The sequence below is a fragment of the Staphylococcus sp. HMSC061G12 genome (genome assembly GCF_001838465.1).
GTDB classification, from domain to species: domain Bacteria; phylum Bacillota; class Bacilli; order Staphylococcales; family Staphylococcaceae; genus Staphylococcus; species Staphylococcus simulans.
Map to the genome: position 1 here is coordinate 31,116 of NZ_KV837168.1, position 57,671 is coordinate 88,786.

Here is a 57,671-nt window from a genome sequence, read left to right on the forward strand (position 1 = left end):
ATTGCGCGATTAATCGATCAACCTGAAAGTATGAACAATTATTTAGAGAGACACAATGTTCCTTATGTCGTGTTAGACCAAAGTGAAGATAATGGGTATACCGATATCATCCGAACAGATGAACAAACAGGCGGTGCTTTAGCGGCAGCACATCTTATTGATTTAAATCATCAACATATTGCCATTGTACAACCGTATGAAATGATGTCGAATATGCAGGCACGTGTGAAAGGTTTTGAAGATTACTGCGAATCCCATGATGTTCAAAAACCGTTGAAGATAGAAACAGAACTATCACCTTCAGGCGGTAAACAAATCGTTGATCAAATCATTGATAGTCAAGTGACTGCGGTTTTTGCGATTAACGATGAAATGGCAATCGGAATCATACGAGGTCTAAAAGAACGTGGTAAAGCTGTACCTGAAGAGATTTCAGTCGTAGGTTATGACAACATCAGTTTCTCACAATATATGACACCGGCATTAACGACAGTAGCCCAACCCATTGCGTTAATTGGTGAAACAGCATTGAGATTAATCGTGAAGAAAATTACGGAGACTGACCAAGGGGTAGAACGTATTGAATTGCCGAATGAACTCGTGGTCAGAGAAACAACACAACAATTAAATCAATAATCATTCATCAAAGACGGGGCGCTTATTCCTTGATAAGTGTACTCGTTTTTTATTGTGTCGAAAATCTTAAATCTATATGAAAACGTATACAAAATAAATGAAAAGTGCTAGTATGTGAGTAAAGTAAAACGTTTTACTAAATCCACTTAGAAAAAAATAGAGGTGTTATTCATGAATCTAGTCGCTTTACTTATTGGTTTAGGTCCATTGCTTGGTTGGGGTTTATTCCCGACGATTGCGTCAAAGTTCGGAGGTAAACCAGTCCATCAAATTATCGGAACGACGGTAGGGACATTAATCTTTGCGTTAGTCTTTGCGGGATTGACAGCCCAACACTTCCCGACAGGTATGAACTTAATGTTTGCGTTGCTTTCTGGGGCAGGTTGGTGTTTCGGTCAAATTTTAACCTTCAAAGCCTTTGAACTTATCGGTTCTTCAAGAGCAATGCCAGTCACAACAGCTTTCCAATTGCTTGGTGCTTCATTATGGGGTGTCTTTGCGTTAGGTAACTGGCCAGGACTAAGCAATAAAATTATCGGTTTTGTGGCGTTAATTGTGATTTTAATCGGTGCACGTATGACAGTATGGAGTGAACATCCTGAGGAACAAAACAGCGGTAACTTAAAGAAAGCAGTGGTTATCTTGCTGATTGGTGAAATTGGATATTGGCTATATTCAGCTGCACCACAAGCGACAGATATCGGAGGAAAAGCAGCCTTCTTACCTCAAGCTATGGGTATGGTTCTCGTCGCAGTGATCTATAGTTTAACAATGATGAAGAAAGACAATCCATTTAAGAATAAGATTACGTGGCTTCAAATCATTTCAGGTTTCTTCTTCGCATTTGCGGCGTTAACTTACTTAATTTCAGCACAACCAGATATGAACGGTCTTGCGACAGGCTTTATTTTATCTCAAACATCAGTGGTTCTTGCGACATTAACAGGTATTTATTTCTTAAATCAACGTAAGACGAAGAAAGAAATGTTGATTACGATGGTTGGTTTAGTGTTAATTTTAGCTGCCGCAACAGTCACAGTCTTTATTAAATAATTTTGGAGGGAATAGAAATGAAGAAAACCCCTGTATTAAATAGTCATGTTTCACAAGCCATTGCGACAATCGGCCACTTTGATTTATTAACCATTAATGATGCGGGTATGCCGATTCCAAATGATGCACGTAGAATTGATTTAGCGGTCACAAAAGAGTTGCCGCGCTTTATCGACGTGCTAGAAACAGTCTTAACAGAAATGAAAATTCAAAAAATCTATTTAGCTGAAGAAATTAAAACACATAACCCAGTGCAGCTAAAACAAATTAAAGCACTATTAGAGGATGATGTAGAGATTGAATTTATTCCACATACAGAAATGAAAGCCTACTTAAATCATCCATTAAATAAAGGCAATATACGTACAGGTGAAATCACACCATTTTCAAATATTATTTTAGAATCTAATGTGACATTTTAAGCGAGGAGAGATACAGTATGACGAATAAAGTAGTAATTTTAGGTTCAACGAATGTGGATCAGTTCTTAACTGTTGAGCGTTATGCGAAACCTGGTGAAACCTTGCATGTCAAAGAAGGACAAAAGAAATACGGCGGGGGGAAAGGTGCGAACCAAGCGATTGCGACAGCACGTATGAACGCAGATACCACGTTTATTTCAAAAGTCGGTAAAGATGGTTTAGCTGACTTTATGTTTGAAGGTTTCAAAGAAGCAGGAATGAATACCGAGTATATTACAGAATCAGAAACAGCAGATACGGGCCAAGCATTTATTACAGTAGATAAAGATGGCAGTAATACCATTTACGTCTATGGCGGTGCGAATATGGATATTACACCTGAAGATGTGGCACAAGCAGAAGCAGTGATTAAAGAAGCGGATTATGTAGTGGCACAATTAGAAGTCCCTATACCGGTGATTATCCGTACGTTTGAAATTGCGCGTAAGCATGGTATTACAACGATTTTAAATCCAGCACCAGCAAGTGAATTGCCTGAAGAATTATTAGGACTGATAGATGTGATTATTCCGAATGAGTTTGAAGCGGAAATCTTATCTGGTATTCCAGTGACGGATGAAAAATCAATGGCTCAAAACGCAGACTATTTCTTAAGCTTAGGAATTAAAGTGGTATTAATTACTATCGGTGCACAAGGTACGTATTACGCAGTCAAAGGCAACTCTGGCTTAGTCAAAGCATATAAAGTTGATGTTGTGGATACAACAGCAGCCGGAGATACTTTTATCGGCGCATTTGTCAGTGCGTTTGACGTGAAACAAATGAATTTAGAAACTGCGATTGATTTTGCGAATAAAGCAGCATCCTATACAGTTCAAAAAGCAGGGGCACAAATCTCTATCCCATTCGCAAAAGACATTGAATATTAAACTAACTTCAAAAGCCTATCCTCGCATATATGGATAGGCTTTTTTCATTGTCTGAGATTAATCTTATGCATGATGAGGGAGATCCAACTGATTAAAAGCACAGGCAGTAACGTTAAATTCAAAGCTTCGATATTCAAGATATGAAACAGCGTATGGATATCGACTTCTAATTTAATTCTAGATAATGATTGTGTCATCACTTGATAGAGTGTGAGATAGACTAATAACCATTGGATGAAATATTCAACGACAGTTAAGGTCCATACATCATTGAACCAACGTTTGATGAAATAACGAAGTAAGAAAAATTCAATAATTCCACTTGTTAAAATCATTAAAAGTCCCGTTATAAATAAATCATTACCCAAGTCAATGACAGCACTTATTAGTAAAATAATAGATACGCCTAGCAGTAAAGCAATAAAAGCGGTCAAGATTAAGAGTGTACTTAAGAGTGCTGTTTGTAGAAATGCGTTTTTCTTTTTACCGAGATTAGCCAAATAATCAATAGCTAAAAACATGATAAGTACTAAGATGATGTTAAATAGCGTCATAGATGTCACGTCCTTTGATTAATGAAGTTAAAAAATAATATTTGCGGTAGATATCCGATTGTGAGAAAATTAAATAGATAAACTATACTAATTATATAATGGAGAACAACTTATGGAAAATCAATTTACACAACATTATAAGGGAAGTTGGCTTAAGTTTTCACTCTTATCCATCTTGATGATGCTAGGTGGCGGGTTGTTTGCGGGGCCTTTTTATTTAATGGTCAGAAATCATCCCCTTCAAGAAGTCATTCTACTTCCTGTCCCATTTATATTTTCAATATTAATTCTCTTTTGGTATGTACATAACAGAGAGCACCTTCCGTTAAGTTCAGTCGGTATTTACCGTACATATGCTTTTAGAAAGCTAGGTATCGGAGGCTTATTCGGCTTTATCGTCTTCTCTGTAGTGATTTTAATTTTAGTGTTATTCGGCAATATCTCAATTGTCGGTAATACGCTGAATCAAACGGTGTTATTAGGTATCGGTTTAGCTTTTATTGGATTTTGTATTCAAGCAAGCGCAGAAGAACTTCTGATGCGTGGATATCTCCAAACACGTTTAACACAGCGATATGGTGATCGTTTTGCGATTGTGTGTTCAGCAGTGGTCTTTACCTTACTCCATGGGATGAACCCTAATATTTCAATTGTCGGGGTGACGAATATTTTCTTAGTCGGCATTGTCTTGTCTTTAATCTACAGAATCGACGGTACGATTTGGACAGTTGCTGGGTTCCATATTATATGGAACTTCGTACAAGGTTGTATTTATGGGATTAATGTCAGTGGAAATGAACTGAATTTCAGTTTGTTTAAAACGAAATATCATACGGATAACATACTGACTGGCGGTACGATGGGTATCGAAGGCAGTATTATTTTGACAGTGTTGTTTATCGTGCTGATTATTAATTTGGCGAAGCGGCTCAAAGTAAACTTTTAACTTAATACAAATGAAATTAGTCTTTTTCATCCTCTTTCATGTGAGTATCTCATTAATGAAAGAGGATTTTTTTATAAAATATGTCCAAATGTTTCTAAAAAATGAATATATGAATTCACATTGACAATTCCGACGGTCTCACTATAATTAAAATTATTCAACAACAGGAGGCAGACATCATGAAAACGATAGGTATTTCCGCAAATATATTAACGGATCAAGCAGGAATGTTTCCAGGCTATAAGCGTTGTTATGTCAATCAGGATTATATCCGCTCGATTGTGAAACAAGGCGCTGTGCCGATGGTTATTCCTATAACAGATAACGATGACATTATAGAAGCACAAATCAGACAAGTAGATGCTTTACTCTTAAGCGGGGGACAAGATGTCAGTCCACAACTATACAATGAAGACCCGCAAGACAAATTAGGTGAAACATTACTTGCGAGAGATGTGTTTGATTTTAAATTGATAGAGAAAGCGAAAGAACGCTTTATACCGATTCTAGGGATTTGTCGTGGTGCACAAGTCTTAAATGTTTTCCACGGTGGTTCTTTATTCCAAGATACGTCGTATCGTCAAATACAATCACTTAGACATTGGCAACCAACGAATCCGACTGAGAAGACACATGAAATCAGAGTCTTTCCGAACACACGTCTAAGTGCGTTATTTCCTGAAGGTCGATTCTATGTGAACTCTTTCCATCACCAAGTCGTTAATCAACTCGCAGAAGGCTTCAGAGTCATGGCACAATCTAATGATGGGGTGATTGAAGCCTTTGAATCAGAATCATATCCATATATGGTCGGTATTCAGTGGCACCCTGAAATGTTGTGGCATGAAAACAGTATGGATGCATTATTTAAAGATTTTGTGGATCAAATTGAAAGAAGATGACAGCATGAAAAAACTAGGATTTTGGTCTATTGTCCTTTTAGCGATTAACTCTATTATCGGTTCAGGTATTTTCTTATCACCTGGAGCGGTTATTCAAAAAGCAGGTAAGTATACTTTAGTAGTTTATGCCGCCGCTGCAATCTTTGCGGCAGTATTAGCGATTACTTTCGCAGCCGCAGCGAAATATGTGAATAAAAGCGGGGCATCTTATGCTTATGCCACAGCAGCATTTGGTGAAAATGTAGGTTTCTATGTAGGAATTACACGCTTTGTTGCGGCAAGTATTGCTTGGGGGGTCATTGCGACTGCAGTAGTGAAAACCACACTCGCAATTTTCGGTGGTAACGCCCAAGATTTTGTATCAGTGACTATCGGGTTATTGATTTTAATGGTGGTGTTATTACTGGTGAATGTGACAGGTAATAAAGTATTTGCCTTTTTCAATAACTTAGCTACAATTGGTAAACTCGCTGCCTTAATCACAACGATTATTGTTGGTTTTATCGTCGTAATGATGACTGGTCATTCTCACTTTAATGACATCAATCAATTAGTCGATGTTTCTAAATTAAATACATCAACTTTTGTGATGGCAGTCATTGCGGCATTTTATGCCTTTGTGGGCTTTGAGAGTGTCGCAAGTGGTGCGGAGGATATGAAAGCACCAGAAAAGAATTTGCCACGTGCGATTCCATTGGCCATTTTAATTATCGCAGTGATTTATATTAGTATTATTGCGGTCATTATGATGATTAATCCGACCGCAGTATTAACCAGCAAACATGTCGTATCTTTAGTTACTGTGTTTGAATCACCTATTATTTCGAATATTATTTTGTATGGTGCTTTAATCTCTATGGTAGGTATTAGTATCGCAGGATCATTCTCAACACCGAGAATTTTAGAAGCGATTGCGAATGAAAACCAAGTACCCGCATGGTTTAAACAAAGAACGAAATATGATTTTCCGTTCAATGCGTTCATTACGACGTTCTTAGTCGCATTAATTATTCCGATGGCCTTTCAATATAATATGGTGAGTATCATTGTATTAAGTTCAATTTCACGCTTTATTCAATTCATTGTAGTCCCTATCGGTGTGATGATGTTTTATTATAATCGTTCACGAGGGGAAGTATTGCCGAATGTCTATAAAAATAAATTTACAGACGTGATTTTACCAATTATCGCATTAATTTTAACCGTAGTGTTACTTGTTAAGTTTGATTGGAAAGGTCAATTCTCTATTGTGACACCACATCATATTGAGCCGAATTACTTCGCGATTACTGCGATGGTAATTGGTTATGTTGTCTTACCATTACTATTATTTATAGCGAATCAAAAACGCAGACATGTATAAAATAAAACTGATTGTGCCAGAGGAGGTCAGAAATGAGGACATATGCGAGTAAAGATGAGCTTAAGTCAGAAATACTAAAAACGTATAATAAATATATTGATGAATTCAAAGAAATTCCCGAGGATTTAAAAAATTTAAGAATTGAAGAGGTTGATAGGACACCGGCCGAGAATTTAGCATATCAAGTTGGATGGACCACACTCTTATTAAAGTGGGAATCAGAGGAACTGAGTGGAAAAGAAGTTAAAACACCTACTGAAACATTTAAGTGGAATCAACTAGGCGCACTTTATCAACACTTTACTGATACTTATGCTGATCTAACAATTAAAGAATTTACAGTGATGCTTAGTGATAATGTGAATGCGATATGTAACATGATTGACTCAATGGGTGACGAAGTATTATTTAAACCTCACATGCGCAAATGGGCTGACGGAGCAACTAAGAAAGCCGTCTGGGAAGTCTACAAGTTTATTCATATTAATACTGTAGCGCCATTCGGAACATTCAGAACTAAAATTCGTAAGTGGAAGAAAATCGTTTTAAAGTGACATGGTGGAAGACAAAGTATGCGTGTGAAGCTTATTTCTATTAACAAATATATCTTCATATAAAACGTTAAAATGCCTTTGAGGACATTCATTTTGTCTTCAAAGGCATTTTAATATAGTAAGTCATTATTTAATCGCTTGATAAATGACGTCATCTACAATGATTTCCACATTATCGTGGTTGTGAAGGATAGACGCAGGTAAATCTTCTGTAGTTTCACCGTTAACAAGTCGTTGTATCGCATCGATTTTCTTATCTCCGAATGCGAGTAAGATAATACGTTTTGCGCGCATGATAGAAGAAAGGCCCATAGACAGTGCTTGTTTCGGTACATCTTCTGAGTGTTTGAAATGAACACTGTTCGCATGCATCGTAGAAGGTGTAAGGTCTACGACTCTTGTTTGGCTATCGAAAGGCGTACCGGGTTCGTTGAAACCGATATGACCATTTTCACCGATACCTAAAATTTGGATGTCAGGTTGACCGACAGCTTTAAGCGCATCTTCGTAATGTTTTGCTTCTTGATCTAAGTCTTCAGCTACACCGCTAGGAATATAAATATTGTCTTCATTCCATTGTTCATTTTGGTTAAAGAAACGTTGATGCATGTACGCATAATAGCTATGCAGATCTTTTGGACCTGCACCAACGTATTCATCTAAGTTGAACGTTCTGACACCACTGACATCGACGTGATTCGCATTTAATAAATCTGAGAGTTGAGTATATAAATCTGTCATCGTCGAGCCTGTAGCTAGTCCTAAGACTGCGTCAGGGCGTGCTTTAATTTGTTTCAAGAATTCGATTGCGACATATTGACTGGCAAGTTGTTTATTTCTTAAGTTGTAGAGTTGCATTTCTAATCCTCCAAGTAGTATGACTATTCTTTTACGGCGTTAATAAAACGTTCTGTAATTTGTTTCGGACGTGTAATCGCACCGCCGACAACCGTACAGTGTACACCTAAATCACTGACTGCTTTATACATTTCTGGTGTAATCACATTTCCTTCAGCGATGACTTTCGCATTTACTTGATCTAAGACTTCTCTTAAGAATGCGAAGTTGTTTTCATATAGGATATGACCTTGAGTATAGTCTGTATATCCGCGTAATGTTGTACCTACGTAATCAAAGCCAAGCTCATCTGCATGTCTTGCTTCTTCAATTGTGGAGATATCAGCCATGATTTCAACGTTTGGTGCTTTTTCACGAATATATGCAACAAGTTCTTCTAACGTTTCTTTCGGACGTTCTTGTTTTGTCGCATCTAGCGCGATGACCTCACATTTACTTTCAATCAGTTCATCGACTTCTTTTGAAGTCGCAGTAATATATACTTTTGAACCTGGATAATCTCTTTTAACGATACCGATAACAGGTAACGGTACTTCTTCTTTAATTGCGATGATATCTTCTTTACTGTTTGCGCGAACACCGACTGCACCGGCTTGGTACGCAGCTAGTGCCATTTTCGACATAATAAATGATGAATGTAACGGTTCATCAGGCAAAGCCTGACAAGAAACGATTAAACCTTGTGGTAACATAAGCACACACTCCAAAATATTGTTAATTTGTAAATATAGTAGTTCAAAGGTTGTCGGTTAAGTTACTCATATCATAACACGATGAAATTTATATTCAATTCTTTACTATCATTTGAAAAAGATTTTCATATATAATAGAGTAAATGTAATACCTTAAGGGGAGTGAAGAGATATGAAGTTTGAAAATCGTGTTCAACGTAGCCGCCATTTACTGACTAAAATGGATAAGAAGATTATTGAGTTTATCCGTACCAATGAATTAGATGATCGTTTCTCAACGATTAATTCTTTAGCACATGCGATAGGCACCTCTCCGGCTACTATTACTAGATTTAGTAATAAGCTGGAATATCATAATTTCCAAGATATGAAATTCAATTTACAACATGAAAAATCAGAGAAAATTGTGGAGAATGCACCTTTAGTTCAATTGATACACCGTTATCATCAAAATATTATTCAACAAACGGGAGAGTTTATCTCAGAAGAGAAGATTAAACGGTTTGCGCATTACTTAAAGACCAGCAGACAAGTCAGTTATGCAGGACTCGGCAGTTCTGGTTTAACTGCGAGTGAGTTTTATTACCGTACGATGCGTATGGGTATTCGAGGTAATGTCTCAACGGATGCGCATCAAATGAAAATTTCAGCTTCATTGTTATCTTCACAAGATATGTTTGTCGGTATTTCTAATAGCGGTGAAACTCAAGAATTGGCAGATGCGGCTAAGATTGCACATGAACAAGGTGCCTTTGTGGCTGTGGTCACAAATTATAAAGGCAGTCTAATTACGAAACATGCGGACTTAGTTTTGATTACTTCTGCGAAGTCGAACGTCAATGATGCACGCTTTATTAATACACAAACTGCGACTACATTCTTGATGGACATTATCTGTTACTTATTATTGAACAATGATTATATGAATCAACTTTATCAACGTACACGTCGCACAGTATTAGAGAAAGGTGAAGACAAGTAAGGCTAACGGTTGTCTGCTGTAAGACATACGGAATACTAAATAAACCGCGTACTATCAAGGGTTTTAAGACCTTCTGAGATAGTGCGCGGTTTTTCTTTAACCTTCGGTAATTGCGCCGAATAATGCAGCGTGATTTTCAGTTTTTGTTGTTTGGATAGGTGCGTGTCCATAGTTTGGTGGCAAGAATTGATTGATTTTAGGTTCAATGTATTGGATAAGATTTTCACCTTGTGAAGAGATACCGCCGCCGATTAAAATCAAGCCTGGATCATAAATGATTTGAATTTGAGCGATGCCTTCAGCGACATAAGTTGCCCATTCTTCTAAGATAGCTTGTGCCTGTTTATCATTTGTTTGTGCGAGTTCAAATAACTTCGGCACATCAGTACCATATTGAAAATCTCGTTCTTGCATCAAAGCTTTGAGGGCTGACGTTGAAGCACGTTGTTCAAACGTTTTTTGATCAGTGTCTCGATATAATAAATAGCCGATTTCATTCGCACGATAACGTGCACCACCATAAACACCTAATTGTTGATTATAAAATGCACCGCCGATGCCTGTGCCTAAAGTTAAACAAAAAATATTATCCTCTTCATAATCATTGAGTGATAATTCTCCAAGTAGGGCTGCATCCACATCATTGTGTACGGTCATTGATGAATATAAGTCTTTTAAAGAACGACGAAAATTCGTACCATCAAAGTTTTTAATAGTTGGACCAGTATAAACAATTTCTCCTAACTCTGAATCGACAACACCTGCGCTGGAAATACCGATATGGGGTTTATCTAGCTTATGTTTGGTGATAAGTTCATGTGCTAATTGATACACTTCATCGATAATTAGTGTTTGTACATTATCGGGTGTTGAGATTTTCTTATAATCTTTAATTTCTTGATTTTCATTGATGAGGGCTGCCTTGATGTTTGTGCCTCCGATATCTATTGCGATCTGGTTCATAAGATGATTCCTCCTCTGCTTCCACTTCATTATATATAGAGCATACTTCAACTAGGAAGTGTAAATCCAATTTTGAAAATTATTTTCATTATTTTATCCATATTTTGTTACAATCTTTCAAAACCAGTTGTGTAGGGTTATGATAGCGTTTACTATTGAAAGTGTAAATATAGTATAAACAAGGGACATTGTTGGATGTTTAGGATAGCCATTGTGCTATTAATACTTAACTTGGAGGATTTAGATATGGAAGAAAAATTAAAAGGCTTATATGCTGCGTTACTTGTTCCATTTGATGAACAAGGACAAGTGAAAGAAGAAGGCCTCAAACAAATAGCGAGAAACGCGATTGAACATGAAAAATTAGACGGTTTATATGTCAATGGCAGCTCTGGTGAAAACTTCTTAATCAACACAGAACAGAAAAAACAAATCTTCAGACTTGCGAAAGAAGCAGTCGGCGATGATGTGAAATTAATCGCACAAGTAGGCTCATTAGATTTAAATGAAGCGATTGAATTAGGTAAATACGCGACTGAACTTGGTTATGATGCCATTTCAGCAGTAACACCTTTCTATTATCCTTTCTCATTCGAAGAGATTAAACAATATTACTTTGATTTAATCGAAGCAACTCAAAATAATATGATTATTTATGCGATTCCTGATTTAACAGGTGTCAACATCAGTATCGAACAATTCGGTGAGTTGTTCAATCACGAGAAAATTGTTGGTGTAAAATACACTGCGCCAAACTTCTTCTTATTAGAACGTATCAGAAAAGCATATCCAGACAAACTGATCTTATCAGGCTTTGATGAAATGTTAGTTCAAGCTGCGATTTCAGGCGTGGATGGTGCCATCGGTTCTACTTATAACGTGAACGGTGTGCGTGCACGTCAAATCTTCGATTTAGCTAAAGAAGGCAAAATTGATGAAGCTTACCAAATTCAACATGATACAAATGACATTATTGAAGGTGTTTTAAGCATGGGCTTATACCCAACACTTAAAGAGATTTTAAAATCACGTGGTATCGACGGCGGTGTGCCGAAACGTCCATTTGCGCCTTTCAATGAATCAAACAGAGAAGCGTTAAATAATCTTATTGATAAATACAACTTGTAATACCGACATAAAACGTTAAGGGGTGTTGTTTATGCAACAAGTGGGTTTTGGCACATGGAACTGGGTAGCGGTCATTACCTATCTAGTAGTCATGTTAATAATTGGAGCGTACTTTACTAAGCGCGCAGGTCAAAGCACAGATAGTTTCTTTACAGCCAGTGGACGCCTTCCTTCGTGGGCCATCGGTTTCTCAATCTATGCAACGACGTTAAGTGCGATTACATTTATGTCTACACCAGAAAAAGCATTTTTAACTGACTGGTCGTATATCGCAGGGAATATCGCGATTGTCGCAATTATCCCGGCTTTAATCGCATTCTACGTACCGTTCTTCAAGAAGCTTCGCGTAACGTCAGCTTACGAATATCTTGAAGCACGTTTCGGACCAAGTGTCCGTGTTCTCGGTTCATTACTCTTCGTAGTGTTCCACTTAGGTCGTATCGCAATCGTTATTTACTTACCGACACTTGCGATTACAGCCGTTACTGACATTAATCCTTATTTAGTCGCAAGTTTAGTAGGGATTTTATGTATTCTTTATACTTTCCTCGGCGGTTTCGAAGGGGTGGTATGGAGTGACTTTATCCAAGGTGTTATCCTTTTAGGCGGTGCCCTCATGATTATCGTAATTGGTGCGATGGAAATCAAAGGCGGTTTCGGCACAATTCTTCATGATGCATTAGCTGAGAAAAAGTTATTGAGTGTAGATAACTGGAAGTTGAATACAACAGCGGCAGCCTTGCCAATCATCTTCCTAGGAAACATCTTCAACAACTTACATCAATATACAGCCAGTCAAGATGTAGTACAACGTTATCAAGCATCAGACTCTATTGATGAAACGAAAAAATCATTATGGATTAACGGTTTATTAGCGTTAATCTCAGCGCCGATCTTCTATGGTATGGGTACAATGATGTATTCATTCTATGAACACGAAGCAGCGTTACCACAAGATTTCAACACGTCTTCAGTGGTACCATTCTTTATCTTGACTCAAATGCCGCCATTTGTAGGTGGATTATTAATCGCAGCTATCTTTGCGGCAGCACAATCTACGATTTCTTCAAGTTTGAACTCGATTTCTGCGTGTATTTCTGAAGATATTAAAGATCGTTTCTTCAGTAAAGGTACAGATAAAGGCAACGTTCGCTTTGCACGTTGGACAATCATCATCGCAGGTTTATTAAGCTATGGTATTGCGATTTACTTAATCGCTGCGGATTCTAACAACTTATGGGATTTATTCTTATTAGTTACTGGATTATTCGGTGTACCTTTAGCAGGTATCTTTGCGGTTGGTATCTTCACAAAACGTGCGAATACATTCGGTGTCTTAGTCGGATTATTCACAGGTGTTATTGTCGCTTACCTATTAAAAGGTATCGGTGGCGCGAACTCACCATTCTATGTATCAATTATTTCATTCTTCATCGCATTCTTATTCGGATACATTGTGAGTCTGTTCGTACCTGCTAAATATACGAAAGATATTACAGGTTTAACAATTTACGACAAAGATAAACCATCTACGTATATTTCCAAAACAAGACAATAAGCTGAAACAATCAAATAAATAAACAAAACAACCTTATATAAACATAAAAAAGTGATGCGTACACAAAGTATGCATCACTTTCTTTCGTTATAACTTAAACTTGAAAGATATTATTAAAGGCTTCAGCCATTGTAGGGTGTGTATAAATATTATTGGCTAATACTTCTGCTGGGATGTTTTGATCAATCGCTAGTTTAACAAGGTTGATAATTTCCTCAGAGTTACGACAATACAGTGTCGCACCAAGTACTAAACCTGATTGTGCATCTATGACTGCTTTCAACATACCGCGTGCATCATTATTTACTTTATGACGTGGGATATTCTTAACCGCAAGATTTGTTTCGTGTACTTCATAACCTGCAGCTTGTGCTTCATCTTTAGTCATACCGACACGAGAGAAAGGTGGGTTAATGAACATAGAATATGGTACCGCGCCGCGATTTTCTGTCGTACGTTTACCTTCACCAAAGATATTGTCTTTAATAATTCTGAAGTCATCGAGTGAGATATATGTGAATTGTAAGCCACCAGTAACGTCACCTGCTGCATAAATGTTTGGTACAGCTGTTTGTAGGTGTTCGTTAACTTCTATTTCACCGCGTTTGCCGACTTCGATATCTGTATGGTCTAAACCAAGGTCTGAAGTATTTGGATGACGACCTGTCGCAAGTAAAACAGCATCTGCTTCAAATTCGCCTTGTGAAGTATGCACAATTGTACTGCGTTCTTGATCTTCAAAGCGTTGTGTTTCTACATTATAGACAATGTTTACACCGTCTTGAATCAAATCTTCTTCAATAAGTTCAACAATTTCACGGTCTTCTTTTGGCAACAATGTATCGTGATGTACAAACATTGTCACTTTAACGCCGAAGCGTGCGAAGAGTGACGCAAATTCTAACGCGATATAACCTGCACCGACAATCACTAAATGTTCAGGTTTAAATGGTAAGTCCATAATTCCTGCAGAATCATAAAGGTGTTTTGAGTCTCCAATACCTTCTATGTTTGGGATAACCGGTGTAGAACCTGTATTGATTAAAATATCTTCAGCAGTTAAGACATCTAATTCTTGTCCTGCTTCATCTAATAATACGATTTCTTTATTAGATTTAAATTGCGCTGTAGCATTAATCACATCAATCCCTGGTGTATCTGCCAACATGTGATAGTTTTTGTTATTTAATGCGTCTACAACTTCACGTTTACGATCAAACGCACTCGCAAAAGAACTGCCTTCTAAACTATCATGTATTAACGTTTTTGACGGAATACATCCGACGTTGATACATGTACCGCCATACATTTTCTGATCTTTCTCTATCATTGCGACGGTTTTACCTTCATTCGCCGCAAACTTAGCTAACGTTTTACCTGCTTTACCAAATCCAATAATCACTAAATCATAATGTGTCATGAAATTTTCCTCCAAATTCTTAAATTGCTGTTAATGTTTCACGTAAAACTTCTTCAATTGTGAAACCACGATAATACTGCATCAGCAGTTCGTGTTCCTTCGCATGATGTTTAGCCATAGTATTCCCGATTTTTCGAGAAATCTCACAATGACTGGCAGAATTTCCTGTAAAAAGACGACCTTGTGTTCGTTCAGCAGTAAATAATTGAAACAAATCTGCTAAATCAGCTTTGGCTGTTTTAACATTAGCTTGATAGCCACCATATTTACCGCGAACTGTATCAATATAGCCTTGTTCCACTAACTTTCCTGTCACACGCCGTAATTGTACGGGATTAATACAAACTAACTCAGACAAAGCTTTACTTGAGAAACGTTCATCTGCATGTTTCGTTAAGAAAGCCAGCACATGTACCGCAATATTAAATTCTAAGTTCACCGTGTTCACCTTCTTAATGTAACTATTATAATTACATTTAACAATATTTTGAGAGAAAAATAAACAGTTTTGCTCATAATGGTTTATCAATGGGGTAAGACAGGTAATTATTCATAATAATAAAGTGAGTTATTTGATAAATAACATAGAAGATTGTGTAATGGACAAAGATTGTCCACTTATAACTGTATATTGAACTGTAGGAGATGGTAAACATGGATAAATCAACAAGAGTCTTGAATATCTTCACACGTTTGTTGAATGGGGAAACAGTTAGAAAATCAGATCTCTCTGATTTTGGGAATGTTAGTACGAAGTCGATTCAAAGGGATATTAGAACGATTAATGATTTTTTCTATGAAAGTGAATATTGGAATAATAGAAATACTGAGGTAGTACATAAAAAGGGCGGTTATGAATTAATCACGCATTCTAACAGTTTAAGTGGTTTAGCACTGTTAGGGCTTATGGTGAAAATTAAAAGCTTAACGCCTATCTTGCATGTAGATGTGTATAACTTATTCAGAAGAGAAATACAGGGCATGCGTATTGAAGATAGAAAAGTTTTAAGTGAGATGTTGGATCATTTCAATAACCGGGATGAAACATTTCCAGGAGAAACTCTAATGTTAATCGAAAAAGCGATTAGTCAAAAATACTTAGTATGGATGAAATTCAAAGGACGTAATATTGAAGTGAAACCATTATCAACGATGTACATGCATTATGACTATTGGTTTACTTATGAATATGAAAAAACAGTTTATACCGAGCGCGTCCGTCTGATTGAAAATTTTATGGTTTCCAATCATAAGTTTGATGAAGTCAAAAGCAAAGAACTCGTCACGGTTGAAATTGATGAATCGAAAATGGCGTTGTTCCGCCAACAATATAAGATTGTTGAGGTACTAGACCGTACACAGGATGGAAAAATCATAGTGAAAGTCGCTTGTACGGAATTAGATGCATACTATATTGCTTATCAAATGGCACCTTTAGCACGTATTTTAGAACCTCAAAAGTACATTGATAGCTTTATTGAGCGTATTAATCAAATCAAAAGTTGCTATGAGTAAACAAAAACAATGGTAAGTAAACGGTAAGCAAGAAAGTTTAATAAAATGAAGATTTAAAAGTTATTATTTTGGAAAAACAAAAAAGATTGCATTACTGGACAATAATTGACCACCTAGATGTGTATAGTAAGATTTATTAAGTTTTTATTAGGATTGATTGAAGTATACAGAAAGGTGGAACATTGATGAATTTACAAGAAAAAAGTTTTATTGAATCACAAATCGCAAGCAAAGCAAAACAACCTGCGATTGCTTATGTATTATGGTTTTTCTTTGGAAGCTTAGGAGGTCACCGTTTCTATTTCGGTAAAACGGGATCAGCTATTGGGATGATTGCATTAACATTATTAACAGCTTGGTTTACATTTGGTATTCCAACGTTGATTTGGGTGATTGTGGATGCGTTCTTAATTCCAGGTTGGGTTGAAGCAGATAAAACAAGAGTAAGAAGAGAAGCAGAGAACGAAATACAATTGATGCAAGGTAACCATTCATAAGTTATCTTTTATGGACAAGACAGCTACATAAAAGAAAAAAATAGAGTCAGTAGACGAATACCCCCTTACACACGATAGAGTGAGGGGGTATTTTTATATAAGTATGCTTGAAGAAAGATTCCATACTTGAATAACTAAATTGTTTTCTTAGTGCGATGTAATTTTTCTTCAATGACATCAATACGCATTTCGATAATATCTTTTTCTGCTTTAAGTACTTTAAGGTGTGCTTCTAAAACATCTGAAATCTGTGCTTTATTCTCGTTAAGTTGTTCAACGTAATACTTAATTTTCTTGAGTGGCATATTGAGTAAACTTAAGCATTGAATTAAGCTGATAATTTCTATGTCTGTTTCAGAATATACACGTTGATTATTTGCATTTCTTTCAATATTCATCAATAAACCATGCTTTTCATAATAACGCAATTTACTCTTAGAGATATGTTTCATCTCAGAAACTTCTTGAATGGAATACTTTTTCAAACAAATCACTTCCCTTAAACCATAGTTTAACCTGTAGTCTATTGTATAGAAAATATATATGAGGTGAAAGTATGGAAAACTTTACTGATATTCTAAATAGTAGAAAGTCTGTAAAAGGGTTCGATCCGGAGTTTAAAATTTCAAAAGAAGAAATGAATGAGATATTGGAAAAAGCTGCGACAGCGCCTTCTTCAGTGAATATGCAGCCATGGAGAGTTGCTGTGGTTGAAAGTGATGAAGCTAAAGCGAAATTAAGACCACTCGTTCAATTCAATACGAACCAGAACGACACATCCTCTGCGATGCTCGTTATCTTTGGCGACTTGCAATGCTATGAGAATGCAGAATATATCTATGATAGTGCAGTTGAAAAAGGTATGATGCCACAAGAAGTCAGAGACCAAATCCTGCCACTCGCAAAGAACGGTTATAAAAGTTTAACGCGAGAACAAATGAGTGACATTGTAAAAATCGATAGTAGTTTAATGGCTATGCAATTGATGTTAATTGCGAAACAACATGGTTATGATACGAATCCGATTGGTGGATTTGAAGCAGATCAAATTGGTGAAGTCCTAGGCTATCCATTAGAACGTTATGTACCTGTTATGATTATCGCAATCGGTAAACAAGCTAAAGCACCACGTGATTCATTTAGAATGCCAAATGAAAAATTTGTTGAGTTCCAATAAGAAGTATAAGCTGTCAGTGTAAAAACTGGCAGTTTTTTTTATTATGTATAATCTATATAAAAGGAAGCGGATCAACCATTGGTCGATCCATTGCTTCCCATCATGCTATGTTCGTAAGACATGATGAACAGTTGCAACGAAGACATCTTTTGAATAAAAGTGCCTTTTATTGCCTCTGGGAGAGAAAGGCTTGATAACACCATCCTCTATCCACTCTTCGAGCAGACCTTGAGGATAGCCAGCCTCCACCAATTCGTCTTCGTCAGTAATAAGTTGATCCCAAGCGAAATTAATATCCTCAAGATCTACTGCACTATCAGAAGCTTCAAATACCCTTTCTGCATCGATATAAGTATGGATTATAGGGCTTAGCGGAAGAGGCCTGTTTGCACAAATCTCTCCAATATACGGATACCCATTTTTATTATTATTAATTTGAAAATAACCTTTTCATTTAAAATTCTACTTATAATTATATTGTTTTAGTTTTGAAATAAGGTTTGACTAGTGTGGCTATTTCTTCAACTTTAGTTGTATAATTCTCATCATTTTTAGTAACTGATTCAATAACAATACCTAGAACTGCACTCGTTAAGAAAACTAAGATAGTTTGAACTGAGATGTTGTGCATTTGTAAGTAAGCATGATTAAGTTTAGGCTCTACTAGTTCAGTAATGACAGAACCTAGTCGTGTAAGAAATAGATTAGAGACTGGACTTTTATAAAGTTTTATAAAAACAACCTTATTTTTATGAATAAAGTTAAAGCCATTCAGTATGCCTTGTTTGAAGTTTTCAGGCGTACTTTCTGAAGCGGCTTGGCGCATTGCTTGGGTATAGTCATTCATAATTTCATCTATCACTTCAAATTTGTCTGAAAAATGATTGTAGAATGTACGTCTACTAATACTTGTTTGTTCACAAATCATAGTTACAGTGATGGTTTCAAAGGAGTGTGTATCTAAGAGGTCTAATAAAGTAGATTTAATTTGTTCCATTGTATACTTTGTTCTTTTATCCATGTTTATCCTCTTTCTGCACAAATTGTATATAAGTGTGCAGAACTTTTGAGTAAAGTTCTGCTTTAGAATTCATTCCCTCATATAACCAGTCTATAGTTGAGATTACAAGTTTTCATTATAACGTAATTTCAAAAGAAAAAGAGAGGAATTCATAATGAAAGCAGCCGTTTGGTATGGCGAAAAAGATATTAGAGTTGAAGAGAGACAATTAAAAGAACTGAGCAGTGATGATGTCAAAGTGAAAGTGGCTTGGGCAGGTATTTGCGGTTCAGACTTGCACGCATATTTGCATCCAGACTCAGTACCGATGGAGAGAGGAACTGTGCTTGGACATGAATTTTCAGGTGTAGTAGAAGAAGTAGGTTCAGATGTTACAGAGCTTAAAAAAGGCGATCGTGTTTGTATTTATCCAATGATGTTCGAAAATCAAGAGAATGCATTATATGAACGCTTTGTTACTTTAGATGCGGTTGGTGCACAGATTGATGGAGGATTTGCTGAATATACAATCATTCCGCAGAATTCTGTATTCAAAGTACCAGAAGAGTTATCATTAGAACGAGCAGCATTGGTAGAGCCGGCATCTGTTGCGTATCAAGCTGTTAAAGATGCTGGAATTGAAGAAGGGGATATTGTGACTGTCTATGGTGCTGGGCCAATCGGTCTGTTCTCTATTGCGGCCGCAAAAGCACAAGGCGCAAAGCAAGTAATCGCAATTGATATTGCTGAAGAACGTTTGAAAATAGCTGAAGCAATGGGTGCAGATACAACGATTGATTCTACAAAAACAAATCCAGTAGAGACCATTAGAAAAATGTATCCAGAAGGTGCAGATGTAAGTATAGAAGCAGCCGGTGTGGCAGATACATTTACACAATCTATTCAATCTACACGTGTAAGAGGCACAGTCATGATTGTAAGTTTCCACACGCAAAGTTTAGAATTCAATGTACCGCAAAACTTATTGTTTACGGGTGTAAATATTATGGGTTCTGTTGGATATGGTAATGACACATACAATCAAGTTATGAATGAATTATCTTCCGGTGCATTAGCGTCAGAACCTATCATTACTAGTAAAATCACTTTAGACCATATTAAAGAAGATGGTTTTGAAAAATTGATTCAAGATAAGTCGCAAGAAAAAATCTTAATCCAACTCAATACGATAGACTAAGTTCCTATTTATATAGTAGTAAGTTCAAAGGAGGATGAGCATGTAATGCTTGTGCTCCTTTTTAATTAGTCTAAAATAATACATAAACGTTCAATAAAGAGGAAGGATCAAACAAATGAAAATAGGAGTCATTTCAGATTTACATATCGATCGCCCTTCTGATTATACTGAAGCAGAATATACAGAACATTTATCGCAGCTTGTTAAACAAGAACAATTAGATTTGTTAGTGATTGCTGGAGATATTTCGAATGATCATCAACAATCGTATATCTTCATCCAACAAATGGAAGTATTAACAGGTATAGATGTACGTTTTATTCCGGGCAATCATGATTATTGGTCAACAGATGGTACGTCTACACAAGTGATTCATGATTTCTTTATGAGTAAGCCGGAACAATTGATGGGCAATCCTTACATTATTAATGATGAATGGGCAATTGTCGGAAATAGTGGTTGGTATGACTATAGTTACGCAAATCCTAAATATAGCCTTGATTATTTAGAACGCAGACGCTTTAAAGGTGCAACGTGGCAAGATAAAGTCCATGTTGATTGGGGAATGCCAGATAGAGAAGTGTCTCGTAAAGCTGCTGAACTGGCAGAAGCGGATATGAAAAAAGTTCAAGGTAGAAATATTATTTTGATTACACATGTGGTGACGGACCCTAGTTTTAAAGTACCAATGCCGCATCGTATTTTTGATTACTTCAACGCATTTATCGGAACTTCTGACTTTATGAAGTTATATCAAGACTATCCCATACGCTATAGTTTGATGGGACATGTTCATTTCAGAGGAAGTATCACAAAGGATAATATCCATTATAGTTGTGTTTCATTAGGCTACTTCAGAGAGTGGCGGACAAAAGATATTGATAAAGAAATACGTCATGCATTACAGGTGATAGAAATATAAAGGAGATTATCATCATGAATGAACTGTTCGGTTTCATATGGAACATTTTAAAAATCATAGTTTTTGGTGTTTATTTTATAGTAGCAGTTGGAGCGATGCTGAAGTTGTATCTGAAATTGATAGATTTTTATAAGACGCATTTAAGTCGAGTGTTTCTTGGAAGAGAAAATAGTGATAGTACAAGATGGTTGGTTTTAATTATTTCTATTACTTTAGCGTTTCTTTCCTTTATCTTAATGACATATATTATTGCGAAAGTTATAGGTAATGGCGTACTTTTCCTATTCTTTTTAGCTGGTTTGTATTTTATATTTCGATATTATCAACAAAGTAAAGAAAACAATAAGAGTATGTAGTTAGTGTGATGGAGGATGGAAGAGAAGCGGTTTTGAAATTGAAAATGTAAGGCAAACCCAGGGGTTATAAGGCTTTTGCGCACAAGAATCATTATTAAAATATCCGGAAATCAAGGGTTTCAAACATTTCAATTTAGTAATAAAGAGATAACAAAGGAAAAGAAGAACGACGTTTTAACCCCGTCTTCACAGTACTTACAAGGTAGTAATATTTCAGTAACTATATTACATGCAAAATACATTTGTTTACAAAACAATTATACGCCTTTATTTAGTGTACTTCCCGTGTTACCTTTAGTCTTGTAATTTTGATTGAGAGAAAAACGAAAAACGTATTAACGAATCAATAAAATTTTTAAGGACGGGAGTTTACATGATGAATAAATTAGTAACAGCTACTATTGTAGGTTTGGGAGTTTCTTCAGTAGGATTTATCAGTCACCACGCAGACGCAGCTGAAAATAACCAAGTTGCACCGCAACAAACACAACAAGCACAACAGACAGCAGATCAGACTAAAGGTTATTCATATGGATCATACTTCACGAAAGATACACAAGGTAATTACCACCACACATTAGATGGCAATTGGGACCAATCAATGTTTGATAATAAAGAATATCAATTCACTATCGTAGATGAAGCAGGGGCAACACACTATTTCTATTTCCCACAAAGTTTATTAAACCCTAGCTACCAATACGATGACAATAACTATTCAGCAAATGCATCAAATTCAGATGTTCAAGCAAATGGTTATGACGTAAATGAAGCACCATCAGCAGAAGATATCGCAAACAATCCAAACAAAGCTTCAGAAAATAACGCAACTTATAACAACAATACATCAAACGCACAATACGAAAACACATATAACCAATCACAAGATAATACAACATATGCACCTGCACAAAACGCTACATCTGATGCAGGTACAGCACAAAATGTTGAAGCTACACAAGCACCAGCACCACAAACAACACAAGCTAATGCTGCAGCTCAAGGACAACAAGGCGGCGGCTCAACACAAGGTTCTGACCAAGCAGCACAAACATCTGGTGACAGTGCACCTTCTAACCAAGCAGACGGTGCAACAGCACAAGATGCAGGTTGGTTAACTAAACATCCTAAGATCCAACCATATGGTCAATATCACGGTGGCGGCGCTCACTATGGTGTAGACTATGGTATGCCTGAAAACACACCTGTTTACTCATTAACAGACGGCACAGTAACACAAGCTGGTTGGAGTAACTATGGTGGCGGTAACCAAGTTACAATCCAAGAGAAAAACAGCAATAACTATCAATGGTATATGCACATGAACAGCTTAAATGTACAACAAGGACAAGATGTTAGCGCTGGTGACCAAATCGGTCTATCAGGTAGCACTGGTAACTCAACTGCACCACACTTACACTTCCAACGCATGCAAGGTGGCGTAGGTAACCAATACAGTGTGAACCCAGACAGCTACATCAACAGCAGAGCATAATTATTAACTTATAGTTCGATATCATTAATCATATTTTATAACCTTTTCACGTTATCTCTGAAGCTTATTCGGAGATAACGTTTTTTATTTGTTTTAAATAAAAATACCCGACTTTAATGATTAGAATATTCAAAATACTATATGTTGTGGTAAACTATATATAATTGTAAGCGTTTGCTGACAGTTAAATTACAAACAAAAGGGGACACATCATGAATTTAGCATTATTAGGTTTTGTAATGATCATTGTCTTTATGGCTCTGATTATGAGTAGAAAAATGTCAGCGCTGGTAGCACTTATCGTGGTACCAGTAGTATTCGGATTAATCGGGGGATTTTACTCTAGTTTAGGAAAGGATATCATTGCGGGAATTACGACTGTTGCACCAACTGGAATTATGTTGGTTTTCGCGATTCTCTATTTTGGGGTTATGATTGATGCTGGATTATTCAATCCAATTATCAGTGTGATTATGAAAGGGGTTAAGGGAGACCCTGTAAAGATTACAATTGGAACAGTCGCCTTAGCATCTATTGTTGCGTTAGATGGAGACGGTACTACTACATTTATTATTACTGTTACAGCGATGTTGCCGTTGTATAAGAAAATGGGTATGAATCCATATATTTTATCAACGCTTGCGCTATTAGTTATCGGTGTGATGAATATGACGCCGTGGGGTGGACCGACAGCACGTGCTATTTCAGCACTTCAGTTAACAACGGAGGAAGTATTCACACCTGTTATTCCAGTGATGGTTGCAGGGATTCTCTTTGCGTTTGTGGCTGCTTATATCTTGGGGAAAAGAGAGCGCAAACGTATCGGTATTAAGAACCATTTATCACTCACTTTAGAAGAAATGCATATTTCAAATGATAAAGGCGAAGATGAACTTGCGTTATTAAGACCGAAATTAACGATTATTAACGCTGCTTTGACTATTACCTTATTAGTGGCATTGATTACAGATTTCTTACCGATTCCTGTACTCTTTATGCTTGGCTTTGCGTTAGCGTTAATTATTAACTATCCGCAACTTAAAGTACAATCCAATCTGATTAAACGCCACGCAGGAAACGTACTTGCGGTAGTGAGTTTAGTTTTTGCGTCAGGTGTATTTACGGGAGTTATGAGTGGGACGAAAATGGTAGACCATATGGCAAGTGCTTTAGTACATATTGTGCCAGATGCGATGGGGAATCATTTTGCATTGATCACTGCCGTGCTCAGTATGCCGTTCACTTACTTTATGGCGAATGATCCATTCTATTATGGTATCTTGCCTATTCTTGCAGAATCTGCACAACAATTCGGTGTTTCTAAAGCAATGATGGCGAGAGCGTCTATCTTAGGACAACCAGTTCATGTCTTAAGTCCTTTGTATGCGGCAGGTTACTTGCTTGTAGGTATGCTTGGTATAGATTATGGAACGAACCAAAAGGTTGTTTTAAAATGGGCAATCGGTTCTTCGGTATGCATGATTATTGTGGCAGGTATTATTGGGGTTATCGCATTCTAATGAAAAAGTGTATGCATGATTAATTGTTAAATTAATAATAGCTTCAGTCGTGACTAGTTTAAGTTCCGATTGAAGCTTTTTTTATTTGATAAATGCATAACTACAGGGAGTATAAGGAGATGTTAAGTATAAAAAATGTACTAAGGGGGTAGAGAGAAATAGAAAGAGGGGATGTTAGTTATGAAAACAAGAGCAGCGGTATTATATGAAATGGGAAGTGAGCAGCCTTATAGTCAATCGCAACCACTGAAAGTTGAAGAACTTGAACTAGACGAACCTCGTGCACACGAAGTACTTATAAAAATTCATGCTGCGGGTCTATGTCATTCGGATTTATCAGTGATTAATGGCAGTCGCCCTAGACCTATGCCAATGGCGTTGGGACATGAAGCTGCTGGAGAAGTTATACAAACTGGCAGTGATGTGCTTGGCTTCGAAAAAGGAGACCATGTCGTTTGCGTCTTCATACCAAGTTGCGGACATTGTATCCCGTGTCGTGAAGGAAGACCAGCATTGTGTGAGAACGGTGCAGAATCGAATGAAAAAGGTGAAATGTTAGAGGGTGGTATTCGTTTATCTAACAACCAAGGTGAAGTTCACCATCACTTAGGGGTTTCAGGCTTCGCAGAATACGCAGTTGTCTCTGAAAACTCAATCGTCAAAATAGACAAAGAGATTCCGTTTGAACGTGCGGCAGTCTTTGGTTGTGCAGTAATTACAGGAATAGGTGCTGTTATGAACACAGCGCAAATCAGACCAGGCAGTAACGTCGCGATTGTTGGACTCGGTGGTATTGGTTTAAATGCTATTATTGGAGCTAGACTTGCAGGCGCTAATGAGATTATTGCTTTGGATATTAATGAAAACAAATTTGATATTGCTAAAGAATTAGGCGCGACAGCAGTATTTAATTCTAAAGATGAAGATATAGTAGATAAAATAAAATCATATGTGGATGGCGGTGTAGAATATGCATTTGAAACAGCAGGAGTCACACCAGCAATGGAAACTGCATACGCTATTACTAAACGTGGAGGCACAACTGTTACGACAGGATTGCCAGATCCAAGTCAACAATTCGCCTTTCCACAAGTAACGCTAGCTGCTGAAGAAAGAACAATTAAAGGATCTTATGTTGGCAGTTGTGTTCCAGATAGAGATATACCACGTTTTACTAATCTTTATCAAAAAGGACGTTTAAATATCGATCCATTAATAAGTAAAACATTAACTTTAGATGAGATTAATGAAGGATTTGACGAACTCGCAAATGGTGATGCGGGACGTATCATTATTAAAATGAACTAGTCATCGTATTATGTTTTACGTGAAACTTTGAAGTACTTCAGGGTAACTGAGGTACTTTTTTAGTTTTCTTTAACAACTTTACAGTTTCTTAAAACGTTTTATGTAGAAAATTATCAAAGTTTTAAATATAATTGAATTGTGAAAAAGATTTATCGGAGGAAGGAATATGGGGAAATACTGTACAACATGTAAAAATGCGTTACAGTCTAGTGAAGCTTTTTGTACTCAATGTGGTACACCAAGTCAATTTTCTCGTTCGGAGGTCATACATCAACAAAAAGATCATGACAGAATTAAAACTTTCGTTTGGTGTAGTGTACTCGTATTAGTATTCTTAGCTCTGGTCGCTGGACTATTCTATGGTGTGTTGGCATTTTGGTCGAATCAAGTTGGTAAAGCACAACCTAGAGCGTCACATTTACCACCTACGCATAAAGTAGAGATTGATGTGAACTCACCAATGTTCAGTCAAGGTTATATGCATGCGCCTAATACAGAGGGGTATGAAGGTTTTGAAATAGGGGAAACCAAAAGTGCGATAGAGAGAGAATATGGTCGTGCAGAAGGTGCTAAAACAATTGATGGCAAGAAAGCTGAATTATATGGCAATATCGGTGTCAGTTATAATTCAAACAATCAAGTCAGTCATGTGTTTGTAGTACCTGGAAAAATGACAAAAGATGACTTCACAGATTTTCATAATGGGCCTGATGAAATTTCAAATGGCAATTGGTATTACGATACAGATAAAGCCAACGGCTTTTCAATCAAAGTCTATACTTCAAAACATGATATAGAAGCCATTGAAAACATCATGCAGAGATAGATTCAAAACAGTAGAAGTACGAAATAGTACATAAGATAAAGCGCCTGAACAAAAAGTTCGTGGCGCTTTTTTAGCATTAAAGGTCAGACTGACGTTTGTCTGAAGTAAGAGATACGGACGTCTTATAAACCTCGATTTATCTCGATTTGTAAGTATGTATCTTTAAAAGGGCAGTACTAATTTTTTGAATGATGGTTTGAATGATAAAAGCAATAATAAGATACAAAAAGTTCCACTTACCTTATCGCAAGTGGAACTTTTTGTATCTATATGAAACCCATTTGGGTGTTATGCAAATTGTGATATTAATCGATTCATTAGTATTGTGCTTATTTTTTACGTTTGATACCGATTTGACGACCAAGTTCTTTAGGTTGGTCTAATCCTTCTTTATCTACTAGTTCAGCATCTTGTTCAATATTTTGTGCGATATCTTCAGGGAAGGGTGCTGGACGACCTGAGTCTGTATCAATACCCATCAACATGACTTCGTATGTGGCGCACACATCTTGTGCTTGGTCATACAGTGTCATGAATGCATGAAGACGTTTCGCATCATGATCGACAAGTTGTACAGTCACCGTCAAATCTTCATCTTTGTTAACTTCTTTTTGATACGTTTCATGATTTTCTAAAGTGAAGACTGTGTAATGACGGCGCTCGATTTCAGCTTCGCTTAAACCTAAGTAAGCGAGATATTCATCTGTCGCATTACTGAAAACACGGTTGTATTCTGCATCGTTCATATGGTTATTATGATCGAGCCATTTGTCTTTTACTGTCACTTGATACGTAAAGAGTTGTGTCATGAATTTATACCCCCTGTGATTGAGGTTGACGTTTCTTCATACCTGGTGTTTCAGTTGGCCAATATTCTTGCGCAAGTTTTTTCACTTTCACTAAGAATTCATTACGTTTTTGGTCAAGTTCTGACATTGTGTAACCTTGTGAACTTGTTTCGCATCCTTCTACAACTGCGTTGTATAAATCAGTTGTTAATTCTGGCGCAACTAATTTAGTCCAAGGTTTCTTAAGTGCTGGACCGAATTGTTTCAACATGTGACGCATACCTCCATTACCACCAGCTAAGTGGAATGTCATGAATGGACCATATTGTGCGTAACGTAAGCCTGCTGCGTGAGTGAAGGCTTTATCTACTTCTTCAGTAGTTGCGATACCTTCATTAACGATGTGTAATGATTCACGCCATAAAGCTTCCATAAGACGGTCCGCAATGTGTCCTTCTATTTCGTTACGGACATGTAAGACGTCCATACCGATACCTTCATAAAGTTCTTCAGCTTTTACAACTGTGTCTTCTGCAGTTTCTTTACCTGGTACAATTTCAACTAACGGTAAGATATAAACAGGATGGAAAGGATGTGCTACAACTAAACGCTCTGGATGTTTTAATCCTTCTTGCAGTTCAGTTGGCATAATACCTGAAGTACTTGAACCGATAATTGCATCAGGGCGTGCGTAAGTGTCGATTTCTTTTAAGACACTTGCTTTGATTTCTTCAACTTCTGGTACATTTTCTTGAATCAAGTCTGCATCTTTCACTGCTTCATCTAAGTGTGGTGTGAAAGTCAGATTATCTAAAGATGCACCTTCTGCTAATCCCATTTCTTCAGCGTATGGCCAATTTTGTTTGATTTGTGCCATCATTGCTTCTTGTGCGCCTTCACCTGGGTCAGTTGCGATCACTTCGTGACCATGCGCAAGCATGCGAGTGATCCAGCCACTGCCGATAACGCCTGTTCCTACTACTGCAAATTTCATTTTAATTGTCTCCTTTTGGCTGAGTTAAATTGTATTTTTCACGCGCTTCTTGCGGTGTCATAGGTTCCATATCTAAACCTTTTAAGATTTCTACTGCTTTTTCTACTAGTTCTTCGTTTGTCGCTTTAACACCTTTTGATAAATAGATGTTATCTTCTAAGCCGACACGTACGTTGCCGCCGCGTTTCGCAGCTTCTTCTACTGTTGGCAACTGCATTTTACCGATACCGAACGCTGACCAATGAGCATTTTCTGGTAAACGTGTTTTGAAGTATTCAATCGTTTCTGCATCATTGTCTGCACCCCATGGAATACCTAGGCAGAATTGATACATTGGTTCGCCTTCGATTAAACCTTCAGAAACTAATTGGTTCGCAAAACGGATATGACCGCTATCGAAACATTCTAATTCAGGTTTTACACCTGCATCTTTGATTAATTGTGCTTGACGGCGTAACCAATCTGTCGGGCTGATATAAACCATATCTCCGAAGTTGACACTACCGCAGTCTAGTGTACAAATTTCTGGTAATAATTCTCCAACTGGCTCATGACGTTCATCTGGTGTTTGGATATCTGAACCTTCTCCGGCTTGGTAAGGGTTCTGCATATCTGGGATGAAGTCGCCACCGCCGCCTGCAGTAATATTAATCACAATATCTTCATCTGCTTCACGGATTAAACGTACTGCTTCTCTATATAATTCAACATCATGGCTTACGCCACCTGTTTCTGGATCTCTTGCATGAATATGTGCCACTGTTGCGCCTGCACGTGCACATTTAATTGCGGCATCCGCAATCTCTTCAGGTGTTACGGGTACATGTTTATTTTTTTCTGTTGTGTCGCCAGCGCCTGTAATTGCTGCTGTTAACATTACTTTTTTCATGGACTATTTATCCCTCCGAGTTTCAGTTATTTTTTTTCAACGGTTGTTAGTGTACCAACTGGACGGTTTTATTTCAACCCCTTTGTTTAAGAAAAATAAAAAAAGAGAGTCTCTTTTTTGTAAGAGCCTCTCATGACAAGGGTTGTACCTCTATTTATTTACTGCTTAATTCTTTTAAGCGATCTAAGACAGCTTCTCGCATGTCTTCGTCGATAGATGTTAAACCGAAAATTTCAGATAGCCATAAGCCATCTACAGCTAAACGATAAATCGTCGCATCCACTGCGTCTAAACCATCCGATTCAATATGGTTTTGCCAATCTTGGTAGGTTTCTTGTAGGGGACCGAGTAAATTACGATCATTACCTTGTGCTGCTAGAATGGCAGAAGTCACAGCTTTGTTTTCTTTACGATGTTCACGTGTTGCCTCAATAAAGGCATGGAGCCATTTACTTTCTTTTTCGTTATCAATATAATGATTAACATTTTCTTTATAAAGTTCATTCGCATGGTCCACTAGACCTTGAATTAAGGCTTGTTTGGTATTGAAATGATAGAGGAGTCCGCCTTTACTCACTTCTGCACGTTGTGCTACGGCATCAAGTGTTAAGGCACTGACACCTTGTTCATTCACAATATCGGCTGCTGCTCGTAATAACATCTCTCGCTTTTGATTCTTAGCCATTATTTCACCACTTTCTATATAGTTAGGTAGTTTTAACGCTTCACTATTAATTTTAGCGTAAAACTTCACAGAAACAAGTTTAACCCTGAGTTATTGCTTTAAATAGGGGGTTACACCTATATGGACGCTTATTTTATACCCTGATACCTATATGTATAAATAAAAAACCAAGCTCTATATCAGAACTTGGCATCTATTTAAAAGATTAATTGAATGACTGCGATGATTATTAATATACTGATAATCCATTTTTGAACGACACTTGGTAATTTCTTACCAATCATTAAACCAATTGGTGCGAAGATAATACTACCAATGACTAAAGGAATCGCATCTGCGATAGGAATAAAGCCTTGGAAGAGTTTAATCACAAAGGAACCGATAGATGAGATAAATGCGATTACGATGCTGTTTGCGACGACGGTATTCATCGGTAATTTAAAGAATACGAGCAAGACTGGAATAATCATGAACGAGCCACCTGCACCAACAATACCAGAAATGGCCCCGATACCAATGCCGAATAAGATGAGTAACATACGGTTTAAGTGTGGTGTGCCTTCTTGCGGTTTCACTTTAATGAATAATAACACCAACGCAAGAATTGCGACCACGATATAAACAATATTTACTGCAGTCGTACTGAACCATTGTGTAAAGAAAGCACCGACTGTACTCCCAATTAGTGTGCTGGCACCCATGTACAGTACGAGTTTTAATGAGAATTCTGGATTGCTTTTCGCTTTAATCGAACCGCTGAGTGTACTGAAGAATACTTGGCTGGATGCGAGTCCTGAAGCGAGATAAGGTGTGTAAGTGTGAAGACCTAAAAGGCTCGGAATGATAAGAATAGCGGGATAGATAATAATTGCGCCACCTATACCGACCATTCCAGAAATTAAACCGCCAAATACCCCGATAAGGAGCATCGTAATTAAAGTCACGATATCCATTATTTACTTTTCACAAGCAAGTTGATTGCTTCTTCAATTAAGGCTTGTGAATCTTCGTTATTATCTTCTGCTGCTTTAACGCATTCTACTAAATTTTCGCTGACAATCACTGCCATTAAGCGTTGTAATGCGCTTTTAGAAGAACTTAATTGTGTAATAACATCCTTACAATCTTTATCTTCTTCCATCATTTTCACGACGCCATTCAATTGTCCTTGTAAACGTTTAATACGATTAATCATTTTTTGATTATAATTCATTCATAATACCCCCATACTAAGACTGAGTAGTTTTATTGTAGTTGGAAAAAGAATTTTTGTCAAATACCCCATAGGGCATTTGACATTTATCCTGAAAGGCTTTAAGATACCCCTATAGGTATTTTTGAAAGGGAGGCAACACGGGAGTATATGAAAACACAACACATTAATGAATTCAGTAATCAAGATTTTGAACGTTTAGCAAAAGATGGACAATTAATCGATGTCAGAACACCTGAAGAATACGCAGACGGGCACATTAAAGGTGCGGAATTATATCCAGTCGATCAAATAGAACAGTTCGATAAGAAGAAAGATAAAACGTACTATATTTATTGTAGAAGCGGTAAACGCAGTCTAAAAGCTGCAGAGTATCTAGACAAACAAGGTTATGACGTTGTAAATCTAGATGGCGGTTATGTGGCTTATAGTGAAGGTGACGATAATACAGAAGTTAAAGAAAGTACAGAAACGAAAGTAAAAGATAACCGCAAACAATTAAACTACAGTGGCTTACAATGTCCTGGTCCTATCATGAACTTAAGCCAAGAAATGAAACAACTTAAACCAGGTGATCAAGTTGAAGCAACAGTTACTGACCCAGGTTTCTACAGTGACATTCAAAGCTGGGTGAAACAAACAGGCAATACCCTAGTACGTATTAACCAAGATGACGAAAAAGTCACAGCAATTATTCAAAAAGAAGAACCAAAAGCAATGGAAGTTTCACATTCCGCAAACGGTACAACAATCGTGTTATTCAGCGGAGAACTTGATAAAGCATTAGCTGCGTTGATTATCGCAAATGGTGCGAAAGCAGCAGGTCGTGACGTTTCAATCTTCTTCACATTCTGGGGATTAAATGCGTTGAAGAAAGAAAATCCAGCGAACGTGAAGAAAAAAGGTATCGCAAAAATGTTCGATATGATGTTGCCGAAAACACCAGTGAAAATGCCGTTATCTAAAATGAATATGTTCGGCTTAGGCAACTTAATGATGCGTTATGTCATGAAAAAGAAAAATGTGGATTCTCTTCCAGCATTGTTAGATAAAGCAATCGAACAAGATATTAAATTGATTGCGTGCACAATGAGCATGGATGTCATGGGCATTGAAAAAGAAGAATTACGTGACGAAGTGTCATACGGCGGTGTAGGCAGCTATATCGGTAACACACAAAATGCAAGCCATAACTTATTTATCTAAAGAGAGACAAAACACAAATAAGTAAAGGAGTTTTAGAATGTTTTTCAAACAATTTTATGATAATAAATTATCACAAGCCTCTTATTTAATAGGATGTCAACGTACAGGTGAAGCAATGATTATCGATCCAGTACGTGACTTATCTAAATATATTGAAGTCGCAGATGATGAAGGCTTCACAATTACTAAAGCAGCTGAAACACACATTCACGCTGACTTCGCATCTGGTATACGTGATGCAGCTGAACGCTTAAACGCACAAGTGTATGTCTCAGCTGAAGGCGGAGAACAATTCGGCTACAAAAATATGCCTGAAAACACAACATTTGTGAAAGGCCATGATCATATTGATGTAGGTAACATTGATATTGAAGTGTTATTTACACCAGGTCATACACCAGAAAGTATCAGTTTCTTACTCACTGATAAAGGCGGCGGCTCTTCAGTACCGATGGGTCTCTTTACTGGTGACTTCATCTTCGTAGGCGATATCGGTCGTCCAGACCTATTAGAAAAAGCAGCACAAGTTGAAGGCACAACTGAAAAAGGTGCGAAACAAATGTATGATTCTATTCAATCAGTGAGTGAATTACCAGACTATATCCAAATCTGGCCCGGTCATGGTGCAGGCAGTCCTTGTGGTAAATCACTAGGTGCTGTTCCAACATCTACACTCGGTTATGAACGTGTAAATAACTGGGCATTCAATGTGAATGATAAAGAAGCATTCGTGAAACAGCTCACTTCAGAACAACCTGATCCACCGCATCATTTCGGTCATATGAAATATATCAACCAAATGGGAACAGACTTATATACACCATATGATGTATATCCAAGTCTAGATTCAGACCGTCTCGCATTCGATGTACGTTCACGCTCAGCGTATCATGGTGGTCATGAATACGGCACAATCAATATTCCATTCGATAAAGGTTTCATTAACCAAATCGGTTGGTATCTTGACTACGATAAAGACATCGATTTAATCGGTGACCGCGACTTAGTACAACAAGCGGCTTACCAACTTCAATTAATCGGTTATGACCGTGTCGCAGGTTACCGTTTACCGAAATATGATGTTATGACACCTTCTGTACACAGTGCAGACATGACAGGTAAAGAAGAAAATGTATTAGACGTACGTACAAATGATGAATGGGATGCAGGTCACCTTGACCAAGCGAAACACATCAAACACGGTAAATTACTAGATGCTGATGTTCCATTTGATAAAGACGCACCGATCTATGTACACTGCCAATCAGGTGTACGTAGTTCAATCGCAGTCGGTATCTTAGAAAATAAAGGATTCACAAATGTGATCAACGTAAGAGAAGGTTACCAAGCAATTCCAGATTCTCTTAAAAAATAAGTAATCATTAAATAGGTAAAATCTAGTCTAACCGAGCACTCGTTTAAGGGTGTTCGGTTTTTTCGTTGTTTTGACAGAGATAAAAGAGACTTGTAAGATAGATTAAAGTAAATAATGAAGAAAGAGTGAAGATTATGTCTCAAAAACGCAACGATTTATTAGCAGTCGCAGAACAATTGTTTTATGAATATGGATTCAACGGTGTCGGATTGAAACAGATTATTCAAGAAGCGAACGTTGCGACAATGACATTGTATAATCACTTTGATTCAAAAGAGAAGTTAGTAGAAGCGGTTTTAAAACAACGTGAAGCGCGCTATTGGGAATATTTAGATGAGTATACAAAAACTAAACAAGTACAACCTCTAACCTGTATTGTGAAAGCTCATTGTAAGTGGCTGAAAGATTATTCTTATAAAGGTGATATGTTCTTAAGAGCGATTGAAGATTACGCTGAAAGTAATCAAGACATTGTTTCTATTGCTAGAGGACATAAACAACGTTTATTAGATTATTTAGAGCACCTCACTGCAGAACAAGGATTAGAAGATCAAGAAGCATTAGCTATTCAATATGCATTACTATTAGAAGGCACAACTTCTATGACCGCATTAGTCGGTGTGGATAAAGCAACAGATCACGCATTACGTATTGCGGAGATGTATTTAAGGGAAGCAGCATACAAATAGAATTTAAAAAGATAAGACTTCAGCATTTAAAAAATGCTGATTTTCTTTTACACTAAAATAGAATGAACGTTATATCTAAAAGGAGAGAAGTTTATGAGGTTTTCTAAGCTGGTTATACCTGGTATTTTAATGATAGCTGTGACATATGGACTGGGTCGGTTCAGCTTTGGTTTGTTTTTACCAGATATTTCACAAGATTTAAGTCTGACACCGACACAGGCTGGTTTAATTTCATCATTGTTCTATTTATCTTATTGTTTCTCCATTATCTTTGCGACATTTAAAACTGATAAAGTCGGGCCGAAAAATATGATTATGGCCGCAGGTTTATCAGTATTAATCGGACTTATTTTAATTGGTATCTCACCTAATTTAATGATTCTTGCCTTAGGTGTGTTATTTGCGGGTGCTAGTACAGGATTCGTCTCACCACCTTATGGTTATGTGATTTCATTATGGATTAAATTAGAGGAACAAAGTAAAGCGAACACTTGGATTAACTCAGGTACAAGTATTGGTTTGATGCTTGCTGGAGTCACTGCAATGATCGCATTTTTAGATTGGAGAACGATGTATCTCTCTTATGCAGTACTCGCGCTTATTATGTTGGTGTGGAACTTTATAATTATTCCAAGTTTAAATCAACCTCTTGAAATTTACACAGGTTCATTTAATTTATTAGATGTTAAAAATGGCAGTCGTATTGCTTTAGCTTCTACCTTGCTAGGTATTGCGACTGCACCATTTTGGACATTCTCTAAATCTTTCGTTCAAGCCACAGATCTTTATACAAACTTTCAACTCTCTATTTTCTGGATTTTAATTGGGGTCTTCGGCATTATTGGAGGTGTTTCAGGCAACATCATTGAGCAAAAAGGCATACGCTTTGCTTATAATTTAGGTGTGATTGCGATTTCTGCCGCATCCATTTTACTCGCACTTGCGCAGTTGTTATGGATTACACCTTTTATTGCCTCTTCTTTATTTGGCATTAGCTATATTTTCTTAACAGGTGTACTAATGGTTTGGGGCATTCGTGTCTATGTTAGAAATGCGTCAATCGGTATCGGCATTCCTTTCTTACTCCTGGCAGTCGGACAAGTAATCGGTTCTATCCTAGCAGGACCACTAATTGTTTTCCTAAACTACAAAGCAACCTTTGTTGTATTTGGTTTAATCAGTTTAAGCGCGCTATGGATTTATCCTAAATTTAAACTCAAAGATAACCCAGTGCCAGAAGCAGAATACAGTAAATTGCAAGAAGATAATAAACATGTGTTGAAGGATTTTGAGGAAGAATAAAAAAAGAGAGTCGTGCTTATATGTTAGGTGTATGCATATATACTATGATAATTATTTGCTTTTCAATTAAAGTTTGGTGTAAATATGAGTAATCTAAAAACCTGAAAGCAGTGATATAAGCTAAATCGTATATTTTAAAGGGGCTGTTATAAAATTAAAAAACAAGTGTTTTGTAGTGTTATTATAAGCTGAAAATTTTAAAAATGAGAATTGATGATTTTGATTTATATCATAGGCTTGGGTACTTAAGGCATCAAACTACTGTATGTAATAGCCGAACATAAAATAATATGGGAGAATAAATGACTGTTCTTGTTTGATTAACTTGATTAATAAACATATGTTGATTTTAGAATGAAAATTTCAAAGCATAAAGTGTAATCAACTTTTTAATTCTAATATTTAACATAATATTATATACTTTTCGAGAATAATGACACTTCAACCAAAATATCAAAGTTCAAAATATCTTAAAATGTTAAAGATAGTGAGATTTGAATTGCATCAATTTATAAGGGACACAGAAAATAGAATGAAGTCATTTTGAATCGATAAAATTGTTGAAGTTGTATAGGTTTAGACAAATGTTTACTATGGTTAGTTCGAAGAGTATTGGAAATCTATAAAGAAATCTAAATGAGTAAAAAAGTAACAATTATTAAGGATTGATGCTAGATAAAAAATTTTGATTGAAAATAAATATATAAAAGAGGATGTCAGTAATTACTTAATAATAAAAAAAGGGTATAAGTATGAGTTTTAATACTGAAAACAGAACAATTAAGGATATATTTCAACGAGCAGCTGAATATAAAGTACCAAGATACCAAAGAACTTATGTATGGAAAGAAAATAATTGGTCAGAGCTTTTAACAGATGTTACTTTTACAATTAACACAGATTCTGACGCTAATTGGTCTCACTTTCTTGGAACAATAGTTTTAAATGATAAAAATAAAAATTTGGGAACAGCTAAGGATCCAGGGGTGGATTATTATGAGATTATTGATGGTCAACAACGTTTGACTACAATCTTTGTTATTTTTGCAGTTATTGTAAAACACTTAAATGATATGGATAATGAAGAAGCTGAAAACCGTGCTAAATTTATAAAAAATACTTATTTAACAACTTTAAAATCGACTAATGAAACAATTTCTAAAATTAACAATCCAGATCTTCATTCGTCACTCCTTTCAATCTTAGATTATATAAGCAAAGACTCAAAAGTAAAGCTAAAAAAGAGCAACAACACTCTGTATCATGTTTTTAACTACTTTGATGATTATATAAAAGAGAAAAGCTTTGAAGAAACAGACATGTTCTTAAACCAACTACTAAAGATTAATATTGTCGAAATTGTATCTGGAGAAGAAGAGGAAATTTATAACATTTTCGAAGTGTTAAATGCTAGGGGACAAAAGTTGAAACAAATGGAGTTACTAAAGCATCATATAATGAAATATGTCCAACCTAGAACGGATGATTTTATTGATCACTCAAAAAACAAGTGGAATGATTTAATAGAAATCACCAAAAATTTATCGGATATTGACAGTTTGATTAATCATTTTTCAAAATGCTATATAAAAAAAGAGCAGAAAATATAAACTCTGTATACAAATTAATAAAAGAAGAAGTTAGCATAGATAAACTTTCTGGTCTGTTAGATGATTTACATGAATTTGCAAAATCTTATATGGAAGTTAATAAGGTAGAAAAATCTAATACGGCAGTTGAATATTTTAATATCAAAAGAAATCAACAGATTCGTTCTCTTTTAGCAGCAATAAATCTTCTGAAGAATATAATAGATACAAAAAGTTATTGGAAGAGGTTGAAAAGTAAAATTAAAACCTGTATAAAACCTAAAATAATGAAAAAGAAACTAAGAGAGCCCTCAATGCACTGAGGCTCTCTTTTACATTTATTCAACTATATTTTAATCATTATAAGAATCACTAGTAGAGGTTAGAATGTTGGTCCTTTAGTTATTTCGATACGCCAGTCATTTCCTGTGCTAATATGATAGAGTTTAGAAAATGAATTTTGGTTGACCGCAACGCCTATATTAACGAGTGAGTTAATGTAAACTAAAGGTTCACCAATGTTGACGTCCGCAAAAGAACGTACGAATTTCATGATGTTTTGATAGACTTTGTTTTCACGGTTATAAATGGTCACAATCAGGTTATCTCCATGGTGTATATCATTCTCTTTAAAGTAAGAAAGTGGAATGTTGGTCCATAGAGAGCCGAAGCGGATATCTAAGACATCAATATAACCGATGAGTGTATCGCTTTCTTGCCTAGAATCGTTGATTGGAAGTTGTTTGATTGAGTCTAAATCAATAGACTGGCCTAAATCTTCAAATTCAATTTGACCGGCAGCTAAGCGAGCACCATTATAGGCATAAATATCACGACCATGGAAAGTATGACTTTCTTCAGAATGCGGTAAACGACTTTTGACTTCATCTATCGCAATGACTGATTCAATGCCTTCATAATGCAGTATATGTGTCAGTGAACCGTTATCTGGTGTAATGATATAGTGACCTGTTTTGGTCAAGCAGGCAATACTTCTGCGATCACTGCCTACACCAGGGTCAACGACAGAAACAAAGACTGTGCCTTTTGGCCAGTATTTCACAGTCTGGTAGAGACGATAGGAAGCCACCCAAATATCATAAGGTGGAATGTCATGTGTTAAATCACTGATGAAGATATTGTCACTGACCATACGTGCAACACCTTTCATTGCGCTGACTGCACCGTCTTCTATACCAAAATCTGATTGTAAAATTAAGTTGTTACTCATCTTTATTCTCTCCTCTAATGTGTGATTCTTCAGATGACGGACTTATTATTTAAAAAATCTGAAAACTTTAAACGTATGCCTATATTATGCCCTTTTCATATGAAAGTCAATATCCTTTTAAAATACTAGGAATTCAATATAAAAATACGCTTAGTATTTAAATTTTCTCAGTTTTAAAACTGAGGAGGAGTTTAACTTTAATTGGTAATATTATTTTTAGTAGTACGTATAGGCTCAATAAAAAATCGATGAAAACACTTAAGGTTTTCACCGACTTTTTATTTGAGACTTGATTTATTACTTGTTTTTTAACTAGTTTACATATCGCCGATAGATAAATATTTCGTTTCTAAATATGGCTGAATACCTTCAATGCCGCCTTCTCTGCCATAACCACTTTCTTTCATACCACCGAATGGGGCATGTGCAGCAGAAGGACCGCCATCGTTCCATCCAATAACACCATAATCTAGATTATTATAGATGTAAAAACCAGTTTTATAATTATTAGTAAAGAAGTAAGCAGCTAAACCGAATTCAGTGTCATTCGCCATTTTGATTGCGTCATCTAAATCAGCATAAGCCATAACAGGAGCTACAGGACCAAATGTTTCTTTATGCATAATTTCCATATCTTGATTCGCATTTGAAATGACGACTGGTTTTAAGAAGTTGCCGCCTAGTGATTCAATTTCATCCAATGAACGAGATAATTGTCCGCCTTTAGCTTCTGCATCTTTAATCTGATGAACGACTTTATCTACTCCATCTTGGTTAATTAATGGGCCAACGTCTACTCCTTTATCTAAACCGTTACCTACTTTTAATTCATGTACTTTTTGTATTAATTTATCTACATACGTATCGACAATATCCTCATGTACATAAATACGGTTGGCACAAATACATGTTTGACCAGCATTTCTGAATTTAGTTGCGATTGTTTGAACGACAGCATCATCAATATTTGCGTCTTTGTGCACAATTACGGGTGCTAGACCACCGAGTTCCATAGTGACATTCTTAACAGAACTAGCAGCGCCTTCAATCAATTTCTTGCCGACAGGTGTAGAACCTGTAAAGGTAATCTTTTGAATGATTGGACTTTCAGTAAAAATACGTCCAGCATCTTTACCAGATATAATAACGTATTGAATAGCGTCTTTTGGGATGCCTGCTTCATGTGCTAGTTCTACTAAACGGATTGTAGTCAGTGGTGTTTGTACCGCTGGTTTACATACAATCGTACAACCTGCAGCTAAAGCAGGTGCCATTTTACGAGTAATCATTGCTGCAGGGAAGTTCCAAGGTGTAATCGCACCGACAACTCCGACAGGGAAAGATTGAACAATGATCTTTTTTGAAGCGGAATTTGCTGGAATAGTACGTCCATATAGACGTTTTGCTTCTTCTGCATACCAATCAACGTAGGAACGTGCATAATCAACTTCACCTAGAGCTTCTTTTAAAGGTTTGCCGCCTTCTTTTGTAATCAGTTCAGCGAGTTCCTCTTTATGTTCATCAATTAATTTTGACCAAGCCCATAGTTTCTCAGAACGTGTATGGGCATCTACTTCACGCCAAGATAGAAAGGCCTCATGTGCTTTTTCTATTTGTTTATTCACTGTAGCTTCATCCGTATACTCAAGTGTTTCAATCACTTCATTCGTTGCTGGGTTCAAAACTTCTAATTTTGTCATTTTCTACCACCTTATTTTTCCTTTTTTGTACATAATATAAAATCGCTGCAATTCCATACCAAACAAAGACAATTAGCCATTCAGAAGGCCATATTAATGAAGATGGCATTCCTGGCAAGTAAATAATGATGAACGATAAACTTAAAATAATTGCGATGACACCTATTGCTTTACCATTCTTGATTTTATAAGGTCGTTTTAAATCTGGTGCTGCTTTTCTTAACTTTAAGAAAGAGAGTGCTACCAATAAATAACCAATTACTACTCCAATACCCCCAGCGTCCACAATCCACACTAAAGTGGGATAAAAATAATAGGGTGATTTACTTAGGCGGATCCCCCGAAACATTGCCACCAAGATTAAGAATCAGTTATATGATTTTACCTAAACTGTTGGAAAACAATAGAATTTGTAATTACTCTTCAGAAAAGCCTTCAAATGATTAAAATTGAAGAATTCATATTCCAATATAAATAAAGTAAAGAAGCTATCAACTCGGAAAAGATGATAGCTTCTTCTTTGTTATTAAAAGAATTAGTAGTACCTCGATCTTGAACTAAAACTTTTAAAAGTTATTTTATTTGCGATGTAACATAAGCTTTGAAGCTTTCAGCTTCATCTTGTTTGAAATCAGTTAATTTAAATGTGCCAATTTCAAATGTCAGACTTAATGTGTCTTCTGTGAGTTCAATCGCTTTAATTTCATTGTATGCGATGTTGCGATAATAGAACTCTCCAGCCATATCTACATTTAAAATCAAACGTTCATTTGTGGCGATGTAAGCTGCTTCAAAGATTTTAATTTCACCGTTCATTGGATAACCCATTTTGCCTAATACTGAAGCTTGTTGTGACTCGGTTGGAAATAGGTCATTTGGGTTCACTTTATCTAATATCATAAATAAGCTACCTCTTCTTTATATATTGCCTAGGAAATAATCGGCTTAGTCTTCAGCATCTAAATCAATACTGTTAATGTCGATACCCATTGCTTTTGCGACACCTTTACCATACTCAGGATCTGCTTTATAGCAATGACGGATATGACGTTCTTTTACTTCTAATGTTACGCCTTCCATTTCATTTGCTGTGTTTTGGAAGATGCGTTCTTGTTGTTCAGGTGTTTGTAGTCTGAACAATTTACCTGGTTGTTCGAAGTAGTTATCGTCATCTTCACGGTAGTCGTATTCATAAGCTGGACCATCAACGACATCCATTGGTGGACGTTTGTAACCTGGTTGGCTTTCCATTGCGCCTGTGCTGTTAGGGTAGTAATGTGTTTTACCGCCTTGGTTGCCGTCTAAGAAGCGACCTTGACCATCACGTGCGAATGGACATAAGTTTTCAACACCTACACCTTTAGGTTGGTTGACTGGGATTTGCCAGTGGTTAACACCTAAACGGTAACGTTGAGCATCTCCATAAGAGAATAAGCGACCTTGCAACATTTTGTCTGGTGAGAAGTCGATACCAGGCACAATGTTAGTTGGTGCGAATGCTGCTTGTTCAACATCCATGAAGTAGTTGTCAGGGTTGCGGTTTAATTCGAACTCACCGACTTCAATTAATGGATATTCATCTTTAAACCAAACTTTAGTTAGGTCGAATGGATTGTCTTTGTGGTTACGTGCTTGTTCCTCTGTCATGACTTGGATATACATTTTCCATTTAGGGAAGTTGCCTTCTTCGATAGCTTCGAATAAGTCACGTTGAGATGATTCACGATCTTTCGCAATCACTTGTTCTGCTTCTTCTGGTGAGAAGTTTTCAATACCTTGTTGTGTACGGAAGTGGAATTTCACCCATACACGTTCGTTATCTTTATTTAATAAAGAATAAGTATGTGAGCCGAAACCGTGCATGTGTCTATAGCCACGAGGAATACCACGGTCAGACATTAAGATTGTTACTTGATGTAATGCCTCAGGTAATGAAGTCCAGAAATCCCAGTTGTTTTGTGCACTGCGCATATTTGTACGTGGGTCACGTTTAACTGCGTGGTTTAAACTTGGGAATAATTTAGGGTCTCTGAAGAAGAAGACAGGTGTATTGTTACCTACAAGGTCCCAGTTACCTTCATCTGTATAGAATTTTAATGCGAAGCCACGGATGTCACGTTCAGCATCAGCTGCACCGCGTTCACCAGCTACTGTAGAGAAACGTGCAAACATAGGTGTTTGTTTACCGACTTCTGCGAAGATGCTCGCATCTGTGTATTGTGTAATATCATTAGTTACTGTAAATGTCCCGAATGCACCTGAACCTTTAGCGTGCATACGTCGTTCAGGGATAACTTCACGATCGAAGTGTGCTAATAATTCTAAGAAATATACGTCTTGCATTAGTAATGGACCACGTGGACCAGCTGTTGCTGAGTTTTCACGATCTCCTACGGGATGGCCGAAAAGACCTGTTAATTTTGATTTGTCTTTACTCATATTCAACTCTCCTTATTTAGAATGATTCTAATCTATCTATAATGATTGTAGCATGACGCATTAAAAAACTGTTAAAGAATAGCACTCGTTCTTTGAAAAAATTAATAACTGTTCTTGAAGAATTTGTGAACTCTTTATAAAAGTCGTTTCAATGAATTAAAACGGAGTACAATATAAATGTAAGCATTAAATCAAGGAGGGTTTTAAAATGACTTATAATTTTGAAGACCAAGGTAACAAACCAGTAGTAGATAATATCGAAGGTATGACATTGGAAAATGAAAACTATCGTACTACCATTTGGACTGGTTCAAATATTCAAGTTACATTAATGACAATTCAACCAGGAGATGACATCGGTTTAGAAATCCACCATGGTATTGAACAATTCCTACGTGTTGAACAAGGTAAAGGTTTATGCCAAATGGGTCCTACAGAAGACAATTTAAATTTCGAAAAAGAAGTCAACCCTGACGATGCGATTATCGTTCCTGCAGATACATGGCATAACGTCACAAACAAAGGTGACGAACCATTAAAACTTTACTCAATCTACGGTGGCCCAGACCATAAATTCGGTACTGTACACAAAACACACCAAGATGCAGAAAATGATCCGAACGAACATTAATAACACACATCATCATATATGAGGAAAACGACATTTCTTGAAAGAGGAGTGTCGTTTTTTAATTTGAATTTCGAGAATGAAAGAGAGTTTGATAGTATAAAGATAAATCTATTGTTATGTATTGAGGAGCTGCTGAAATGAAACAGAAAGTATTAAATCTCATGGGTACACGAATTACTTTACAGATTGAACACCCTAAAGCAGAAGTACTATTAAATCATGCTGAAGAGATGTTGAAAGACTATGAAAAACGCTTTAGCGCAAATGATGATAAATCAGATTTAATGCACGTAAATCAAAATGCGGGCATTAAACCTGTACAAGTAGATGAAGATTTATTTGAATTGATTGCACAGGCACATGCGGTCAGTCTGTCTTCTGATTCTAAGTTTAATCTGACGATTGGGCCATTAGTTAAATTATGGAAAATCGGCTTTAAAGATGCTCAATTACCAAATGAATCTGACATTCAAGAGCGTTTACAAAAAATCCAACCAGAAAATGTAGTATTAGATCATGAAGCGTATACGGTTTATTTAAAAGTATTTGGTATGGAAATTGATTTAGGCGCTATTGCGAAAGGTTACTTTGCGGATAGATTAAAAGATTACTTTGTCTCACAAGGTGTACAAACAGGCATTATTGATTTAGGTGGTAATGTCTTAACGATTGGTCGCCCTATAGACAAAGATAAGTGGACAGTAGGAATCCAACAACCTGATTCTGAACGTGGAGGGTTAGTAGGTGTAGTAGAAATCACCGGTCAATCTGTGGTGACTTCTGGTATCTATGAACGTTATTTCTATAAAGGTGACAAACTGTATCATCATATTTTAGATTCAAAAACAGGTTATCCAGTAGAAGGGGACATTGCTAGTATAACGATTGTTTCTGATCAATCTATTGATGGAGAGATTTGGACAACCGTATGTTTTGCGATGTCGATTAATCAAGCGATTGCGGTGTTGAATGAAATTCCTGGTATTGAAGCGGTGATTATCAGTAAAGATGGTGAAGTCTTCACAACACAGCGTATGACGCATCTCACTTTGATTTGATTTTACATAGATATTAAATTATACCGAAATGTAAAAGGAAAGTTGAATATAATTTAATAAACATATAGAAGTGTGTTACTCATGTACATTATAATGAACACAAGAAAATAATTGTGAGGTAATTATAAACATGAAATATTGTACAAACTGTGGGAAACCTTTAGCACCAGATGAACACTATTGCACAAATTGCGGTAAAGAAAACAGAGATTATCATGAATTTTCACGTTCTGAAATTCTACACGAGCGTACATCAGTTTCACCTTGGAAAGTCATCGGTTGGAGTCTGTTAGGCTTAGTTATCTTAGCTTTAATCATAGGCGGCGCTTATCTTGCTTTTTATTTCTATAGCGGAGGTTCAGGAAACCACCAGCAAAGCGCAAATAATCATGAACAAGCAACGCATCATAACTTGCCAGACACAGATAAAATCTCAGTCAATGTGAATTCAACGGAGTTTAGTCAAAACTTTATGAAATCATCGAATACGCATGGCTATAAAGGCTTTGAAATTGGTCAATCTAAATCAGATGTACAAAGTACGTTCGGCAAATCAGAAGGTACAAAAGAAGTTCGTGGAAACAAAGTTGAATTATATGGCGATATGGGTGTCAGCTATGATAATGACAATAAAATTGATCATGTCTTTGTGATTCCATCTCATATGTCTGAAACTGAGTTTACAAGTTTTCATAACGCACCTGATATAAATCATGGAAGTGTTTGGTATTACGATACGCTGAAAGATAATGGATTCAGTATTAAGGTATATACAAAAGACAATATGATTGAAGCCATTGAAAATATTCCGCAAATTTAATGAATCATAATTATTAATTTAACCGGGGGTGGGTTGATTGAGTCATTTAGTACAAAATACCTTATCAGCTTGGGCGCTCATTGAAACATTGCAACCAGGTGAAGTTGAGGGTATTGATGATTATTTAGATAAGAAAATTTTTGAAGCACAGTATAAACAAAAAGTGATGCATAACTTTGAAGTATTCAAGCCTATATGGGAAGAAGATGATTATAAATTAAAAGAGTACGCAGCTAAACAAGGGCAATTACAATTTCAAATGTATCGCCATTGTTTTAAGTTTGCGGAAATTGAGAAAACATTGCGTCAAATGTTTAAAGAGGAAGAAGTTTATAACGAAAGCCAAAAGGATTGCTATGGCTACACTTTCATGGTAGACAAACAAGGTAATGTCTTAACAGACACCATTTATGTTCCAATGCTTATGAGCGCAATGAAGGGTCTCAAAAAGAATCAAAATGCTGATATAGAATCAGAATATGAACATAATATGGAACGCTTTAGATTAGAGTGTGAAGGTGTTTTAGGTGATAATCCATTAACAGAAGCACGTTTGAATAAAATGGATAAATTGTATACGAAGTATTTTGAACGCTATGAAACGCAGTATTCTAGATTCTTTAAACATGCAATCGCAATCAGATATGTTACGCCAGAAGAAGAAATGGATGAATTAAACAGCTTTTTCTTAAGTGATATTGAAGCAGCTAAAGCTTCTCCAAACGCAACATTAACACAGTACATAGAAGGGGTTGCTGATACAGAGAAGACTGAAATAGATGAAAACAGAGCGTTGATTGAAGAAATATTACAACCTAAATATTATCCTGACGGTAGATGGCCTTCTCTAGTTGAACACCGTCTCTCATTGATGCAACAAGTTGCGGTAAATCGTATCACAAGTGGTACTAGTAAGGTGAATTCAGTTAATGGACCACCAGGAACTGGAAAAACCACTTTGCTCAAAGATATTTTTGCACATAACATCGTGGAAAGAGCGAAAGAGATGATAAAGCTTTCTAGTCCATATAAAGCTTTTGATAAGCGAAAGATACATGAAACAGATAGATTTGATACGCACTTCCTTAATGAAAATATTGCTCAATTTAAAATGGTTGTGGCCTCAAGTAACAATGGTGCAGTAGAAAATATTACCAAAGACTTACCAAAAGTAGACGAGATAATTCGTAAAGACGGCGATTCTAAATTTCCAGAATATGAACGTGCTTATCAAGATGAAGCAGAAAAATTAGCAGGGTTCGCTAATATTGCTGAGAAAATCATCGAGGAACCTGCTTGGGGAATGTTCTCAGTTGCACTTGGTAAAAAGAAAAATATCGATCTTGCAAATAAGTATGCCGTCATCAGTAAAGAAGAGGGTTTAACCAGCTATTTAAGTGAACAAAAAGAAAACACTGACTATAAAGATTGGAAAGAAGCTAAAAAAGCATTTAAACAAACATTAGATAAAATTAATGAGCTAAAAACAGAGATTGAAAAAGGAGTTCAGTTAAATGCTCATTATCAAAATGCTGAATCCAAAGTTCGCCAATTAGAGAAAGAAAGTGTTCAAAATGCCAGAATTGTTGAAAAGTTAAATGAAGAACTTAATCGATTAAAAACTTTAAAAGTGGAAGTTGATAAAGAATTAGATGAAAGTTCGGATGAAATTAAATTGCTAAATCATACGATGGATCAAGAGAAAAACAAAGGGCTTTTCGGTAAAGTGGCACAATTGTTCAATGGTGACAATCAAACTTCTTCTAATCATAATTTAAGCGAAAAAGCGGCAAAGTTGATGGATGAGAGAGAACAACTTAAAGCCAAGCGTAAAGATATTAAAGAAAAAGAAACAGAGTTCGAAAAACATAAACGTGATGCAGAAGGACGTCTTAAGGAAGATGAGAAAACGTTAGAAAAATTAAAAGCTGACTTACAGAAATTTAGCGAATTCAAAAAACAACATGATAATGTTTAATTTTCGGATGATGCATTCTGGGCAAAAGCTAATTATGATGAGAGACAAGAGAAAGTATTGAATACGTCAGATGAACTCCAATTCTACAGAGGCCTCTTGTTTATACAAGCAATGGTACTGCATAAAATTTTGTTAATCTTGAACTATAAATCTGTACAGTCAGGGCTATGGGACTTTGTGAAACGTCATGAATATATTAAAGATAAGTATGAAAAAGTAGAGAATGCTTGGAATATATTACATTTAGTTTATCCAGTAGTGAGTACAACGTTTGCAAGCTTTAGAAATATGTATCGTGATATGTCGAAAGATTTTATTGATTATTTATATATCGATGAAGCAGGACAAGCTGTACCACAAGCGGCAGTCGGTGCCTTACAGCGTTCTCGAAAGGTTGTTGCAGTGGGAGATCCAATACAGATTGAACCTGTAGTTACGCTAGATCCGTATCTTATTAATTCTGTACGTAAAGCTTATAATGTACCAGAACGACTCGTGAGTGTGGAAGCTTCTGTTCAAAGTCTCGCAGATAATGCGAATGCTTATGGTTATTGGAAAGGTACTGACACTGATGAAAAAGAATGGATTGGTATTCCGTTGTGGGTACACAGAAGATGCTTAAATCCAATGTTTGATATTAGTAATATTATCGCTTATGAAGAAAAAATGGTGTTGCCGCCTTATATTAAGAAAAAACCAGGACAAGCTGCTTGGTTAGATATCAAGGGTAAAGCAGGTCCAAAACAATATGTTAAAGAACAAGGTGAAGCAGTTGTTCAGCATGTATTAGAAGATTGGAAGCAAGCCAAAGCAAGTGGTGAGGAAATACCAAGTGTGTTTGTGATTTCACCCTTTACTAAAGTGAAAAGTGAAATTCAAAAGGCAGTAAGTAATCGCTTGAAAGATAGCTTTGATATGACTTGGAGAGAAGCGAGAAGTTGGGCTAATAAATCTATCGGTACTGTGCATACGTTCCAAGGGAAAGAAGCGGATAAGGTTTATTTTGTGACAGGAACAGATGAAACACAAAACGGCGCAATTCAATGGTCGTGTCAAAAACCTAATTTAATTAATGTTGCGGTAACACGTGCGAAGAAAGCATTTGTTATTGTAGGTGACAAAGAGAGAATCAGTAAACTCGAAAATTATGATGTTGTCGCAAACAATGTAGATTAATCATGCTTTGTTAATAAAACAAATATTAAAATAATATATATTGGATATTTAGTAACGCTCCTCTATAGCTCGATTTAATATGTAGTGATAGAGGAGCCTTGTTATATCAAGGGATAGGGAGATTGTCGATTATTTCTGTATATTTATTTCAGTAAGAAATATACAAATAAATATAGATGGAAATTTTAAAAGTGTGAAAGCTATGTAAAACTTATTTAAATATCTATTTGTTAACTATTTCACAAATTTTCTTTCTATGTTATACTTTCAGTGAATCAAAGGTAAATATAAAAAATGAATCACTTGATACTCGTTAACTTCTCATATGCTAGGTATGAGAAAAAATTTTGCGGTATCATGTGAAAATATTCACAAAGGAGAAGAGGGTATGACAAAGTCATTATTTGAAAAGGTTAAATTAGCTTCAGGAGCTGAATTAGATAATAGGATTACAATGGCACCTATGACTATCCAATCAGCTTACTTTGATGGATCAGTAACGGCAGAGATGATTGATTACTATAAACACCGCTCTGGTAAAGTGGGTGCGATTATTGTAGAAAGTTGTTTCGTAATGGACAACGGCCGTGGCTTCCCAGGTGCTATCGGCATAGATACAGATGAAAAGATTCCAGGTTTAAAACGTTTAGCAGATGCGATTCACGAAAATGGATCTAAAGCAATTTTACAGTTATATCATGCAGGGAGAATGGCTGACCCTAAATTAAATGGGGGTGCGACTCCGATTTCAGCGAGTCCGGTTGCGGCACTTCGTCCAAATGCGGCAGTACCTCGTGAAATGACAGCATTACAAGTTGAAGATATGATTCACCAATTCGGTGAAGCAACAAGAAGAGCAATTGAAGCGGGTTATGATGGTGTTGAAATTCATGGTGCGAACACATATCTCTTACAACAATTCTTCTCACCTCACAGTAACCGTAGAACAGATGAGTGGGGCGGAAGCAGACAAAAACGTACGAATTTCCCAATGGCTGTCTTGAAAGAAGTACAAAAAGCAGCAAAAGATAATGGAGCTGAAAACTTCATTATCGGTTACCGTTTCTCACCAGAAGAATTAGAAGAACCAGGTATCCGTTTTGACGATACAATGTATCTTTTAAATACTTTAGCAGAAGCACATCCAGATTATTTCCATATTTCTGCGAACAGTTATAAACGTACATCTATTGTAGATACAGCGGATAAAGAACCATTAATTTCAAAATATTTAAAACTTCAAAGCGATACGTTAGCTGACATTCCAATTATGGGTGTTGGTAGTATCGGTCAACGTGAAGATGCTGAAGAAGCATTAGAACTTGGATACGATTTAGTCAGCGTAGGTAAAGCTTATTTAGTTGAACCACACTGGGCTGAAAAGATTGAAAAGAATGAAAAAGTTGAAGATTTCGTAGATATTCATGATCAACGTTTATTACACATTCCATCTCCGTTATGGAAAGTAATGGACTTCATGATTGTCGATAAAGAAGAAGAACAACGTAAATATGAACGCTTAAAAGCGTTACAAAATAAAAAGGTTAAATATAACCCAGGTACGTATGAAGTCTTCGCACAAGGACACAATGCGAACTTACCAATGAAAGTTGTGTTCTCTGAAGATGAAATCGTGTCTATTGAAGTAGATGACAGTAATGAATCAGAAGGTATCGCAAACCCAGCGTTTGAACGTTTACCAAATGAAATCATTAATGGTCAAACATTGAACGTAGATGTGATTTCTGGTGCGACAGTGACATGTGAAGCGGTTATTGAAGGTGTGGCAGAAGCGATTAAACAAGCAGGCGAAAACCCAGACATCTTACGTGCGCGTCCAAAACCAGTTGTAGAATGGTCAGACGAAACTATCGAAGAAACAACAGATGTTGTAGTCATCGGTACAGGTGGTGCTGGTTTAAGTGCAGCAGCTTCAGTCTTAGAACAAGGCAAAGAAGTGATTATGCTTGAGAAATTCGCAGCTATTGGTGGTAATACAATCCGTACAGGTGGCCAAGTAAACGCACCTGAACCTTCATGGCAAAATACATTCCCATCATTACATGGTGAACAAGAAACACTAGAAGCGTTAATGAACCATGATGAAAATGACATTGAGGAAGAATACCTTGAAGACTTCCGTACATTGAAACAACAAATCAAAGAATATTTAGAAACACAAAAAGAAGGACAAGATTACTTGTTCGACTCTATTGAATTGCACCGTATCCAAACGTACCTTGGCGGACGTCGTGCGGATAGAAACGGTAAAGTCATCACAGGTCAATATGACTTAGTTAAAACATTAACAGACAATGTCTTAGAATCAGTGAAATGGTTAACTGAAAAAGGTGTACACTTCGATAGAACAATTGTAGATATGCCTGTAGGTGCTTTATGGAGACGTGGACATAAACCAATGAAAGCTCAAGGTTTAGAGTTCATTGAATCACTAAGTGACTATGTTCGTAAGAACCATGGTCAAATCATGACTGAAACAACAGCGGATCGTCTGATTAAAGAAGACGGTAAAATTGTCGGTGTAGAAGCAACGAAACATAATGGTGCGAAAGTTAGAATCCATACACGTTATGGTGTTGTTATCGCCGCAGGCGGATTCGGTGCGAATACACAAATGATTCAACAATATAACACATATTGGGATAACATTCCTGATGATATTAAAACAACAAACTCACCAGCAATCACAGGTGACGGTATTAAATTAGGTGTTCAAGTAGGTGCTGACTTAGTCGGCATGGGCTTCTCACAAATGATGCCGATTTCTGACCCTAAAACAGGTGCATTATTCACAGGCTTAATTGTGACACCATCTAACTTCGTCTTCGTCAACAAAGACGGTGACCGTTTCGTTAACGAATTTGAAAGCCGTGACGTCTTATCTAAAGCAGCATTAGACCAAAAAGATGGCTTGTTCTACATCATTGCTGATGAAAATATTAAAGAACTTGCGATGAACACATCTCAAGAAAAAATTGATAAAGAAATTGAAGAAAAAGTACTTTATAAAGCAGATACGCTTGAAGATTTAGCAAGACAATTAAATATGGATCCAGACCACTTTGTGAAAACAATTGAACGTTATAACGACTTCGTGGATAAAGGTCATGATGATGACTTCAGTAAGAACGCATTCGATCTTAAGATTGAACGTGCACCATTCTACGCTACACCACGTAAACCAGCAGTTCACCATACAATGGGCGGTCTGAAAATTGATACAACTGCACAAGTCATTGATATCGATAACAACCCAATCAAAGGTTTATACGCAGCAGGTGAAGTTGCGGGCGGTATCCACGCGGGTAACCGTTTAGGTGGTAACGCACTTGCGGACATCTTCACTTATGGTCGTATCGCAGGTCAAAGCATTATTAAAAATCACTAAATGAGGAGGAACAAGTAATGGCACAAAATAAGAAACAACATCAAGCATTTAAACCGGGTACACAGCTCATCGTTGCGATTATCTTATCCATCCTCACGTATTGGTTATTCGCGCAATCCTTCTTGAACATCGCACCACATGTTCAAAAAGATTACAACATTGATATGACTGTCGTGAATATTGCAGTAAGTTTAACTTCACTATTCACAGGTATCTTCATTGTTGTAGCAGGTGGCTTAGCGGATAAGCTAGGTCGTGTGAAAATGACACGTGTCGGAATTATCTTGAGTATTGTCGGATCTATTTCCGTCATTATCTCAAGTATTCCTGCACTGTTGATTATCGGCCGTGTCTTACAAGGTTTATCAGCCGCATGTTTAATGCCGGCAACGATTGCGATTATTAATCAGTTCTATCATGACGAAGAACGTCAAAAAGCGTTAAGTTTCTGGTCATTCGGATCATATGGCGGAACAGGTATCGCGTCATTCTTCGCAGGACTTGTCGCAACATTCTTTGGATGGAAGTGGATTTTCGTATTATCAATTATCCTATCTTTCGTCGCACTCTACTTATTTAGAGGAGTTCCAGAATCAAAAGAGCCTGGCGCTAAAAATATGAAGTTCGACGTTGTAGGGATTGCTATCTTCTTAATTATGATGTTAAGTATCAACGTAGTTACAACACAAGGAACAAGATTAGGTTGGTTGAACCCGATTACTTTAACACTTGATGCGATTTTCGTTATTTCAGTCTTTGTCTTCTATTTCTATGAAAGACAAAAACATCAACCGTTTATCGACTTCAGTGTATTCTCTAATAAAACGTATATCGGTACAGTATCAGCGAACTTCTTGTTAAACACAGTTATCGGATCACTCGCATTATTTAATATCTATGCACAAGCAGGATTAGGTTTCTCAGGATTAAAAGCAGGTTTCGTGACAATCACTTACTTAATCGGAAGCTTATCTATGATTCGTATTGGTGAACGTTACTTACAACGTAAAGGACCAAGATTCCCAATGCTTGCAGGACCGATTTCTATCGCAGTAGGTATACTGCTTATCTCAACAGTATTCTTACCAGATGTAGTTTATATCATCGTATCAGTCATCGGATTCTTATTCATTGGACTCGGACTTGGTTTCTTCGCGACACCAGTTCTTGATACAGCATTAACAAGTGTTCCAGCTGAAAAAGTAGGGGTTGCCTCAGGTATCATTAAAATGTCATCAACACTCGGTGCCGCATTCGGTATCGCAATCCTGACAACAGTCTACTCATCACTCGCACCAAACCATACACCAGAATTCTCAGCAGGTATTGCCTTCGTTGTAGGTGCAGCCGTAATGCTTAGCGCATTCGTCGCATCCTTTGTGACAATACCGAAAGGAAAAATGGAGAAACAATAAAATAATATGACACAAGAACTGCTAATCTATACGGGTTAGTGGTTCTTTTTTAATGCGAATAACTCAATTTTATACGGCCACTCACTTCAGACAAGCGTGAGACTGCCTTGTATGCTTCTATATGATGTGAAGGTAAAACTTAGCCATTGATTATAAGAAAGTATCTAATAGTTATTTTTAGAGAATTAAGTCCTAATTAGACACTTAATACTTAATAAAAGAGTAGTAACGTTTTAATTTCAAATATATAATTTTAGAGAATGTAAAAAACTGGGGGAGAAAATGTGAAAAAACTATTGAGTTTTATTTTTATTGTTTTTTTAATAGTATTTATAGTTGGATGTGGAAAAAACGAAACAACTGATTATTTAGAAGGAGATTGGAAAACTGATTTTGACGATGGAAATGGTAACAACTATATAATATTTAAAAATAATGAATCGTTAAAACAGTTTTCAGATAAAAACAAGAAAAAATATTCTAATGATGAATATAAATATACGGTCGAGCCTACGGATGAAGTAAATACTTTTATAGTTAAATATTCTTCTTCAGGAGTTTATGCAGAATTAAAATTTAAAAAGCTAGATGAAAACACTATGAGAAGGACACATGTTAAAATTTCTTCAATAATTTCGACTCAAGAGATAGATACAGACGATATTTATCACAGAATTAATCGTAAACATTGGTGGAATCCGTTTGACTAAAATAATAGAATAATTAACATTACAAAAGCTGCATGCCCTTAATTTCAAGGTCATGCAGCTTTAATAGTTCTATAAAGTTATTTTCCGTAGCCAGAGTCGATTTCTTCGCCGTCTTCATCATATTTAGTGACGTATTTGTCTGGTTCAATGATGTAAGATCCGGCAAGGTCACCGTCTTTATCTGTGAATGAGAATCCCCAGTCGTCTCCATCTTTTTCTGGTTCTTTATATGTGTAAGTGTCTGTATCAAGAGTGCTGCCTTCGAATGATTCTACAACGTCGATGACGTTTTCACGTGTGACTTTTTCGTCTGAGCTTTCGTCGTCATCGTCATCTTTGCTCATTTCTTTTTCGAATGCTTTATCGATTTGTTTATCGATGGCATCGTCGTCAAAAGAAAGTTTTACTGTTTCTGGACTTTCTGAATCACCTTCGAATTTCACTACTTGTTTGTCTGACGTGAAGTTCTTACCTTCAACATCAGCTACTGCGTAGACTTCAACTTTTTCATCTGGCGGATATGGACCATAATCAGTAGAAGAGTCGAAGTCATGTGGTTTGTTGTTGATGTAGAGTGTTGTATCTTCTTCGTTAATACTGTAATTATCTAACTCAACATTGAATTTGATTTGATCAAAGTTTGAGTGAGCAAGACTAGAATGTTGTGATGCATAGATTTGAAGTTGTCCTTTATAGTCTTTGTCGTTAACTTTCTTCGTAGCTTTTAACTCATAAAGACCAAGTGGGAACGAGCCGATATGACCATTACTATCTACTTTGTGTTTCTTGCCTTCGTATTCATAAGTAATTGTGCCACCGTCTGAAATATCATCCATACTAATAGAGTAGTTTGGAATATCGAATTTATAATCATCAAAGAAGAGCCATTTCTTTCCATCTTGGTCGATGTTCATAATTGTTTCGCTATCATATTTAACAGTATCACTGTACTTATGATTACGTTTCATGCTTTCGCCTTTTTCCTTAACTTCATTACCGACGGTTTTATAAAGTTTTCCACCTTCTAAGATATCAAGAAAAGCTTTAGCCTCATCTTTGCTTAATTTTTTACCGTCTGACTTAACATACTTTTTCACTTTATTTGGGTCTTTATCTTTAATCGCATCTGCGACTTGATCTGCTTGATGTGTGACACTTGCTTGTTGTTTACCAACAAAGAAGAGTATCAGTAAAACAATAATGATTGCGGCAATAATACCGATGATTACCCACATCTTTTTAGATTGTGGTTGGCGTGGTGCTGAGTGATAGTTTTGATTAGAGCGCTTAGGTGTCTGATTCGTGGGTGTTCCGCATTGTGGGCAAACTTTCTGTCCCTCTTTAAGTTTGTGTCCGCAATTACGACAGAACTTCACTAGAAACCACCTCCAAATCTAAATAAGTCTTCAAGCATACTTCCAAAGATATCTACAAATGTATTTCGAAGCATTTCACCGTAGATTGATAGTACGATAAATTGAACGACAATATAGATGATGATACCGAAGAATACTGGAATACGTAATGTATGGTAGCTAGAGTATTTCGTGATGAGATAAACAGCTGATGCATAGAAGCTGACAATTCCTAGTAATAATAAGAATGACCCGATTGAATAGATTTCGCCTCTTAGTAACAGTAATCCTAAAATGAAGAAAATGAATGAGAAAGTATTAATGAATACAAAGTCAGACAGAATCTTCGCAAAGCTGATGTTATCTTTAACTACTAGGCGTGTCACACCAGCAAGTAATCCATAAGAAATAATTAAGAATAACAGAATACCGAAGAATGATTTTGTGACAATACCTGATTTCGTAACGCCATATCCAATGTAGTTAACTTCGCTTGGAACGAAGATAGCTAAAACAATCAGTGTCAAAATTAAAAATACTGCAGAGAGTATGCCGATAAATTTAAGTGAGAAAGATTTAGTACCTGCAATCACACTGTCGTGTGATTTGAAGAGTTGTGAAAAGAAACTCGTCCCTTCGTGTTTAATTTCATTCGCATGTTGATTAAATTTTTCTTTGTCGAAACTAGGTTGTTGATTAGAGTGTGTTGGTTCATTTTCATTGTGGTTATGTAATGCTTGAGATGATTCTGATTCAGTAGAATTTTGTGAGGAAACAGCTGATACTTTAGTTAAATCGATTCCGCATTCTCCGCAGAAACGATCGTCTTGTTCAACAGGTGCTCCGCATTTTGGACATTTCATGTTAATCCCCCTTAACTTTTAATTAAATATAAAAAATAATACACAACATTTTGTGTGATTAATGTCATAGTAGCACACTCATTTTTCAATATCTATAACACAATTAAAGTTATTGAAATAATTTTCAAAAAAGACAAAAAATGTACTATAAATTCAAATAACAAGATGTATAATTGAAGTACATTATCAAGTTGTGAAAACTGCAAAGGTGATAGTTTGTACTTAAAATAACGGCATCTATGTCATCTGAATATAGAAAGGAGTTTAACTTTGAAGTACTGTACAAATTGTGGAAAGAAATTAGAACCTGATGAACTATTCTGCACAAACTGCGGTGCAAAAGTGCCACAAAAAGACAGGCGTGATGCAGCACAATCAAAACCTACAAACGAAACACACCGCATACAGTCATCTAAAAAGAAATTATCAAAAGGTTGGATTATCGTGATTAGTCTTATTATCCTCGTTTTGGTTGCTGCGTTGATTTTCGCTATCTCTCACTTTATGAGTATCCGTGAAGATAACGACAAAAAAGCCGCACAAAACGATACAACACAAGAACAAGCAACAACATCAAAACAAGAAACAAAAACAGTTAAAGTTGAAGTGAACTCAGATGACTTCAGCGCTAACTTTATGAACGCAGATAACTCTTCAGGTTATAAAGGATTCCATATTGGAGATACTAAGAAAACGATTGAAAAGAAATATGGAGAACCAGAAGAAAGTCTAGATATTAACGGTCATGACGCTAATAAATATGGCAATATTGCCGTAAGTTATGACAACGACAACAAAGTAGATCATGTCTTCGTTGTTCCTTCTAACGTCACAACAAGAGAGTTCACCGACTTCCATAACGTACCGAATGAAAAACGTGGTGATACTTGGTACTACGACAAAAACAAAGACAATGACTACACCATCAAAGTTTATACAAATGGACAATACATTAAAGCTATTGAAAACATTGATCAAATATAAATAAAAGGAGTCTAGGAAACTTGAGAAGTAAGCCTAGACTCCTTTTTTATTGCTAAAAAATAAATATAACTAATAGCGGAAATACCAAAACGAGATTAACTGAATTTATAAAAATACTTGTAATAAATGATGTATTCAAGTTACTTTCTTTTCGAAAACGTATGGCACCAAAGATAGAAAAAACTAATGTGATTAGAGAATAAATAAAAAAGAAAGTTACAGCGTTAAAACCCCAAGCAGATATAGTATTTGTTAGAAAAAATACGAATAATAAAAGTAATAATATTAGGTAATTAATAATGTTCAAGCACCAAAGTAATCTATTCAAAGGTATCATTCCTAGCTTTTCAATTTTAAAAAATTAATTTAGGTAATGGTGTTTATGTTCATATTCTAAT

Annotated in this window: 56 protein-coding genes; 35 read left to right on the plus strand and 21 right to left on the minus strand. The window is 36.4% G+C overall.

Annotated elements, in window-relative coordinates; translation table 11 throughout:
- The 4 genes from HMPREF2937_RS14160 to rbsK form a co-directional block, all read left to right on the plus strand.
- Window positions 1-636 (plus strand): LacI family DNA-binding transcriptional regulator (locus HMPREF2937_RS14160; protein WP_257245425.1); only part of this gene is annotated, 636 nt, incomplete at its 5' end.
- Window positions 637-807: 171 nt separating this feature from the next.
- A complete protein-coding gene (gene rbsU, locus HMPREF2937_RS12810; RefSeq protein ID WP_070864749.1) occupies window positions 808-1,689 on the plus strand; it encodes a ribose/proton symporter RbsU in 882 nt (293 codons plus the stop codon).
- 17 nt (window positions 1,690-1,706) lie between these two features.
- Entirely contained in the window at window positions 1,707-2,111 is a 405-nt protein-coding gene (gene rbsD, locus HMPREF2937_RS12815; RefSeq protein WP_070864750.1) for a D-ribose pyranase, read from the plus strand.
- A gap of 17 nt (window positions 2,112-2,128) precedes the next feature.
- Window positions 2,129-3,040 (plus strand): ribokinase, encoded by a 912-nt coding sequence (gene rbsK / locus HMPREF2937_RS12820; protein ID WP_070864751.1) that lies wholly within the window; start codon window positions 2,129-2,131, stop codon window positions 3,038-3,040.
- A 44-nt stretch (window positions 3,041-3,084) separates the two neighbouring features.
- On the opposite strand, the gene HMPREF2937_RS12825 is transcribed toward rbsK, so the two are convergent.
- Window positions 3,085-3,594: an SA1002 family membrane protein gene (locus tag HMPREF2937_RS12825; RefSeq protein WP_023014832.1), complete on the minus strand. Its 510-nt coding sequence runs from the start codon at window positions 3,592-3,594 to the stop codon at window positions 3,085-3,087.
- Window positions 3,595-3,706: 112 nt separating this feature from the next.
- On the opposite strand from HMPREF2937_RS12825, the gene HMPREF2937_RS12830 reads away from it, so the two are divergent.
- The 4 genes from HMPREF2937_RS12830 (at window position 3,707) to HMPREF2937_RS12845 (ending at window position 7,359) form a co-directional block, all read left to right on the plus strand.
- On the plus strand, window positions 3,707-4,540 hold the full coding sequence (locus HMPREF2937_RS12830) for a CPBP family intramembrane glutamic endopeptidase (RefSeq protein ID WP_002480229.1): 834 nt from the start codon (window positions 3,707-3,709) through the stop codon (window positions 4,538-4,540).
- Window positions 4,541-4,719: 179 nt separating this feature from the next.
- Entirely contained in the window at window positions 4,720-5,442 is a 723-nt protein-coding gene (locus HMPREF2937_RS12835) for a gamma-glutamyl-gamma-aminobutyrate hydrolase family protein (protein WP_023014831.1), read from the plus strand.
- Between the two features lie 4 nt (window positions 5,443-5,446).
- A complete protein-coding gene (locus HMPREF2937_RS12840) occupies window positions 5,447-6,805 on the plus strand; it encodes an APC family permease (RefSeq protein ID WP_070864777.1) in 1,359 nt (452 codons plus the stop codon).
- A gap of 32 nt (window positions 6,806-6,837) precedes the next feature.
- Window positions 6,838-7,359, plus strand: a complete 522-nt coding sequence (locus tag HMPREF2937_RS12845) for a ClbS/DfsB family four-helix bundle protein (protein WP_070864752.1) — start codon at window positions 6,838-6,840, stop codon at window positions 7,357-7,359.
- Between the two features lie 126 nt (window positions 7,360-7,485).
- On the opposite strand, the gene nagB is transcribed toward HMPREF2937_RS12845, so the two are convergent.
- Complete coding sequence (nagB, locus tag HMPREF2937_RS12850) at window positions 7,486-8,217, minus strand: glucosamine-6-phosphate deaminase (RefSeq protein WP_023014828.1); 732 nt, start codon at window positions 8,215-8,217, stop codon at window positions 7,486-7,488.
- 23 nt (window positions 8,218-8,240) lie between these two features.
- On the minus strand, window positions 8,241-8,909 hold the full coding sequence (locus tag HMPREF2937_RS12855; RefSeq protein ID WP_070864753.1) for an N-acetylmannosamine-6-phosphate 2-epimerase: 669 nt from the start codon (window positions 8,907-8,909) through the stop codon (window positions 8,241-8,243).
- A gap of 172 nt (window positions 8,910-9,081) precedes the next feature.
- On the opposite strand from HMPREF2937_RS12855, the gene HMPREF2937_RS12860 reads away from it, so the two are divergent.
- On the plus strand, window positions 9,082-9,891 hold the full coding sequence (locus tag HMPREF2937_RS12860) for a MurR/RpiR family transcriptional regulator (protein WP_070864754.1): 810 nt from the start codon (window positions 9,082-9,084) through the stop codon (window positions 9,889-9,891).
- Between the two features lie 96 nt (window positions 9,892-9,987).
- Here the strand turns inward: HMPREF2937_RS12860 and HMPREF2937_RS12865 are convergent, their stop codons facing one another.
- Window positions 9,988-10,854 (minus strand): ROK family protein, encoded by an 867-nt coding sequence (locus HMPREF2937_RS12865; protein WP_023014826.1) that lies wholly within the window; start codon window positions 10,852-10,854, stop codon window positions 9,988-9,990.
- A 246-nt stretch (window positions 10,855-11,100) separates the two neighbouring features.
- Between HMPREF2937_RS12865 and HMPREF2937_RS12870 the strand changes: the two genes are divergently transcribed.
- A complete protein-coding gene (locus HMPREF2937_RS12870; RefSeq protein WP_002480218.1) occupies window positions 11,101-11,982 on the plus strand; it encodes an N-acetylneuraminate lyase in 882 nt (293 codons plus the stop codon).
- Window positions 11,983-12,013: 31 nt separating this feature from the next.
- Window positions 12,014-13,540: a sodium:solute symporter family protein gene (locus HMPREF2937_RS12875; protein ID WP_002480217.1), complete on the plus strand. Its 1,527-nt coding sequence runs from the start codon at window positions 12,014-12,016 to the stop codon at window positions 13,538-13,540.
- Between the two features lie 94 nt (window positions 13,541-13,634).
- Here HMPREF2937_RS12875 and merA read toward each other — a convergent pair whose 3' ends face one another.
- Together merA and hypR are read right to left on the minus strand one after the other, a co-directional pair.
- Window positions 13,635-14,960 carry a hypothiocyanous acid reductase MerA gene (gene merA, locus HMPREF2937_RS12880; protein WP_070864755.1) on the minus strand — a complete coding sequence of 442 codons (1,326 nt, stop codon included), beginning with the start codon at window positions 14,958-14,960 and terminating at the stop codon, window positions 13,635-13,637.
- A 19-nt stretch (window positions 14,961-14,979) separates the two neighbouring features.
- Window positions 14,980-15,399: a redox-sensitive transcriptional regulator HypR gene (hypR, locus tag HMPREF2937_RS12885; RefSeq protein WP_002480215.1), complete on the minus strand. Its 420-nt coding sequence runs from the start codon at window positions 15,397-15,399 to the stop codon at window positions 14,980-14,982.
- A 215-nt stretch (window positions 15,400-15,614) separates the two neighbouring features.
- Between hypR and HMPREF2937_RS12890 the strand changes: the two genes are divergently transcribed.
- Both HMPREF2937_RS12890 and HMPREF2937_RS12895 read left to right on the plus strand, forming a co-directional pair.
- The gene (locus tag HMPREF2937_RS12890; protein ID WP_061055037.1) at window positions 15,615-16,475 is read left to right on the plus strand and encodes a WYL domain-containing transcriptional regulator; all 861 of its coding nucleotides are present in this window, start codon (window positions 15,615-15,617) and stop codon (window positions 16,473-16,475) included.
- Between the two features lie 185 nt (window positions 16,476-16,660).
- Window positions 16,661-16,972 (plus strand): TM2 domain-containing protein, encoded by a 312-nt coding sequence (locus tag HMPREF2937_RS12895; protein WP_070864756.1) that lies wholly within the window; start codon window positions 16,661-16,663, stop codon window positions 16,970-16,972.
- Window positions 16,973-17,106: 134 nt separating this feature from the next.
- On the opposite strand, the gene HMPREF2937_RS12900 is transcribed toward HMPREF2937_RS12895, so the two are convergent.
- Window positions 17,107-17,457, minus strand: a complete 351-nt coding sequence (locus HMPREF2937_RS12900) for a MerR family transcriptional regulator (protein ID WP_070864757.1) — start codon at window positions 17,455-17,457, stop codon at window positions 17,107-17,109.
- Window positions 17,458-17,528: 71 nt separating this feature from the next.
- On the opposite strand from HMPREF2937_RS12900, the gene HMPREF2937_RS12905 reads away from it, so the two are divergent.
- Complete coding sequence (locus tag HMPREF2937_RS12905; protein WP_070625539.1) at window positions 17,529-18,149, plus strand: nitroreductase family protein; 621 nt, start codon at window positions 17,529-17,531, stop codon at window positions 18,147-18,149.
- Window positions 18,150-18,621: 472 nt separating this feature from the next.
- Here HMPREF2937_RS12905 and HMPREF2937_RS12910 read toward each other — a convergent pair whose 3' ends face one another.
- A complete protein-coding gene (locus HMPREF2937_RS12910) occupies window positions 18,622-19,170 on the minus strand; it encodes a TetR/AcrR family transcriptional regulator (RefSeq protein ID WP_070864758.1) in 549 nt (182 codons plus the stop codon).
- 154 nt (window positions 19,171-19,324) lie between these two features.
- Between HMPREF2937_RS12910 and HMPREF2937_RS12915 the strand changes: the two genes are divergently transcribed.
- The 7 genes from HMPREF2937_RS12915 (at window position 19,325) to HMPREF2937_RS12945 (ending at window position 26,774) form a co-directional block, all read left to right on the plus strand.
- Entirely contained in the window at window positions 19,325-20,347 is a 1,023-nt protein-coding gene (locus HMPREF2937_RS12915; RefSeq protein ID WP_070864759.1) for a zinc-binding dehydrogenase, read from the plus strand.
- A 115-nt stretch (window positions 20,348-20,462) separates the two neighbouring features.
- The gene (locus HMPREF2937_RS12920) at window positions 20,463-21,269 is read left to right on the plus strand and encodes a metallophosphoesterase (protein ID WP_070864760.1); all 807 of its coding nucleotides are present in this window, start codon (window positions 20,463-20,465) and stop codon (window positions 21,267-21,269) included.
- A gap of 14 nt (window positions 21,270-21,283) precedes the next feature.
- The gene (locus HMPREF2937_RS12925) at window positions 21,284-21,625 is read left to right on the plus strand and encodes a hypothetical protein (RefSeq protein ID WP_070864761.1); all 342 of its coding nucleotides are present in this window, start codon (window positions 21,284-21,286) and stop codon (window positions 21,623-21,625) included.
- Between the two features lie 373 nt (window positions 21,626-21,998).
- Window positions 21,999-23,120 carry a M23 family metallopeptidase gene (locus tag HMPREF2937_RS12930; RefSeq protein WP_002480205.1) on the plus strand — a complete coding sequence of 374 codons (1,122 nt, stop codon included), beginning with the start codon at window positions 21,999-22,001 and terminating at the stop codon, window positions 23,118-23,120.
- A gap of 212 nt (window positions 23,121-23,332) precedes the next feature.
- Complete coding sequence (locus HMPREF2937_RS12935; protein WP_070864762.1) at window positions 23,333-24,640, plus strand: CitMHS family transporter; 1,308 nt, start codon at window positions 23,333-23,335, stop codon at window positions 24,638-24,640.
- Window positions 24,641-24,820: 180 nt separating this feature from the next.
- Entirely contained in the window at window positions 24,821-25,948 is a 1,128-nt protein-coding gene (locus HMPREF2937_RS12940; protein ID WP_023014812.1) for a zinc-dependent alcohol dehydrogenase family protein, read from the plus strand.
- A gap of 166 nt (window positions 25,949-26,114) precedes the next feature.
- Window positions 26,115-26,774, plus strand: coding sequence for a hypothetical protein (locus HMPREF2937_RS12945; protein ID WP_070864763.1), 660 nt, complete (start codon window positions 26,115-26,117; stop codon window positions 26,772-26,774).
- Between the two features lie 329 nt (window positions 26,775-27,103).
- Here the strand turns inward: HMPREF2937_RS12945 and HMPREF2937_RS12950 are convergent, their stop codons facing one another.
- The 6 genes from HMPREF2937_RS12950 to cstR all read right to left on the minus strand — a co-directional run bounded on the left by HMPREF2937_RS12950 (window position 27,104) and on the right by cstR (window position 31,343).
- Window positions 27,104-27,583, minus strand: a complete 480-nt coding sequence (locus HMPREF2937_RS12950; protein WP_070864764.1) for a thioesterase family protein — start codon at window positions 27,581-27,583, stop codon at window positions 27,104-27,106.
- A gap of 4 nt (window positions 27,584-27,587) precedes the next feature.
- The gene (locus tag HMPREF2937_RS12955) at window positions 27,588-28,556 is read right to left on the minus strand and encodes a 3-hydroxyacyl-CoA dehydrogenase NAD-binding domain-containing protein (protein ID WP_002480199.1); all 969 of its coding nucleotides are present in this window, start codon (window positions 28,554-28,556) and stop codon (window positions 27,588-27,590) included.
- A 1-nt stretch (window position 28,557) separates the two neighbouring features.
- Window positions 28,558-29,445 (minus strand): beta-keto acid cleavage family enzyme, encoded by an 888-nt coding sequence (locus tag HMPREF2937_RS12960; RefSeq protein WP_023014809.1) that lies wholly within the window; start codon window positions 29,443-29,445, stop codon window positions 28,558-28,560.
- Window positions 29,446-29,599: 154 nt separating this feature from the next.
- Complete coding sequence (locus HMPREF2937_RS12965; protein ID WP_023014808.1) at window positions 29,600-30,130, minus strand: TetR/AcrR family transcriptional regulator; 531 nt, start codon at window positions 30,128-30,130, stop codon at window positions 29,600-29,602.
- A 197-nt stretch (window positions 30,131-30,327) separates the two neighbouring features.
- A complete protein-coding gene (locus HMPREF2937_RS12970; protein WP_060803817.1) occupies window positions 30,328-31,083 on the minus strand; it encodes a sulfite exporter TauE/SafE family protein in 756 nt (251 codons plus the stop codon).
- On the minus strand, window positions 31,083-31,343 hold the full coding sequence (cstR, locus tag HMPREF2937_RS12975) for a persulfide-sensing transcriptional repressor CstR (protein ID WP_070864765.1): 261 nt from the start codon (window positions 31,341-31,343) through the stop codon (window positions 31,083-31,085). Before cstR ends, HMPREF2937_RS12970 begins: the two co-directional genes overlap by 1 nt.
- A 150-nt stretch (window positions 31,344-31,493) precedes the next feature.
- On the opposite strand from cstR, the gene HMPREF2937_RS12980 reads away from it, so the two are divergent.
- The 5 genes from HMPREF2937_RS12980 to HMPREF2937_RS13000 all read left to right on the plus strand — a co-directional run bounded on the left by HMPREF2937_RS12980 (window position 31,494) and on the right by HMPREF2937_RS13000 (window position 37,525).
- Window positions 31,494-32,549 carry a DsrE/DsrF/DrsH-like family protein gene (locus tag HMPREF2937_RS12980; protein ID WP_070864766.1) on the plus strand — a complete coding sequence of 352 codons (1,056 nt, stop codon included), beginning with the start codon at window positions 31,494-31,496 and terminating at the stop codon, window positions 32,547-32,549.
- Window positions 32,550-32,586: 37 nt separating this feature from the next.
- Window positions 32,587-33,924: a persulfide dioxygenase-sulfurtransferase CstB gene (gene cstB / locus HMPREF2937_RS12985; protein WP_070864767.1), complete on the plus strand. Its 1,338-nt coding sequence runs from the start codon at window positions 32,587-32,589 to the stop codon at window positions 33,922-33,924.
- 134 nt (window positions 33,925-34,058) lie between these two features.
- Window positions 34,059-34,613, plus strand: a complete 555-nt coding sequence (locus HMPREF2937_RS12990) for a TetR/AcrR family transcriptional regulator (protein ID WP_023014806.1) — start codon at window positions 34,059-34,061, stop codon at window positions 34,611-34,613.
- Window positions 34,614-34,706: 93 nt separating this feature from the next.
- Complete coding sequence (locus HMPREF2937_RS12995; RefSeq protein ID WP_023014805.1) at window positions 34,707-35,915, plus strand: MFS transporter; 1,209 nt, start codon at window positions 34,707-34,709, stop codon at window positions 35,913-35,915.
- 752 nt (window positions 35,916-36,667) lie between these two features.
- Window positions 36,668-37,525 carry a DUF262 domain-containing protein gene (locus HMPREF2937_RS13000; RefSeq protein WP_070864768.1) on the plus strand — a complete coding sequence of 286 codons (858 nt, stop codon included), beginning with the start codon at window positions 36,668-36,670 and terminating at the stop codon, window positions 37,523-37,525.
- Between the two features lie 361 nt (window positions 37,526-37,886).
- Here HMPREF2937_RS13000 and HMPREF2937_RS13010 read toward each other — a convergent pair whose 3' ends face one another.
- From HMPREF2937_RS13010 to HMPREF2937_RS13030, 5 genes are all read right to left on the minus strand, one after another.
- Entirely contained in the window at window positions 37,887-38,735 is an 849-nt protein-coding gene (locus tag HMPREF2937_RS13010) for an SAM hydrolase/SAM-dependent halogenase family protein (protein ID WP_070864769.1), read from the minus strand.
- Window positions 38,736-39,052: 317 nt separating this feature from the next.
- Entirely contained in the window at window positions 39,053-40,435 is a 1,383-nt protein-coding gene (locus HMPREF2937_RS13015; RefSeq protein ID WP_070864770.1) for an NAD-dependent succinate-semialdehyde dehydrogenase, read from the minus strand.
- Window positions 40,398-40,784 carry an APC family permease gene (locus tag HMPREF2937_RS13020; protein WP_373879080.1) on the minus strand — a complete coding sequence of 129 codons (387 nt, stop codon included), beginning with the start codon at window positions 40,782-40,784 and terminating at the stop codon, window positions 40,398-40,400. Before HMPREF2937_RS13020 ends, HMPREF2937_RS13015 begins: the two co-directional genes overlap by 38 nt.
- 224 nt (window positions 40,785-41,008) lie before the next feature.
- Window positions 41,009-41,335 carry a hypothetical protein gene (locus tag HMPREF2937_RS13025; protein WP_002480189.1) on the minus strand — a complete coding sequence of 109 codons (327 nt, stop codon included), beginning with the start codon at window positions 41,333-41,335 and terminating at the stop codon, window positions 41,009-41,011.
- 45 nt (window positions 41,336-41,380) lie between these two features.
- Window positions 41,381-42,874: a catalase gene (locus HMPREF2937_RS13030; protein WP_070864771.1), complete on the minus strand. Its 1,494-nt coding sequence runs from the start codon at window positions 42,872-42,874 to the stop codon at window positions 41,381-41,383.
- 208 nt (window positions 42,875-43,082) lie between these two features.
- On the opposite strand from HMPREF2937_RS13030, the gene HMPREF2937_RS13035 reads away from it, so the two are divergent.
- The 8 genes from HMPREF2937_RS13035 to HMPREF2937_RS13065 all read left to right on the plus strand — a co-directional run bounded on the left by HMPREF2937_RS13035 (window position 43,083) and on the right by HMPREF2937_RS13065 (window position 54,071).
- Window positions 43,083-43,505, plus strand: coding sequence for a cupin domain-containing protein (locus HMPREF2937_RS13035; RefSeq protein ID WP_002480187.1), 423 nt, complete (start codon window positions 43,083-43,085; stop codon window positions 43,503-43,505).
- Between the two features lie 137 nt (window positions 43,506-43,642).
- On the plus strand, window positions 43,643-44,563 hold the full coding sequence (locus HMPREF2937_RS13040; RefSeq protein ID WP_070864772.1) for an FAD:protein FMN transferase: 921 nt from the start codon (window positions 43,643-43,645) through the stop codon (window positions 44,561-44,563).
- Window positions 44,564-44,693: 130 nt separating this feature from the next.
- The gene (locus tag HMPREF2937_RS13045; protein WP_070864773.1) at window positions 44,694-45,383 is read left to right on the plus strand and encodes a zinc-ribbon domain-containing protein; all 690 of its coding nucleotides are present in this window, start codon (window positions 44,694-44,696) and stop codon (window positions 45,381-45,383) included.
- A gap of 37 nt (window positions 45,384-45,420) precedes the next feature.
- Window positions 45,421-47,361, plus strand: a complete 1,941-nt coding sequence (locus HMPREF2937_RS13590; RefSeq protein WP_142351453.1) for an AAA domain-containing protein — start codon at window positions 45,421-45,423, stop codon at window positions 47,359-47,361.
- A gap of 57 nt (window positions 47,362-47,418) precedes the next feature.
- Complete coding sequence (locus HMPREF2937_RS13595) at window positions 47,419-48,537, plus strand: DEAD/DEAH box helicase (protein WP_142351454.1); 1,119 nt, start codon at window positions 47,419-47,421, stop codon at window positions 48,535-48,537.
- Between the two features lie 388 nt (window positions 48,538-48,925).
- Window positions 48,926-51,946: an NADH-dependent flavin oxidoreductase gene (locus HMPREF2937_RS13055; RefSeq protein ID WP_002480183.1), complete on the plus strand. Its 3,021-nt coding sequence runs from the start codon at window positions 48,926-48,928 to the stop codon at window positions 51,944-51,946.
- Window positions 51,947-51,963: 17 nt separating this feature from the next.
- Window positions 51,964-53,361 carry an MFS transporter gene (locus tag HMPREF2937_RS13060; RefSeq protein ID WP_060804743.1) on the plus strand — a complete coding sequence of 466 codons (1,398 nt, stop codon included), beginning with the start codon at window positions 51,964-51,966 and terminating at the stop codon, window positions 53,359-53,361.
- 284 nt (window positions 53,362-53,645) lie between these two features.
- Entirely contained in the window at window positions 53,646-54,071 is a 426-nt protein-coding gene (locus HMPREF2937_RS13065; RefSeq protein ID WP_061055056.1) for a hypothetical protein, read from the plus strand.
- Window positions 54,072-54,148: 77 nt separating this feature from the next.
- Here HMPREF2937_RS13065 and HMPREF2937_RS13070 read toward each other — a convergent pair whose 3' ends face one another.
- The gene (locus tag HMPREF2937_RS13070; protein WP_070864774.1) at window positions 54,149-55,447 is read right to left on the minus strand and encodes a TcaA second domain-containing protein; all 1,299 of its coding nucleotides are present in this window, start codon (window positions 55,445-55,447) and stop codon (window positions 54,149-54,151) included.
- On the minus strand, window positions 55,447-56,289 hold the full coding sequence (locus HMPREF2937_RS13075) for a zinc ribbon domain-containing protein (RefSeq protein WP_002480179.1): 843 nt from the start codon (window positions 56,287-56,289) through the stop codon (window positions 55,447-55,449). The genes HMPREF2937_RS13070 and HMPREF2937_RS13075 overlap by 1 nt, the downstream gene beginning before the upstream one ends.
- A 270-nt stretch (window positions 56,290-56,559) precedes the next feature.
- On the opposite strand from HMPREF2937_RS13075, the gene HMPREF2937_RS13080 reads away from it, so the two are divergent.
- Window positions 56,560-57,273 (plus strand): zinc-ribbon domain-containing protein, encoded by a 714-nt coding sequence (locus tag HMPREF2937_RS13080; protein ID WP_083326958.1) that lies wholly within the window; start codon window positions 56,560-56,562, stop codon window positions 57,271-57,273.
- Window positions 57,274-57,671 lie beyond the last annotated feature (398 nt).

What these genes read in the sequence shown, in the direction of transcription:
- rbsU (WP_070864749.1), top strand. Translation starts at nt 808, where the DNA reads ATGAATCTAGTCGCTTTACTTATTGGTTTAGGTCCATTGCTTGGTTGG.
- rbsD (WP_070864750.1), top strand. Translation starts at nt 1,707, where the DNA reads ATGAAGAAAACCCCTGTATTAAATAGTCATGTTTCACAAGCCATTGCG.
- rbsK (WP_070864751.1), top strand. Translation starts at nt 2,129, where the DNA reads ATGACGAATAAAGTAGTAATTTTAGGTTCAACGAATGTGGATCAGTTC.
- HMPREF2937_RS12825 (WP_023014832.1), bottom strand. Translation starts at nt 3,594, where the DNA reads ATGACGCTATTTAACATCATCTTAGTACTTATCATGTTTTTAGCTATT.
- HMPREF2937_RS12830 (WP_002480229.1), top strand. Translation starts at nt 3,707, where the DNA reads ATGGAAAATCAATTTACACAACATTATAAGGGAAGTTGGCTTAAGTTT.
- HMPREF2937_RS12835 (WP_023014831.1), top strand. Translation starts at nt 4,720, where the DNA reads ATGAAAACGATAGGTATTTCCGCAAATATATTAACGGATCAAGCAGGA.
- HMPREF2937_RS12840 (WP_070864777.1), top strand. Translation starts at nt 5,447, where the DNA reads ATGAAAAAACTAGGATTTTGGTCTATTGTCCTTTTAGCGATTAACTCT.
- HMPREF2937_RS12845 (WP_070864752.1), top strand. Translation starts at nt 6,838, where the DNA reads ATGAGGACATATGCGAGTAAAGATGAGCTTAAGTCAGAAATACTAAAA.
- nagB (WP_023014828.1), bottom strand. Translation starts at nt 8,217, where the DNA reads ATGCAACTCTACAACTTAAGAAATAAACAACTTGCCAGTCAATATGTC.
- HMPREF2937_RS12855 (WP_070864753.1), bottom strand. Translation starts at nt 8,909, where the DNA reads ATGTTACCACAAGGTTTAATCGTTTCTTGTCAGGCTTTGCCTGATGAA.
- HMPREF2937_RS12860 (WP_070864754.1), top strand. Translation starts at nt 9,082, where the DNA reads ATGAAGTTTGAAAATCGTGTTCAACGTAGCCGCCATTTACTGACTAAA.
- HMPREF2937_RS12865 (WP_023014826.1), bottom strand. Translation starts at nt 10,854, where the DNA reads ATGAACCAGATCGCAATAGATATCGGAGGCACAAACATCAAGGCAGCC.
- HMPREF2937_RS12870 (WP_002480218.1), top strand. Translation starts at nt 11,101, where the DNA reads ATGGAAGAAAAATTAAAAGGCTTATATGCTGCGTTACTTGTTCCATTT.
- HMPREF2937_RS12875 (WP_002480217.1), top strand. Translation starts at nt 12,014, where the DNA reads ATGCAACAAGTGGGTTTTGGCACATGGAACTGGGTAGCGGTCATTACC.
- merA (WP_070864755.1), bottom strand. Translation starts at nt 14,960, where the DNA reads ATGACACATTATGATTTAGTGATTATTGGATTTGGTAAAGCAGGTAAA.
- HMPREF2937_RS12890 (WP_061055037.1), top strand. Translation starts at nt 15,615, where the DNA reads ATGGATAAATCAACAAGAGTCTTGAATATCTTCACACGTTTGTTGAAT.
- HMPREF2937_RS12895 (WP_070864756.1), top strand. Translation starts at nt 16,661, where the DNA reads ATGAATTTACAAGAAAAAAGTTTTATTGAATCACAAATCGCAAGCAAA.
- HMPREF2937_RS12905 (WP_070625539.1), top strand. Translation starts at nt 17,529, where the DNA reads ATGGAAAACTTTACTGATATTCTAAATAGTAGAAAGTCTGTAAAAGGG.
- HMPREF2937_RS12910 (WP_070864758.1), bottom strand. Translation starts at nt 19,170, where the DNA reads ATGGATAAAAGAACAAAGTATACAATGGAACAAATTAAATCTACTTTA.
- HMPREF2937_RS12915 (WP_070864759.1), top strand. Translation starts at nt 19,325, where the DNA reads ATGAAAGCAGCCGTTTGGTATGGCGAAAAAGATATTAGAGTTGAAGAG.
- HMPREF2937_RS12920 (WP_070864760.1), top strand. Translation starts at nt 20,463, where the DNA reads ATGAAAATAGGAGTCATTTCAGATTTACATATCGATCGCCCTTCTGAT.
- HMPREF2937_RS12925 (WP_070864761.1), top strand. Translation starts at nt 21,284, where the DNA reads ATGAATGAACTGTTCGGTTTCATATGGAACATTTTAAAAATCATAGTT.
- HMPREF2937_RS12930 (WP_002480205.1), top strand. Translation starts at nt 21,999, where the DNA reads ATGATGAATAAATTAGTAACAGCTACTATTGTAGGTTTGGGAGTTTCT.
- HMPREF2937_RS12935 (WP_070864762.1), top strand. Translation starts at nt 23,333, where the DNA reads ATGAATTTAGCATTATTAGGTTTTGTAATGATCATTGTCTTTATGGCT.
- HMPREF2937_RS12940 (WP_023014812.1), top strand. Translation starts at nt 24,821, where the DNA reads ATGAAAACAAGAGCAGCGGTATTATATGAAATGGGAAGTGAGCAGCCT.
- HMPREF2937_RS12945 (WP_070864763.1), top strand. Translation starts at nt 26,115, where the DNA reads ATGGGGAAATACTGTACAACATGTAAAAATGCGTTACAGTCTAGTGAA.
- HMPREF2937_RS12950 (WP_070864764.1), bottom strand. Translation starts at nt 27,583, where the DNA reads ATGACACAACTCTTTACGTATCAAGTGACAGTAAAAGACAAATGGCTC.
- HMPREF2937_RS12955 (WP_002480199.1), bottom strand. Translation starts at nt 28,556, where the DNA reads ATGAAATTTGCAGTAGTAGGAACAGGCGTTATCGGCAGTGGCTGGATC.
- HMPREF2937_RS12960 (WP_023014809.1), bottom strand. Translation starts at nt 29,445, where the DNA reads ATGAAAAAAGTAATGTTAACAGCAGCAATTACAGGCGCTGGCGACACA.
- HMPREF2937_RS12965 (WP_023014808.1), bottom strand. Translation starts at nt 30,130, where the DNA reads ATGGCTAAGAATCAAAAGCGAGAGATGTTATTACGAGCAGCAGCCGAT.
- HMPREF2937_RS12970 (WP_060803817.1), bottom strand. Translation starts at nt 31,083, where the DNA reads ATGGATATCGTGACTTTAATTACGATGCTCCTTATCGGGGTATTTGGC.
- cstR (WP_070864765.1), bottom strand. Translation starts at nt 31,343, where the DNA reads ATGAATTATAATCAAAAAATGATTAATCGTATTAAACGTTTACAAGGA.
- HMPREF2937_RS12980 (WP_070864766.1), top strand. Translation starts at nt 31,494, where the DNA reads ATGAAAACACAACACATTAATGAATTCAGTAATCAAGATTTTGAACGT.
- cstB (WP_070864767.1), top strand. Translation starts at nt 32,587, where the DNA reads ATGTTTTTCAAACAATTTTATGATAATAAATTATCACAAGCCTCTTAT.
- HMPREF2937_RS12990 (WP_023014806.1), top strand. Translation starts at nt 34,059, where the DNA reads ATGTCTCAAAAACGCAACGATTTATTAGCAGTCGCAGAACAATTGTTT.
- HMPREF2937_RS12995 (WP_023014805.1), top strand. Translation starts at nt 34,707, where the DNA reads ATGAGGTTTTCTAAGCTGGTTATACCTGGTATTTTAATGATAGCTGTG.
- HMPREF2937_RS13000 (WP_070864768.1), top strand. Translation starts at nt 36,668, where the DNA reads ATGAGTTTTAATACTGAAAACAGAACAATTAAGGATATATTTCAACGA.
- HMPREF2937_RS13010 (WP_070864769.1), bottom strand. Translation starts at nt 38,735, where the DNA reads ATGAGTAACAACTTAATTTTACAATCAGATTTTGGTATAGAAGACGGT.
- HMPREF2937_RS13015 (WP_070864770.1), bottom strand. Translation starts at nt 40,435, where the DNA reads ATGACAAAATTAGAAGTTTTGAACCCAGCAACGAATGAAGTGATTGAA.
- HMPREF2937_RS13020 (WP_373879080.1), bottom strand. Translation starts at nt 40,784, where the DNA reads ATGTTTCGGGGGATCCGCCTAAGTAAATCACCCTATTATTTTTATCCC.
- HMPREF2937_RS13025 (WP_002480189.1), bottom strand. Translation starts at nt 41,335, where the DNA reads ATGATATTAGATAAAGTGAACCCAAATGACCTATTTCCAACCGAGTCA.
- HMPREF2937_RS13030 (WP_070864771.1), bottom strand. Translation starts at nt 42,874, where the DNA reads ATGAGTAAAGACAAATCAAAATTAACAGGTCTTTTCGGCCATCCCGTA.
- HMPREF2937_RS13035 (WP_002480187.1), top strand. Translation starts at nt 43,083, where the DNA reads ATGACTTATAATTTTGAAGACCAAGGTAACAAACCAGTAGTAGATAAT.
- HMPREF2937_RS13040 (WP_070864772.1), top strand. Translation starts at nt 43,643, where the DNA reads ATGAAACAGAAAGTATTAAATCTCATGGGTACACGAATTACTTTACAG.
- HMPREF2937_RS13045 (WP_070864773.1), top strand. Translation starts at nt 44,694, where the DNA reads ATGAAATATTGTACAAACTGTGGGAAACCTTTAGCACCAGATGAACAC.
- HMPREF2937_RS13055 (WP_002480183.1), top strand. Translation starts at nt 48,926, where the DNA reads ATGACAAAGTCATTATTTGAAAAGGTTAAATTAGCTTCAGGAGCTGAA.
- HMPREF2937_RS13060 (WP_060804743.1), top strand. Translation starts at nt 51,964, where the DNA reads ATGGCACAAAATAAGAAACAACATCAAGCATTTAAACCGGGTACACAG.
- HMPREF2937_RS13075 (WP_002480179.1), bottom strand. Translation starts at nt 56,289, where the DNA reads ATGAAATGTCCAAAATGCGGAGCACCTGTTGAACAAGACGATCGTTTC.